At 71.5% G+C, this 46,467-nt stretch carries 51 protein-coding genes, 1 tRNA gene and 1 pseudogene (1 of these 53 only partly in view); 21 read left to right on the forward strand and 32 right to left on the reverse strand.

Features of this window, described 5'->3' with window-relative positions; genetic code table 11:
• The 10 genes and pseudogenes from IF22_RS0114760 to IF22_RS0114805 form a co-directional block, all read right to left on the reverse strand.
• Positions 1 to 458: the 5' portion of a TadE/TadG family type IV pilus assembly protein gene (locus IF22_RS0114760; RefSeq protein ID WP_030332270.1), read on the reverse strand. Its footprint begins 10 nt before the window's first position; 458 of the gene's 468 nt are visible here — the first part of the coding sequence; its start codon is at positions 456 to 458; the stop codon falls past the left edge of the window.
• Positions 455 to 886, reverse strand: coding sequence for a TadE/TadG family type IV pilus assembly protein (locus IF22_RS0114765; protein WP_030332271.1), 432 nt, complete (start codon positions 884 to 886; stop codon positions 455 to 457). Before IF22_RS0114765 ends, IF22_RS0114760 begins: the two co-directional genes overlap by 4 nt.
• A 17-nt stretch (positions 887 to 903) precedes the next feature.
• Entirely contained in the window at positions 904 to 1,107 is a 204-nt protein-coding gene (locus IF22_RS0114770) for a hypothetical protein (RefSeq protein ID WP_030332273.1), read from the reverse strand.
• Positions 1,108 to 1,132: 25 nt separating this feature from the next.
• Positions 1,133 to 2,002, reverse strand: coding sequence for a type II secretion system F family protein (locus IF22_RS0114775; RefSeq protein ID WP_030332275.1), 870 nt, complete (start codon positions 2,000 to 2,002; stop codon positions 1,133 to 1,135).
• A pseudogene (locus IF22_RS0114780) lies at positions 2,002 to 2,948 on the reverse strand (type II secretion system F family protein). The gene IF22_RS0114775 and the pseudogene IF22_RS0114780 overlap by 1 nt, the downstream one beginning before the upstream one ends.
• Positions 2,909 to 4,444, reverse strand: a complete 1,536-nt coding sequence (locus tag IF22_RS0114785) for a TadA family conjugal transfer-associated ATPase (RefSeq protein ID WP_030332277.1) — start codon at positions 4,442 to 4,444, stop codon at positions 2,909 to 2,911. Before IF22_RS0114785 ends, IF22_RS0114780 begins: the two are co-directional and overlap by 40 nt.
• The gene (locus IF22_RS0114790) at positions 4,434 to 5,234 is read right to left on the reverse strand and encodes a CpaE/TadZ family protein (protein ID WP_030332279.1); all 801 of its coding nucleotides are present in this window, start codon (positions 5,232 to 5,234) and stop codon (positions 4,434 to 4,436) included. The genes IF22_RS0114785 and IF22_RS0114790 overlap by 11 nt, the downstream gene beginning before the upstream one ends.
• A 2-nt stretch (positions 5,235 to 5,236) precedes the next feature.
• On the reverse strand, positions 5,237 to 5,899 hold the full coding sequence (locus IF22_RS0114795) for an SAF domain-containing protein (protein ID WP_030332281.1): 663 nt from the start codon (positions 5,897 to 5,899) through the stop codon (positions 5,237 to 5,239).
• Complete coding sequence (locus IF22_RS0114800; protein ID WP_030332288.1) at positions 5,896 to 6,819, reverse strand: hypothetical protein; 924 nt, start codon at positions 6,817 to 6,819, stop codon at positions 5,896 to 5,898. The genes IF22_RS0114795 and IF22_RS0114800 overlap by 4 nt, the downstream gene beginning before the upstream one ends.
• On the reverse strand, positions 6,813 to 7,379 hold the full coding sequence (locus IF22_RS0114805) for a hypothetical protein (RefSeq protein WP_030332289.1): 567 nt from the start codon (positions 7,377 to 7,379) through the stop codon (positions 6,813 to 6,815). Before IF22_RS0114805 ends, IF22_RS0114800 begins: the two co-directional genes overlap by 7 nt.
• A gap of 594 nt (positions 7,380 to 7,973) precedes the next feature.
• Between IF22_RS0114805 and IF22_RS0114810 the strand changes: the two genes are divergently transcribed.
• Entirely contained in the window at positions 7,974 to 8,651 is a 678-nt protein-coding gene (locus IF22_RS0114810) for a prepilin peptidase (RefSeq protein ID WP_081883835.1), read from the forward strand.
• A 31-nt stretch (positions 8,652 to 8,682) separates the two neighbouring features.
• On the opposite strand, the gene IF22_RS0114815 is transcribed toward IF22_RS0114810, so the two are convergent.
• Positions 8,683 to 9,312 carry a phosphatase PAP2 family protein gene (locus tag IF22_RS0114815; RefSeq protein ID WP_030332294.1) on the reverse strand — a complete coding sequence of 210 codons (630 nt, stop codon included), beginning with the start codon at positions 9,310 to 9,312 and terminating at the stop codon, positions 8,683 to 8,685.
• A gap of 168 nt (positions 9,313 to 9,480) precedes the next feature.
• On the opposite strand from IF22_RS0114815, the gene IF22_RS0114820 reads away from it, so the two are divergent.
• Positions 9,481 to 11,880 (forward strand): glycoside hydrolase family 65 protein, encoded by a 2,400-nt coding sequence (locus tag IF22_RS0114820; protein ID WP_081883828.1) that lies wholly within the window; start codon positions 9,481 to 9,483, stop codon positions 11,878 to 11,880.
• 49 nt (positions 11,881 to 11,929) lie between these two features.
• On the opposite strand, the gene IF22_RS0114825 is transcribed toward IF22_RS0114820, so the two are convergent.
• A complete protein-coding gene (locus tag IF22_RS0114825) occupies positions 11,930 to 12,394 on the reverse strand; it encodes a hypothetical protein (RefSeq protein ID WP_030332298.1) in 465 nt (154 codons plus the stop codon).
• 182 nt (positions 12,395 to 12,576) lie between these two features.
• On the opposite strand from IF22_RS0114825, the gene IF22_RS33090 reads away from it, so the two are divergent.
• From IF22_RS33090 to IF22_RS0114840, 3 genes are all read left to right on the forward strand, one after another.
• Positions 12,577 to 13,737 (forward strand): low temperature requirement protein A, encoded by a 1,161-nt coding sequence (locus IF22_RS33090; RefSeq protein WP_051708475.1) that lies wholly within the window; start codon positions 12,577 to 12,579, stop codon positions 13,735 to 13,737.
• 27 nt (positions 13,738 to 13,764) lie between these two features.
• Positions 13,765 to 14,658 (forward strand): helix-turn-helix domain-containing GNAT family N-acetyltransferase, encoded by an 894-nt coding sequence (locus tag IF22_RS0114835; protein ID WP_030332300.1) that lies wholly within the window; start codon positions 13,765 to 13,767, stop codon positions 14,656 to 14,658.
• Between the two features lie 138 nt (positions 14,659 to 14,796).
• Positions 14,797 to 15,408, forward strand: coding sequence for a dihydrofolate reductase family protein (locus IF22_RS0114840; protein WP_030332302.1), 612 nt, complete (start codon positions 14,797 to 14,799; stop codon positions 15,406 to 15,408).
• Positions 15,409 to 15,520: 112 nt separating this feature from the next.
• Here the strand turns inward: IF22_RS0114840 and IF22_RS0114845 are convergent, their stop codons facing one another.
• The gene (locus IF22_RS0114845; RefSeq protein ID WP_245233626.1) at positions 15,521 to 17,428 is read right to left on the reverse strand and encodes an ABC transporter permease; all 1,908 of its coding nucleotides are present in this window, start codon (positions 17,426 to 17,428) and stop codon (positions 15,521 to 15,523) included.
• A 128-nt stretch (positions 17,429 to 17,556) separates the two neighbouring features.
• Entirely contained in the window at positions 17,557 to 18,987 is a 1,431-nt protein-coding gene (locus tag IF22_RS0114850; RefSeq protein WP_030332306.1) for an extracellular solute-binding protein, read from the reverse strand.
• A 68-nt stretch (positions 18,988 to 19,055) separates the two neighbouring features.
• On the opposite strand from IF22_RS0114850, the gene IF22_RS36160 reads away from it, so the two are divergent.
• A complete protein-coding gene (locus IF22_RS36160) occupies positions 19,056 to 19,178 on the forward strand; it encodes a hypothetical protein (RefSeq protein ID WP_280940604.1) in 123 nt (40 codons plus the stop codon).
• Between the two features lie 263 nt (positions 19,179 to 19,441).
• Here the strand turns inward: IF22_RS36160 and IF22_RS0114855 are convergent, their stop codons facing one another.
• The 3 genes from IF22_RS0114855 to IF22_RS0114865 all read right to left on the reverse strand — a co-directional run bounded on the left by IF22_RS0114855 (position 19,442) and on the right by IF22_RS0114865 (position 21,415).
• Positions 19,442 to 20,212, reverse strand: coding sequence for an IclR family transcriptional regulator (locus tag IF22_RS0114855; RefSeq protein ID WP_030332309.1), 771 nt, complete (start codon positions 20,210 to 20,212; stop codon positions 19,442 to 19,444).
• Positions 20,213 to 20,350: 138 nt separating this feature from the next.
• Positions 20,351 to 20,653: a hypothetical protein gene (locus IF22_RS0114860; RefSeq protein WP_030332311.1), complete on the reverse strand. Its 303-nt coding sequence runs from the start codon at positions 20,651 to 20,653 to the stop codon at positions 20,351 to 20,353.
• Positions 20,654 to 20,677: 24 nt separating this feature from the next.
• Entirely contained in the window at positions 20,678 to 21,415 is a 738-nt protein-coding gene (locus tag IF22_RS0114865) for an SDR family oxidoreductase (RefSeq protein ID WP_030332313.1), read from the reverse strand.
• 237 nt (positions 21,416 to 21,652) lie between these two features.
• On the opposite strand from IF22_RS0114865, the gene IF22_RS0114870 reads away from it, so the two are divergent.
• Positions 21,653 to 22,540: a helix-turn-helix domain-containing protein gene (locus IF22_RS0114870; RefSeq protein WP_051708477.1), complete on the forward strand. Its 888-nt coding sequence runs from the start codon at positions 21,653 to 21,655 to the stop codon at positions 22,538 to 22,540.
• Between the two features lie 77 nt (positions 22,541 to 22,617).
• Positions 22,618 to 23,520 (forward strand): tetratricopeptide repeat protein, encoded by a 903-nt coding sequence (locus IF22_RS0114875; RefSeq protein ID WP_030332317.1) that lies wholly within the window; start codon positions 22,618 to 22,620, stop codon positions 23,518 to 23,520.
• A gap of 181 nt (positions 23,521 to 23,701) precedes the next feature.
• On the opposite strand, the gene IF22_RS0114880 is transcribed toward IF22_RS0114875, so the two are convergent.
• A tRNA-Lys gene (locus tag IF22_RS0114880) sits at positions 23,702 to 23,776 on the reverse strand.
• A 156-nt stretch (positions 23,777 to 23,932) separates the two neighbouring features.
• Here IF22_RS0114880 and IF22_RS0114885 point away from each other — a divergent pair.
• The 4 genes from IF22_RS0114885 (at position 23,933) to IF22_RS0114900 (ending at position 27,017) form a co-directional block, all read left to right on the forward strand.
• Positions 23,933 to 24,355, forward strand: coding sequence for a PadR family transcriptional regulator (locus tag IF22_RS0114885; RefSeq protein WP_030332318.1), 423 nt, complete (start codon positions 23,933 to 23,935; stop codon positions 24,353 to 24,355).
• Positions 24,352 to 25,401, forward strand: a complete 1,050-nt coding sequence (locus tag IF22_RS0114890) for a hypothetical protein (protein WP_030332320.1) — start codon at positions 24,352 to 24,354, stop codon at positions 25,399 to 25,401. The genes IF22_RS0114885 and IF22_RS0114890 overlap by 4 nt, the downstream gene beginning before the upstream one ends.
• 73 nt (positions 25,402 to 25,474) lie before the next feature.
• Positions 25,475 to 25,777 carry a hypothetical protein gene (locus IF22_RS0114895; protein ID WP_030332322.1) on the forward strand — a complete coding sequence of 101 codons (303 nt, stop codon included), beginning with the start codon at positions 25,475 to 25,477 and terminating at the stop codon, positions 25,775 to 25,777.
• Between the two features lie 157 nt (positions 25,778 to 25,934).
• Positions 25,935 to 27,017, forward strand: a complete 1,083-nt coding sequence (locus tag IF22_RS0114900) for an NAD-dependent epimerase/dehydratase family protein (protein WP_030332324.1) — start codon at positions 25,935 to 25,937, stop codon at positions 27,015 to 27,017.
• 153 nt (positions 27,018 to 27,170) lie between these two features.
• Here IF22_RS0114900 and IF22_RS0114905 read toward each other — a convergent pair whose 3' ends face one another.
• The 8 genes from IF22_RS0114905 to IF22_RS0114940 form a co-directional block, all read right to left on the reverse strand.
• On the reverse strand, positions 27,171 to 28,355 hold the full coding sequence (locus tag IF22_RS0114905; RefSeq protein WP_036411468.1) for a hypothetical protein: 1,185 nt from the start codon (positions 28,353 to 28,355) through the stop codon (positions 27,171 to 27,173).
• A 205-nt stretch (positions 28,356 to 28,560) separates the two neighbouring features.
• Positions 28,561 to 29,310: a ZIP family metal transporter gene (locus IF22_RS0114910; RefSeq protein ID WP_030332334.1), complete on the reverse strand. Its 750-nt coding sequence runs from the start codon at positions 29,308 to 29,310 to the stop codon at positions 28,561 to 28,563.
• 42 nt (positions 29,311 to 29,352) lie between these two features.
• Complete coding sequence (locus IF22_RS0114915; protein ID WP_030332336.1) at positions 29,353 to 30,543, reverse strand: GNAT family N-acetyltransferase; 1,191 nt, start codon at positions 30,541 to 30,543, stop codon at positions 29,353 to 29,355.
• A gap of 68 nt (positions 30,544 to 30,611) precedes the next feature.
• Complete coding sequence (locus tag IF22_RS0114920; RefSeq protein ID WP_030332337.1) at positions 30,612 to 31,304, reverse strand: hypothetical protein; 693 nt, start codon at positions 31,302 to 31,304, stop codon at positions 30,612 to 30,614.
• Positions 31,301 to 32,146, reverse strand: coding sequence for an ABC transporter ATP-binding protein (locus IF22_RS33095; protein WP_051708479.1), 846 nt, complete (start codon positions 32,144 to 32,146; stop codon positions 31,301 to 31,303). Before IF22_RS33095 ends, IF22_RS0114920 begins: the two co-directional genes overlap by 4 nt.
• Positions 32,143 to 32,481 carry a PadR family transcriptional regulator gene (locus tag IF22_RS0114930; RefSeq protein WP_030332341.1) on the reverse strand — a complete coding sequence of 113 codons (339 nt, stop codon included), beginning with the start codon at positions 32,479 to 32,481 and terminating at the stop codon, positions 32,143 to 32,145. Before IF22_RS0114930 ends, IF22_RS33095 begins: the two co-directional genes overlap by 4 nt.
• Positions 32,482 to 32,584: 103 nt before the next feature.
• Positions 32,585 to 33,304, reverse strand: a complete 720-nt coding sequence (locus IF22_RS0114935; protein WP_030332349.1) for a PP2C family protein-serine/threonine phosphatase — start codon at positions 33,302 to 33,304, stop codon at positions 32,585 to 32,587.
• A gap of 115 nt (positions 33,305 to 33,419) precedes the next feature.
• Complete coding sequence (locus IF22_RS0114940; RefSeq protein ID WP_245233627.1) at positions 33,420 to 33,980, reverse strand: XRE family transcriptional regulator; 561 nt, start codon at positions 33,978 to 33,980, stop codon at positions 33,420 to 33,422.
• A 56-nt stretch (positions 33,981 to 34,036) separates the two neighbouring features.
• On the opposite strand from IF22_RS0114940, the gene IF22_RS0114945 reads away from it, so the two are divergent.
• Positions 34,037 to 35,323: a benzoate/H(+) symporter BenE family transporter gene (locus IF22_RS0114945; RefSeq protein WP_081883829.1), complete on the forward strand. Its 1,287-nt coding sequence runs from the start codon at positions 34,037 to 34,039 to the stop codon at positions 35,321 to 35,323.
• Here IF22_RS0114945 and IF22_RS0114950 read toward each other — a convergent pair.
• From IF22_RS0114950 to IF22_RS0114965, 4 genes are all read right to left on the reverse strand, one after another.
• The gene (locus IF22_RS0114950) at positions 35,236 to 35,607 is read right to left on the reverse strand and encodes a hypothetical protein (RefSeq protein WP_030332355.1); all 372 of its coding nucleotides are present in this window, start codon (positions 35,605 to 35,607) and stop codon (positions 35,236 to 35,238) included. The genes IF22_RS0114945 and IF22_RS0114950 overlap by 88 nt on opposite strands.
• Before the next feature lie 205 nt (positions 35,608 to 35,812).
• The gene (locus IF22_RS0114955) at positions 35,813 to 36,064 is read right to left on the reverse strand and encodes a hypothetical protein (protein ID WP_030332357.1); all 252 of its coding nucleotides are present in this window, start codon (positions 36,062 to 36,064) and stop codon (positions 35,813 to 35,815) included.
• Positions 36,065 to 36,146: 82 nt separating this feature from the next.
• On the reverse strand, positions 36,147 to 36,605 hold the full coding sequence (gene mscL, locus IF22_RS0114960; protein WP_030332359.1) for a large conductance mechanosensitive channel protein MscL: 459 nt from the start codon (positions 36,603 to 36,605) through the stop codon (positions 36,147 to 36,149).
• 39 nt (positions 36,606 to 36,644) lie between these two features.
• Positions 36,645 to 37,349: a FadR/GntR family transcriptional regulator gene (locus IF22_RS0114965; RefSeq protein WP_245233628.1), complete on the reverse strand. Its 705-nt coding sequence runs from the start codon at positions 37,347 to 37,349 to the stop codon at positions 36,645 to 36,647.
• Positions 37,350 to 37,540: 191 nt separating this feature from the next.
• On the opposite strand from IF22_RS0114965, the gene IF22_RS0114970 reads away from it, so the two are divergent.
• A complete protein-coding gene (locus tag IF22_RS0114970) occupies positions 37,541 to 38,692 on the forward strand; it encodes an MFS transporter (protein WP_245233630.1) in 1,152 nt (383 codons plus the stop codon).
• 13 nt (positions 38,693 to 38,705) lie between these two features.
• Here IF22_RS0114970 and IF22_RS0114975 read toward each other — a convergent pair whose 3' ends face one another.
• Positions 38,706 to 39,062, reverse strand: a complete 357-nt coding sequence (locus IF22_RS0114975; protein ID WP_030332365.1) for an STAS domain-containing protein — start codon at positions 39,060 to 39,062, stop codon at positions 38,706 to 38,708.
• Positions 39,063 to 39,225: 163 nt separating this feature from the next.
• Between IF22_RS0114975 and IF22_RS0114980 the strand changes: the two genes are divergently transcribed.
• The 6 genes from IF22_RS0114980 to IF22_RS0115005 are packed head-to-tail and all read left to right on the forward strand — an operon-like array spanning position 39,226 to position 44,823.
• Positions 39,226 to 40,086: an STAS domain-containing protein gene (locus IF22_RS0114980; protein ID WP_030332366.1), complete on the forward strand. Its 861-nt coding sequence runs from the start codon at positions 39,226 to 39,228 to the stop codon at positions 40,084 to 40,086.
• Positions 40,086 to 40,496 carry an STAS domain-containing protein gene (locus IF22_RS0114985; protein ID WP_030332368.1) on the forward strand — a complete coding sequence of 137 codons (411 nt, stop codon included), beginning with the start codon at positions 40,086 to 40,088 and terminating at the stop codon, positions 40,494 to 40,496. Before IF22_RS0114980 ends, IF22_RS0114985 begins: the two co-directional genes overlap by 1 nt.
• Entirely contained in the window at positions 40,493 to 40,912 is a 420-nt protein-coding gene (locus IF22_RS0114990; RefSeq protein WP_030332370.1) for an anti-sigma regulatory factor, read from the forward strand. The genes IF22_RS0114985 and IF22_RS0114990 overlap by 4 nt, the downstream gene beginning before the upstream one ends.
• Positions 40,909 to 41,922, forward strand: coding sequence for a SpoIIE family protein phosphatase (locus IF22_RS0114995; protein ID WP_036411541.1), 1,014 nt, complete (start codon positions 40,909 to 40,911; stop codon positions 41,920 to 41,922). Before IF22_RS0114990 ends, IF22_RS0114995 begins: the two co-directional genes overlap by 4 nt.
• Positions 41,919 to 43,280 carry a sensor histidine kinase gene (locus IF22_RS0115000; protein WP_030332374.1) on the forward strand — a complete coding sequence of 454 codons (1,362 nt, stop codon included), beginning with the start codon at positions 41,919 to 41,921 and terminating at the stop codon, positions 43,278 to 43,280. The genes IF22_RS0114995 and IF22_RS0115000 overlap by 4 nt, the downstream gene beginning before the upstream one ends.
• 4 nt (positions 43,281 to 43,284) lie before the next feature.
• On the forward strand, positions 43,285 to 44,823 hold the full coding sequence (locus IF22_RS0115005; RefSeq protein WP_030332376.1) for a SpoIIE family protein phosphatase: 1,539 nt from the start codon (positions 43,285 to 43,287) through the stop codon (positions 44,821 to 44,823).
• 12 nt (positions 44,824 to 44,835) lie between these two features.
• Here IF22_RS0115005 and IF22_RS0115010 read toward each other — a convergent pair whose 3' ends face one another.
• Positions 44,836 to 45,678 carry a helix-turn-helix domain-containing protein gene (locus IF22_RS0115010; protein WP_030332378.1) on the reverse strand — a complete coding sequence of 281 codons (843 nt, stop codon included), beginning with the start codon at positions 45,676 to 45,678 and terminating at the stop codon, positions 44,836 to 44,838.
• Between the two features lie 31 nt (positions 45,679 to 45,709).
• Here IF22_RS0115010 and IF22_RS0115015 point away from each other — a divergent pair, with 31 nt between their 5' ends.
• Positions 45,710 to 46,294: a TIGR03086 family metal-binding protein gene (locus IF22_RS0115015; protein WP_030332380.1), complete on the forward strand. Its 585-nt coding sequence runs from the start codon at positions 45,710 to 45,712 to the stop codon at positions 46,292 to 46,294.
• The last annotated feature ends 173 nt before the right edge of the window (positions 46,295 to 46,467 follow it).

The raw sequence follows: 46,467 nt of genomic DNA on the forward strand, positions 1-46,467 counted from the left end.
CTCCGGTAACGGTCGAGCGGGGAGGTGAACTGCCCGGTGATCAGCCGTTCACTCGTCATCCCAGGCAGGATGTCGAGGGTGATGTCCCGGAAGGACACCCGGCAGCTGATTGTCACCGTCACCGTGGCGTCCGTACCGACCGAGCTGCTGAAGGCGTCGTCGAACCCGGAGTCCTTGCCGGCGATCGAGCCGGTGAACGTCGGCTCCAGGTCGTTGGCGCAGGCCAGGCCGTGCCAGTCCAGCTGTTTCCGGGCGGCCTCCAACGCCGCCGTCTTGGCGGTGGCGGAACTGCGGGAGATCGAGGCCGCCCGGGCGGCGTCGTGCGCGGCCGCGTCGAGCGCCTCCGCCGCCACCGCGCTGCGCCCGACCACGCCGGCCAGCACCATCAGCGCGATGAACGCGGGCGCCAGCACCGCCACCTCGATGGAGACCGAGCCCCGCTCGGCGGCCCGGGTCATGGCGGGGTCACCCTCTCCACCGTGCCGTGGGCGGTCTGCTGTATCGCGAAGTCCACGCCGGGCACCACGGACAGCGAGCGGCCGCTCACCGTGCAGGTCACCTCGGTCGGGCTGGTCACGCAGGTCGGGCCGGCCTTGTCCCAGCCCACCAGCCAGCCACCGGCGGCTCGCAGGAAGCGGGAGGCGCTCTCCACCCCGGCGCCGTCGGGCGCCTCATAGGTCCGCTGCGCGTTGACGCCACTCTGCGCCGCGTTCAACGCGGTGGAGCGGGCCAGGAAGACGGCCGCGACCTGGATCGAGGCGAAGAGCAGCACCAGGATCAGCGGCATCATCACGGCAAGCTCCACCGGGTTGGCCCCCCGCTCACGGTCGTCGGCCGCGAGAGGGTGCCGGGCGGCGGTGACCGCCCGGCTCCACCTCGACGACATTGCTCGACTCACGCCGGCTACTTCGGGGGCGAGTAGCCCGGGATCTTGGTCATCCAGTCGTTGGCCTTGGTCAGCGCCAACGCGGTGACAGCCATGGCGACGGCGACCAGGCCGGCGATGATCACCGCGGTGGGCACCGGGCTGTCGCCCCGCTCACCGTCGCGGCGCAACTCGGCCAGGCGCGTCGTCAGCACGACGTGCAGATAGCTGAGGATGGACATCGCGTTCTCCTTCAAGGGGGTGGGGTCAGACACGGGTGATGAACGGATAGAGGACGAACCCGAGCAGCACGAAGACGAGCAGCGCGCCCGGGATGTCGAGCTTGCTGGTCACCCCCTCGGCGCGGGTGAGGTTGTCGGTGCGGATCTGGTCGCGCAGCGAGTCGGCCCGACTGCGCAGCGTCTCGTGCACCTGCGCGCCCTCGCTGCCGGACGAGCGCATGATCGCGCCGACGTCCCCCAACTCCGGAATGCCGACCTTGTCGGCGAGGTCGCGGAGTTCGTCCCAGGGCGCGTGCATCTGCATCTGGGCGATCCGCAGCGACTCCTGCAGCCGGTCGAACACCCAGCCGTCACAGACCGCCGCCGCCCGCTCCAGCGACTGCACCGGCCCGTGCGCCGCCGAGAGCTGCAACGCCACCAGGTCGAGGTAGGTGCAGACGGCCTGGCGGAACTCGTCACGGGCGGCATCCGCCTTGGTCAGCACCGCCCGGTGCGCCAGCAGACCGCCCAGCAGCGCCAGGCCCAGGCTGCCGAGCACCGGCACCACCAGCGGGAACGAGACGCCGAGCGCCCACAGCGTCACCCCGAGCAGCGTCGGCGTGGCCAGCCCGATCAGCGTGGAGAGCAGCACCGACAGCGCGTACTGCTCGGGCGTCTGACCAATCAGGGCCAGCTGCCGCTGCGGCGGTCGCAACCAGCGGGACAACCCGGTCAGCGAGTCGAGCCGCCGGGACGCGGGCGTGGCGACCCGGCCGGTGCCCGGTGGCTGGTGTAGCCGGCGCAGCGCCGGCCCGAGCGCCGGTGTCGCCGGCACCAGCTCCCGGACCACCAGGAAAACACCCAGACCGATCCCGGCGCCACCGCAGACCGCGAGAGCCAACTGCCAGTTCACGATCACGCGATCACCTCGGCCGGGTCGGGCGCCGGCAGGAACCGGGCCGGACGTCGCGGCTGGCTCATCGACCGCACCCAGGCCAGCAGGCCGATGAAGGCGGCACCGAGGGCGGCCATCACCAGCTGACCCACCGGCGTGCCGTACGGCTTGATGTACTCGATGTTGATCAGCCCGTACGCCAGGGTCGCCAGGGTCATTCCGGTGAGGAAGCGGACCGCGAACCGGGGCTGCGTGCGCTTTGCCTCGATCTCCCGACGGGTCGCCACCTCGGCGGACGCCGCGCCGGCGATCGAACCGAGCACGTCACCCAGCCGCTCACCCCGGTCCGACAGGTGCAGGATCAGCGCCGCCACCACCTGGTCGCAGACCGGGTCGGCGATCTCGTCGGCGAACGCCAGCAGCGCGGAACGGGCCAGCCAGCCGGCCTGTAGGCGGGCGGCGAGCAGCCGTACCTCGTCCTCGATGCCGGGTGGCACGCTGCCGATCGTGCCGATGATCGACTGCTGGAGACCCTGCCCGGTGCCGGAGACGTCCTTGAGTCGGCGGGTCCACTCGCCGACCGCCTCGATCCGGGCGATCGCCCGCTGTTCGGCCTTGCCCACCCCGAACAGCCACGGGGTGCCGGGCACCGCCACCGCCACCAGCAGGCCCACCACCGGCAGACCGGTCAACAGGAACGCCAGCGCGCCGGCGGCCACCGCGGCGACCAGCAGCGCCTGGTAGGCCCGCTGCTCGGCCGGAGTGCTGCCCGGCCCCCGCCACAGTCGGCTCAGCCCCGGGCCGCCGCCCGGGGTCGGCCCGGGCGGCCGGCGGGTGCCGACCAGCGCGACCACGGCCAGCAGCAACCCGGCCACACAGGCGGCCCCGGAGATCACCGCGATCAGTTCCAGGCTGCCGAGCATCAGGTCACCGCCGGGCCAGTCGGGTCTGCCGGGGCCGCCGCCACGCGCCGGCACCGGCCTCGACCCACCGGGTCAGCAGCCGCGCGTCGTAACCCACCCGCAGCAACTGGTCACGGACCCGCTCCGGCAGGTGCCGGGGGACCGCACGACCGTCCGGGCCGGGCCCGAAGACCGTGGTGGTGGTGATCCGACCGGCTTCGCCGGCCCCGATCACCTCCTCCACATGAGAGACGAACCGGTGTTTGCGCCCACCGATCGCGGTCTCGTCCTCGACGGTGACGTAGACGATCAGGTCGAGCGCGTTGCCGGCCATCCGGCGGGCCTGGTCGACTGTCATCTCCCGGCCGTGCGCCAACGCCAGCTCGACGATCCGTTCACCCACACCCGCCGCGGTACGGGCGTGGATGGTGCACATCGACCCCCGGCTGGTGGTCATCGCCTGGAGCATCGGCACGATCTCCCGGGACCGCACCTCACCCACGATGATCCGCAGGACGCCCATCCGCAGCGACAGCGGGATCAGGTCGGCGATGGTCACCTCACCGGCCGGGCGGCCGTCGAAGCCGCGTTCGCCGTGGCCCTCCCGGGCCTCGAAGCTCATCACCGCCCGGTGCCGTTCCCGGCGGCGGGCCGGGAGCAGCTCCCGACTCTCCTCCAGCAGCACGTACGGCTCGTCGGGTGGGATCTCGTTCATCAGCGCCCGGATGACAGTGGTCTTTCCGGCACCGGCCAACCCGGCGACCATGATGTTCAGACCGGCGCGCATGGCCGCGCGGAGGAAGTCGCGCAGCAGCGGGTCGATCATCTCGTCCAGGTCGTTGCGGCCGCCCGCGATGTCGTCGAGGCTCACGTCCAGGGTGTTGTGCTTGCGGATCACCGCGTACGGGCGGTGGCTGACCAGGAACACCGCTGCCAACCGGCTGCCGTCGGGCAGTTGCAGGTCGAGGGTCGGCTTCACTGTGGACAGGGAGCGCTCGGTCGCGCCCGCCCGCCGGGCCGCCGCCTGGAGGATCTCCACCAGTTCGGCGTCGCTGTCGGCGATCGGCTCGGCCCAGTCCACCCCACCGCCGTGCCGGGTGATGCGTACCTGGTCGCAGCCGAGGATGTGCACCTCCTCGATGGTGTCGTCGACAAGCAGGGTCTGTAGCCGGCCGAGCCCGACCAACTCGGCGGTCACCTGGTCGAGCAGCAGACGTTCCTCGCTGGCGGCCATCGGCGTACCGGCCCGGCGCACCGAGTCCGCGTACGCGGCGACGACGGTGACAGCGAGGCGGGCCCGCTCGGTGTCCTCCTCGTCGACGGTGAACTCCCGGCCGCGCTGCCAGAGGGTGAGCCGTTCGGTGAGTTCCCGGCGCAGCTCCCGGACCACCTGGAAGTCCATTCGCGGCCGGGGCGGCGGCTCCGGCGGCGCGGTGACCGCGGGCATCGGCTGCGGCACGGACTGGTGGTGCCGGCCGTTCGGCACGGCCAGTGGCGGCGCGGTCGAGGTCACGCCGGGTGGCTGCTGGCGCGGATCGGTGGAGACCGGCTCAAACCGCATCCGGCACCCCCTGCTGCACGGGCCACGCCAGGCGGGCCCGTCGCCGCTCCAGGAGCGCCCCGATCGGGACCTCCAGCGCGGCCGCCGCGCGCATCAGCGGCCGACCGGCGCGCACGGTCCCGCCCAGGGCGAGCACCCGGGCGGTACGCGGATCGTGCGGCAGCCGTGCGATCACCGGCAGCTTCAGCGCCCGGCTGATCTCGGCCCGCCCGTGACCGTCGCCGACCAGCAGCAGCCGCAGGGTGCCGGGGGCCACCCGGTGCTCGGCGAAGTCCCGTTCGATGGTGGTGACCACCGCGCGGGTGCCGGAGAGGTCCGGCAGGTGCGCCCGGGTCACCAACAGCACCACCGACGCGGCCCGCAACACCGGCCACGGCGGCCCGGTCACGTGCAGCCGGCCACAGTCGACAAGCACGTCGTAGCCGGGTGTGCCGCGGTCGAGGGCGTCGAAGTAGTCGGCGAAGCGCTGCCAGAGCGGGGTGACGCTGCCGCTCTGGGCGGGGTCGACGAGGCCGGGCAGCAGCAGCCGTTCCCGGTGGGGCGCGTCCAGGTCGACCAGCTGGGACCAGAACCCGGTCTCCAGGTTGCCGTCGCGCAGCTCCCCGACGGCCAGCTCGCCGATGCCGCGTGGGCCGTCCAGTTGGCCGCCGAGGTAGCCGGCGAGGATCGAGCCGCCGGCCGGGTCACATTCGGCGACCACCAGCCGTCGGTGCCAGGCCAGCGCGCAGGCCAGCGCCGAGGTGGTGACGCCGGGTGAGCCCTTCGCGGACACCAGCGCGATGATCGCCATGCTCAGGCCGCCTCGGTCAGCACGACGGCGAGCCGTTCCTGTGCGGCGAGCGCCACCACGGCGGGCACGTCACGGGTGAGCAGCGCCAGGTACAGGACCTTGTCGTCGTTGCCGGGGCTGACCATGTCGATGACGGTGGCCGGGAACCGGGTGCCGGCGGCGGCGGGCGGGTCTCCGTTGGTGCTGGTGTCCGGGGTGCTGACCAGCAGGACCTTGTCGCCGGGGTGCAGTTCACGGGCCGGCACCTGGGCGGTCTTCAGACCCAGCGCGATCTGCTGCTGGCCGGGGCCGAGCAGCGGGTCGTCGGTGACCTGTCCCAGGGTGAGCAGCGTGCCCGGAAGCAGCGCGACAGCTGCCCGTTTGCCAACCACCTCGTCGAGCCGTCCGGCGGGCACCGGGCGCAGCCCCTGCCCGCCGGCGACCTGCACGGTGACCAGGTCCGCGGCGCTGATCTCGCGGCCCACCTCCACCGGGCGGGCCACCGCCAGATAGCTGCCGGTGGCCCGGACCGAGGTGACCGCGAACGCCGCACCCAGCCCGCCCAGGGCGATCAGGAGGACGGCGAGACCGAGGAGCCCGGGGCGGACCCGCCGCTGGCGGACCACAGTGGGCGGGTTGACGGGCGCGTCCACGGATCCGGTCCCGTTGCGGGTCGCGAGGCTCATCGGGTCACCACCTGGAGTTCGTTGATCTGGATCGGCACCGTGCCGCTGTTTCGGGTCACCGGGATCACTCCGCTCTCGCCGCCGCCGCTCCAGGTCACCGTCCAGTACGTGGTGGCGGTTACCTGGTAGGTGTCGGCCTTCTGGTAGCCCTTGTCGTAGCCGCAGTCCGGGGAGGTGCCGCCGGCCCGGTCACCCTTCGGGTCGTACGGGGTGCCGGGGCCGTCGCAGGAGACCTGCTCCTGGTTGCCCATGTCCCAGACGATCTCGCGGACCTTCGCCTCGATGGAGACGGTCACGTCCCGGTCGGACGCGGACGCGGTCAGCGGCCCGAAGTAGCTGGTGCTCGGTGCCGCCCACATCCACACGGGCAGGCCGACGAGTCCGGGGCCGATGCTCTTGCGGGGCGCGACCCTGAGCGGCGCCGGGAGCAGCTTGATCGACGCCAGGGCGCGGCGGGCCAGCTCCTCCGGGTTCGGCGGTGCGCCGAAGCCGGCCGGCGGGTCGGCCAGCGTCACCACGTCCTGGGCACCGAGGTCGCCGCCGTTGCAGGTCTGCAGGTACCACTGCTCGCCCTCGGGTGGCTCGGTCGGCCCCTCGGTCAGCTTGTAGTAGCACCCGTCGCCGTTGTTGAACCAGCCCAGGTCCTCGTCGTAGCAGGGAATGGTCCGCCCGTTCCACTGGCAGACACCGCCCCCGCCGCCACCGCCGTCTCCACCCCCACCGTCGTCTCCGCCGCCGGGACCGCCCGGGTTGCCGGGTTCGTCGTCCCAGACGCTGCAGTCGGGCTGATCGGGCGGGCAACCGGCCCCCGGGTCGGCCCGTCGAGCGGCGGTGGCCGGCAGTGTGGCACCGAGCACCAGCAGGAGTGCGAGGCCGATCCCGGCGAGTGCCCGCCGGGTTGTCCCGGACCGGGTCAGCACGGCTGGTCCCGGTGCGTCGCGCCATAGTTGATCAACCAGCGGCCGTCCGGGTACCGGGTTGCGGTGGCGGTGGAGAGGTGCCGGCCGCCGCCGCTGCCCGGCACGGGACGTTTGTCCTTGGCGTAGACCAGCCGGTAGCCGGTCGTGTCGAGACAGTCCTGAATCTCCACGGTGGCCGGTTTCGCGTCCAGGCTGACGGCGGTCACGGTCGGGTCGGACTTCACCGTTCCGGTACGCATGGCGCCGTGCTCCTTAGCCTCGCGAATGGACACCCGGACCCGAGTCAGAAGTGGATCAGCGAGAAACCGGGACAGTTCCGGCGAACGCGGATCACTGCGTTGGCCCGCCTTACGGGAGGCCGTGAGATAACCGGAGTACGCGTCAAGCGCCGCCTTTTCGGCAGCGTGCCGGTCGACGTCGGGATTGGTCCGGTGCCCGTCGTCGCGTGCCGCGGTCGGCCGTTCGACAGTTTCCCGTCCGTTGGCGCAGGCGGTGGCCGGTATTGCCGCCACGATCGCCAGCAGGCAGATTGCCGCTCTTCTGAGCTGCCGTCCGCGCACCGTCGAGCCTCCTCGTGGTCGCCCGGGGCGGTGACTGTTCACCGCCGCCGGGCATGCGGAAGCGCGCCCGGATCAGCACATCCGGAGCCGTTCATTGCGCTTCGGCATTCACCGTTACGGATCTTTTGCGAATTCAGGTTCCTGTGTCGTCCGATGGCCAAGGTGAGGCTTGCGTCACACCCAAGGGGCGAGCATAGGCTGACGCTCGCCAATGCAACAGAGGCAATTCAAGTGAACACTCTGCGTGATGACAGGTGGTGGTGGCGGGTGTCCGCACCGCGCCCGGAGCGAAGGCCGAGCGAAAGGTCGTTGTTGATGGGGCGTCGCTGGGTCGAACGGGCTCATCGGAGTCTCGCCACGGGTCGCGGGAGTGGGACATCGTGGCGTCATCCCGGCATTCGAACGGGGTCGCCGACCGATCAGCGGGCCGCCCCGCCCGACGCCGAAGCGGTCGAAAGCAGCCCCGCCGGCTCGGGTCGGCAGGTCGCTTTCCGCGCCATCCGTCACACCACAGCGAGCCCTCGATCACGATCCGTGTTCACCGTGGCGAGGTCGCGGCTGGCCGTGCTCGCGATCCTCGCGGTCAGTCCGCTGATGCGGTTGGCCGCGCTGCGCTTCGCCGTACCCCCGGGTCTGCCCAGCCGGACCGGCTGTGACGCCTGCGGCGCGCCGGTTGGCCTGACCCGCCCCTGGCCGGCGCTGGGCCCGGCGGCCCGGTGCGGGCACTGTCGCGCCCGGGTCGGCTCACCGCCGGGCACCGTCGAGGTGGCCGTGCTCGCGGCGGTGGTGCTGCTGGCGGTCGGCGGCCCGTCGGACGGGGCGCTGCCGGCGTTGATCTGGTGGCTCGGCTGGACGATCCCGGCAATCCTCGTCGACCTGGCCGTGCACCGGCTGCCGGATCGGCTCACCCTCCCCGCGGCGGCCGGGACCTGGCTGCTGCTCGGCGTGGCCGCACTCGATGCCGACCCGGGGCACTGGCTGCGGGCCGTCACCGGCGGCACCGGGCTGGCGCTCTTCTTCGCCAGCACCGCCGTGCTGCTCGGCCGCCGCGGCTTCGGGCTGGGCGACGCCAAACTGGCGCTCAGCGTCGGGGCGCTGCTCGGCTGGTACGGCTGGCCGGTGCTGTTGTTCGGGATGCTGCTCACCTTCGGGCTCTCCGCAGTGGTGAGTCTGGGCCTGCTGGCCACCCGCCGAGCCAACTGGAGCAGCCACCTGCCGTTCGGCCCGTTCCTGCTGCTCGGCACGGTGGGTGCCGTCCTGCTGGCGGCCTGACCCGGCGGGCGGCGACCGGCCGGGTCGCCGGTCACTGTCGCGAGCGGCCGGCCAGTTTGGGGACCGGGCTGTCCTGACGGTCGGCCCGCCGACGCAGCACCTCGCCGATCGGGCGGGCCAGCAACGGGGTGATCACCACGGCGACCAGGGCGCCGAACAGCACCCCCGCGATCACGTCGTGCGGGTAGTGCACGCCCACGAAGACCCGGGAGAAGGCGGCGAGCGCGGCCAGGGGCAACGCGACCAGGCCGAGGCGGCGGGAGAGCAGCAACGTGGTGACCGCCAGCGCGCCGGCGATGGTGGCGTGGTTGCTGGGGAACGACCAGTCGCCCGGGGGTGGGCAGGCGCTCGCGATGATCTCCCGGCCGATGGTCCGGCAGGGGCGCTCCTCGTCCACCACGGTCTTGAGGAACTCGCTGCCCACGTACGCCAGGATGGCCGGCAGCGGCGCGATCAGGGCGAGTGCCCGGTCGTGCGGGCCGCCGGACCGGCGGCTCAGCGCGGCCATCAGCAGCAGCGCGCCGAGTATCAGGATCACCCCCTCGGTGGCGTGTCCGACGAACCACTGCACCGGCTCTGGGCTGCCGGCGGCGGCGTCGACGACGTCGCGGTACCACTCGGCGCTGATCTCCGGAACGTCAACGCTGCCGTTGTCGACCATGCATCACCTCACTTCACGTTCATACCTCGTTCACCTGGGGGACACCCTAGGAACGCGGCAGCGGGCACTGCCGCTGTCGAAGGTCGAGTGGCTTTGGCGACCTTCGTCCAGGATTCGTCCAGCTGGCTCTGGTTGGCTGGTGCAGGACATCGGCCGACAGGAGACTTCGTGCAAACCGGTTCGACCACCGATCAACCGCAGTCCACCGCCGGCTTGGCCGACGACGAGACCTGGCGGATCCGGCGCACAGCGGCCGACCAGGACCGGCTCGGCGAGACCGAGTCGATCTTCGCGTTGAGCAACGGGTGGATCGGCTGGCGCGGGGTGCTCGACGAGGGTGCTCCGTGCGGGATGCCGGGCAGTTACGTCAACGGCTTCCACGAGCGGCGCGAACTGAGCTACCCCGAGGAGGGGTACGCGTTCCCGTCGGCCAGCGACACCGTCATCAGCGCACCGAACGCCACACTGATCCGGCTCTGGGTCGACGACGAGCCACTCGATCTCCGGACCGGGACGCTGCGCCGCCACGAACGGGTGCTCGACCTGCGCGCCGGCGTGCTGACTCGGGAGACCGAGTGGATCTCACCCGCAGGTCGGGCCGTGCGCCTGCGCAGCACCCGGTTGGTGTCCCTGCCGCGTCGCCCGGTGGCCGCCGTCCGGTACGAGGTCGAGCCGTTGGACACCGCCGTCGAGCTGCGCGTCTGCTCGGACCTGCTGGCAAACGAGAAGGTGCCGGAGCGCTCGGACGACCCTCGGGCCGCCTCGGTGCCCACCGACCCGCTGACCGCCGAGACGTACCAGGCGACCGGCCTCGACGGCGTGCTGGTGCACCGCACCGAGCGCAGCGGCCAACGCGTCGCGGTCGCCGTCAGCCACCTGCTGGACGGGCCGGACACGGTGACCACCACCGGCGACTGCACCCCGGACCGGGTACGGCTGACCGTCACGGGTCGTCTGCACCCGGGGGAGCGGTTGCGGCTGACGAAGTTCGCCGCCTACGAGTGGGCGGCGGTCGACGAGACGCCCGCCGACGAGTTGGCCGCCCTGGTCACCGCCGAGGCGGACGCCGCCCGCGCGGACGGCTTCGACGCCCTGCTCACCGACCAGCGCGCCGCCCTGGACGCGGCCTGGCAGGTCGCCGACGTGCGGCTCGACGGCGATCCGGAGCTTCAGCAGGCCGTTCGGTTCGCGATGTTCCACCTGATCCAGGCCGGTCGCCCGGACTGCGACCGGACCATCTCGGCCAAGGGGTTGACCGGCAACGGCTACGACGGTCACGTCCTCTGGGACACCGAAAGTTACGTCCTGCCGGTGCTCACCTACCTGGCCCCGGCGGTGGCCCGGTCGGCGCTGACCTGGCGGCGCGCCCACCTCCCCGAGGCGCGGGAGCGGGCCGCCGAGCTGCGGTTGGCCGGCGCGACCTTCCCGTGGCGCACCATCGGCGGCCGGGAGTGCTCCGGCTACTGGCCGGCGGGCACCGCCGGGCTGCACGTCAACGCCGACGTCGCCGACGCGGTGCTGCGCTACGTGGCGGCCACCGACGACCAGCGGTTCCTGGCCGAGGCGGGGCTGGAACTGCTGGTGGAGACCGCCCGGCTCTGGCACGGCTTCGGCCACTGGTCGGGCGACGGCGGCTTCCACCTGCACGGCGTGACCGGCCCGGACGAGTACGCCGCGCTTGTCGACGACAACGTCTTCACCAACCTGATGGCCAGGCGCAACCTGCGCGGCGCGGCGGACGCCGCCGAGCGGCATCCGGAGGTGGCCGACCGGCTCGGCGTGGACCGCGACGAGGTGGCCGGCTGGCGGGCCGCCGCCGATGCGATGGCCATCCCGTACGACAGCGAGCGCGAGGTGCACCAGCAGGCCGCCGGCTTCACCGAGCAACCCGAGTGGGACTTCGCGAACACCGGCGACGACGACTACCCGTTGCTGCTGCACTTCCCGTACCTGGAGCTGTACCGCAAGCAGGTGGTCAAGCAGGCCGACCTGGTGCTGGCCATGCAACTTCGCCCCGGTGAGTTCAGCGCCGACGAGAAGGCGCGCAACCTGGCGTACTACCAGGCCCGCACGGTCCGCGACTCGTCGCTGTCGGCCGCCCCGCAGGCGGTGCTGGCCGCCGAGGTCGGGCACCTGGACCTGGCGTACGACCTGTTCGCCGAGTCGGTGCTGCAGGACCTGGCCGACCTGGGGGACAAGACCGCCGACGGGCTGCACCTGGCCTCGCTGGCCGGCGCGTGGCTGGCACTGGTGCAGGGCTTCGGTGGGTTGCGCGACGACCGCGAGGTGCTCTCCTTCGACCCCCGCCTGCCGCGCCGGATCGACCGGCTGGCGTTCAGCCTGCGCTGGCGCGGCCACCGGCTGCGGGTCACGTTGACTCCGACGGAGGCCCGCTACGAGCTGCCCGACGCCACCGGCGACGCCGAGATCGAGCTGTGGCACCACGGCGAGTCGCTGCGGGTCACCGGCACCGAGCCGGTCACCCGGCCGATGCCGCCGGTGCCCGACCCCGGCCCGGAACCGCCCTCCCCGCCCGGCCGCCGCCCCACCCGCCGCTCGGCCGACTGAGCCGCCTCGCTGGTGTTGTCGCGCGGTGGTCTCGGGTCCGTTGCTCGGCTCAGATCGGCGCGGGACCACCTGCCATCCGTTCGCGGACGGCCGCCAGGTCCTCGAAGGCGTACGCCCAGTTGTGGCACTTGAAGCTGCGCAGACCGTCGATCGCGGTGTGACAGTCGGAGCAGCGCACCCCGGCGATGGCGTCCGGGATCTCGGTGTTGACGTACTTGCGTTCGCCGAGGATGACCGTGGCGATCATGGTCTTGTCGTGCAGGCCGGAGAGGGCCGACGAGACGATGTCATACCAGGTGATCCGCCGGCGGCACTTCGGGCAGTCGGGTTCGTCGCCGCTGACCCAGAGCGGGGCGCCGATGCTGCGTGCGGGCATGCCGAGCAGCTTCTCCAGCCGCCGGACGTCCGACTCGGGGGTGGTCCAGCGGTGTCGGCCGGGCAGTGACGCGGGTGAGTCGTACACGGCGCGGAACAGGTCGTTGTCGACCTGCACGGTTTCGCGCTGAGCGGTCATCGGCTTCCCTCCTCGTTGAGTCGGTGCCCCCACCGTGGTCAGCGGTGACCATGGGCGCAGCCGGATCAACGACACGAGGGGTCAGCGGGTCGTCGCTACGCGGCTGACCGCTTTCGGCTCCGGTGCGCGGCCTCGGGTGGTACGACGGACGCAGGGGCCGTGCGCCAGCGGGAGGAGCGCCGATGGCGAGCAGACCCGAGCGGCTGCTGCGGGGCGGCGACTCGCCGCTGAGCGCCTCGTTCCTGGAGCTGTTCTTCGATCTGGCGTTCGTGCTGGTCCTCAGCCAGTTGGCCGCCCACCTGCTGCACGACCTCACAGTGGTCGGCGCGCTGCACACCGCCCTGCTGTTGACCGGAGTCTGGTGGATCTGGGTGCCCACCACCTGGTTCGCCGACTGGTACGACCCGCAGAGCCCGGCGGTGCGGTGGCTGCTGGTGGGCGCCGCGCTGGGCACCCTGCTGGCCGGGGTGGCGATCCCGCAGGCGTTGGACGGGCGGGGGCTGCTCTTCGCCGCCGCGTACGTCTCGGTGCACATTGCCCGTGGGGTGGTGACCGCTGTCGGGTTGCGCGGTCATCCGCGGCAGATTCGGACGCTGCGGATCCTGTGCTGGTTCAGCGTCTCGGCCGTACCGTGGCTCGCCGGTGGGTTGCTGCCGCAGTGGCGGGTGCCGTTGTGGCTGCTCGCCCTCGCTCTCGACCTCACCGGTCCGAGGCTCGGTTACCCCACACCCGGGATGGGCCGGACCACGCGGGAGGAGTTGCACCTGGCCGGTGAGCACTTCGCCGAGCGGTACCAGCAGATCATGATCATCGCGCTCGGCGAACTCGTCCTGGTCGCCGGCCTGTCGTACGCCGGCACCGATCTGCACTTCTCACAGACCGTCGCGTTTCTGCTGGTCTTCACCCTCGCCGTGCTGATCGGTCTGCTCTACGTCACGCCTGCCGGCCAGCGCCTCGGCCCGGCCATCGAGCGCGCCGATCCGGCCCGCCTCGGCGTGATCACCGGTTACCTGCACCTGGTGATGATCGCCGGGCTGGTGGTCACCGCCGTCGGCGCCGAACTGAGCATCGTCCACCCCCTACGGACCGGTGACACGACCGCTGTCGTGGTCATTCTGAGCGGCCCGACGCTGTTCCTCGTCGGGCGGATCCTCTTCTCGGCGACGATCCACCGGCGGCTCTCCTGGCCCCGGGTCGCCGCCCTGTTCGTGTTGGCCGGCGCGGCGGCCGTGCTGCGGCTGCCGCTGGTGGCGGTCAGCGCGGTCGCCGTCACTGTGGTGCTGGTGGTGGTCGTCCTCGATCACGCCGGCATCCGGTCCTACCGCCACCGATCTGGTGCGTAGGCAATAAGCCTGACTAAGGTCAGGTGTATGGACTCGGCTCTCATCGCCGCCGTACGGCGGTTCAACCGGACGGTCACCCAACGGGTGGGTGCGCTCGACGACGAGTACATGGCCCAGGGCCGTCCCCTGGGGCAGGCTCGACTGCTCTGGGAGATCGGCCCCGCCGGTGCCGAGGTCGCCGCGCTACGCACCCGGCTCGGCCTGGACTCCGGACACCTCAGTCGGCTCCTGCGCACCCTGGAGAACGACGGTCTCATCACCGTCGGTCCGGTCGACCGGACCGGCGGCGACGGCCGGGTACGTGTCGCCACGCTCACCGACGCCGGCCGGACCCAGTGGGCCGACCTCGATCAGCGCTCGGACGATCTCGCCGCCTCGATCCTCGAACCGCTCACCGAACACCGCCGGGAACGACTCGTCACCGCCATGGCCGAGGTGGAACGGCTGCTCGTCGGGTCGATGGTCGTCATCGAGCCTTGCCCGCCGGGCGACCCGCGGGCCCGTGCCTGCCTCCGGGCCTACGTCCGGGACATCGCCCGACGACTCGACGACGGGTTCGACCCCGCACTGAGCAAGCCGCTGCACGACGATGCGCTCGCCCCGCCCAACGGTGTGCTCCTGCTCGCCACCCTCAACGGCGAACCGATCGGCTGCGGCGGGGTGAAACTGCACCGGGGCGAGGCCGCCGAGATCAAACGCGTGTGGGTGGCGGACACCGTACGCGGCCTCGGCGTCGGGCGGCGGCTGCTGGGGGAGCTGGAACGGTACGCCGCCGAGCATGGCGCGACCGCCGTCCGGCTGGACACCAACCGCAACCTCACCGAGGCGATCGCCCTGTACCGGGCGACCGGTTACCGGGAGATCGAGGCGTACAACACCGAGCACTACGCCCACCACTGGTTCGAGAAGCGGTTGGCCTAGACCCGATCGAGTGGTCAGGATCGATCGCCACCTGATGGCACGGCACCGAAAATGACCTCGAAGACCGCCGCCTCGCTGGGCAGGCTGGTGGGTGCCGGAGCGAACAACAGCCCCCGGCACCCACGCGAGGAGTCGTTAGTGCGCAAGCTTGTGTATTACATCGCCACCACCCTGGACGGCTTCATCGCCGGCCCCGACGGCGCCGACCCCACCGGCCCCGGCGGTTTCTGGCCCGTTCCGGAGGACTACCTGCGCCACCTCGTCGCCGAGTACCCGGAGACCCTGCCCGGCCCGGCCCGACAGGCGTTCGGCATCACCGACGAGGGCAGCCGGTTCGACACCGTGCTGGAAGGACGCCACTCCTACGAGGTGGGGCTGAAGGCCGGCGTCACCGACGCGTACCCCCACCTGCGCCACCTGGTGTTCTCCCGCACGCTGGGCAGCAGCCCGGATCCGGCCGTCGAGGTCGTCGACCAGGACCCGATCGCCACGGTACGAGAGCTCAAGCGACACGACGGCAAGGACGTCTGGGTGATCGGCGGTGGTGCCCTGGCCGGTGCCCTGTATCCCGAGATCGATCAGCTGATCGTCAAACTCGCCCCGCTGACCATCGGCGCCGGCATCCCGCTGTTCGGCCGGGACGCCGTCTTCGCCCCACGTACCTGGCGGCTGACCGACCACACCGTCCTGGGCAGTGGCGCTCTCTTCCTGACCTACACCCGCACCGAGGCCGCAGACGAGCCCGCATGAGCGGTGGATGCGGTCCTACCGTCCGGGGCCCCGGCCGTAGCCAGGTTCGCGGGTAGGCAGTCCGGTCTGGCCGCTGCTGCCGGTCGCCGACGGCACCAGCGGCCAGAACGGATCAGCCCTTCACCGCCCCCGCGGTGAGTCCCTCGGTCAGGAAGCGCTGCCCGAGGGCGTACATGATCACCACGGGGATGCTGACGAGCAGTGACGCCGCGGCGAGTTGTCCCTGTGGCACGACGTCTCCGGCGATCATCGACTGCATCCCCACCGGGAGCGTCTTGTACTCGTCCTTCGTGATGAACACGAAGGCGAAGAGGAACTCGTTCCAGGCGTTGGTCAGGGTGAAGAGCGCGACAGCCAGCAGCCCCGGCTTGGCCAGCGGCAGCACCACCCGTCCGAACGCCTGGACGCGGCTGCAACCGTCGACAAGTGCGGCCTCCTCCAGCTCGATGGGGATCGACGAGAAGTACCCCACCAGCAGCCAGGTGGCGAACGGCAGGGTGAAGGTCGGGTACGTCACCACCAGCGACCACAACGAGTCGGTGAGTCGAGCGCCGATGAGCATCTGGTACAGCGGGATGAACAGCAGCGCGCCCGGCATCACGTAGGTGAGCAGCACCGTGACGGTGAAGCTCTGCGCCCCGCGGAACCGCAGCCGGGCCAGCGCGTAACCGGCCAGGGCGGCGCAGACCAGTGCCACCGCGGTGGACGCCGCCGACACCAGCAGAGTGTTGAGGTACCAGCGGCCGAACGGCTGGTTGGCGAAGAGGGCGCTGAACTGTTCCAGCGTCCACGGCGTCGGCCACAGGTCGTCGGTACGCATGACGACCTGGCCCTCGGACTTGAAGGCCGTGACGGCGATCCAGTACAGCGGGCCGAGCACGAAGAAGAGCAGACCGGCCAGCGCGACCCAGGACCCGACGCCCGACACCGCCGCCGACGACCGGCGGCCACCTCGCGACTGGAGGGTCGAGACGACCCGGCCGACCACCGCCGCGACCAGCAGAATCACCCCGAGGACCACCGCCGCCTTCCAGAAGATCTCCGGCGATGCCCAGAGCAGCAGACCGGTGACCAGCGCCGTGATGACCCACGGCAGGGCCCTGCGGGCTGGACCGGTCCACCGATGGGTTCCGATCCATCGTGCGGCCCGGCGTCGGCGGGGCAGTTTGATGTTGCTGTCCTGACGCAACAACCGGACCAGGACGAACACCAGCCCGCCGATGATCGGCAGCATGACGAGCGTGACCGCCGCCCCAGCGCCGTACTGGAGCTGGAGGATCGCCTTGGAGTAGGCGATCAGCACGTACGGCGCTGTCACGTCGCCCGGGCCACCCTGGGTCAGCAACCAGATGAGGTCGAAGTTGTTGAACGTCCAGATCGACGACAGGGTCACCGTCACGGTGATCACGTGGCGCAGTCCGGGCAGCGTCACGTTGGCGAACCGCTGCCAGGCCGAGGCCCCGTCGATGGTCGCCGCCTCGTAGAGGTCCGCCGGGATGGCCTTCAACCCGGCGAGGAAGCACACGGTGAAGAACGGCACTCCCTTCCAGACGTTGACCAGGATCACCGACGGCATGGCCAGCGACGGGTCGGACAGCCAACCCGCGGGCCAGCTGTCGACCAGGTGCGCGCTGGCCAGCAGCGGCCCGATCCCGGTGGCGGTGAGCAGCGTGTTGACGCTGCCGAAGATCGGGTCGAGCAGCGCGCGCCAGCTGAACGCCGTCACCACCGTCGGCACCACCCACGGCACCAGGAGCAGGCCGGCCAGCAGGGCCCGGCCACGGCGGCGATGGTGCAGCAGCAGGGCCGCGGCCAATCCCAGCACGACCTTGAAAACCTCGGCGTACGCGGTGAAGACGAACGAGTTCACCACGCCGGTGTGGAACTGGTCGTCGCCGACGAGCGCGAGGTAGTTGTCCAGGCCGACGAAGACGCTGTCCTGCCCGTGCCGTTCGGTGGTGCTGGTGATGATCGACCGGGCGATCGGCACGAGAACGAGCCCGCCGACCAGCACGGCCATCGGCGCCAGGAACAGGGCGGCGAGTCGCCAGTCGCGACCCAGCCGCCGCTGGACGGCCGTGAGGGAGCCAGGCCCCGACGGCGGTGATTTCCTCGCCGCCGTCGGGACCCGTGCAGGACGGACCGAGCTCACTGCGGCAGCCCCTGCTGGTTGAAGATCTGCACCATCTTCGCGTGGGCGGCCGTCACGGCCTGCGCCGGCGACGTGCCCTGCACGACCTGCTGCATCATGTCGGTCAGGACGTAGGCCGATCCGACCGCCTGCTGGCCCGCGCTGGCCTTCTGCGGGAAGGCCAGGCCGTTCTTCGTGTTCAGCGGCAGCTTCAACTCAGTGATCTTGCGCAGCATGGGGAACGCCGGGTCGCCGCTGGTGAAGAACGGGTCGGCGTCCCAGACCTTCGCCCAGGCGGGCATCACCAGGCCGGGTGCTTCCTTCGCCACCCCGAGCAGCGCGGGCGCGCTGACCAGGTACTGCGCCAGGAGCTTGGCGAGCGCCGGGTTCTTGGCACCCTTGAAGACGACGAAGCCCTGCGACTGGCCGAGCAGCAGCGGATTGTCGGTCGCCGGGCCGATGCAGTCGGAGAACACGTGGGTGTTCGCGTGCACCGGGTTCTTCTTGGTCCTGGAGTCGGCGTAGACGCTGAACTGGTTGCGGGTGTAACCGAGGATCCCGGCGAGCCAGTTCTCGTTGTTGCTGGTGTCGGTCCAACTGGCGATCCCCGGCGGCAGCATCGGCTTGTACTTGGGGTTGGTGTAGATGTCGCCGAGGAAGGTCACCGCCTGCACCGTCTCAGGGGAGTTGAAGGTGACCTTCCGGCCGTCGTTGGCGGCGATCGACCCACCGTAGGCGTTGATCAGCGCCTCGATCATGCCGTTGCCGTCACCGGAGCGGTTGACCGTCATCCCCCAGCCGAACCGGCGTTTGGTCGGATCGGAGATCTCCAGGCACAGGTCCCGCAGCTCCTCCCAGCTGTAGATGTCCTTCGGGGTGATGCCCTTGTCCTGCATCCAGTCCTTGCGCAGGAACGACCCGATCCCGATGAAGTGGTACGGGATCGCGAACCACTTGCCGTCGAAGACGCAGAAGTTCTTGGCCTCGGCGCAGGGCTCGCCGTACTTGGCGGTCAACGCCGTGACGACGTCCGTCACGTCCTCCAGGTCGCCCAGCGCCTGGAACTGCGCGACGAACCGCGAGTCGGTCATGAACGCCAGGTCACGGGCCACCCCGCCCTTGACCTCGGCGTCGATCTTGGCGACCACGTCACCGGCGTCAGCCTGGACGAGACTGTTCTCGATCTTCGTCCCGGTGGTGTCGGCGAACTTCTTGATCGAGCTGTCGAGCGCTTCGTTCGCCGCCGTCGAGTAGAGCTTCTGCGACAGCATCCCCATCGAGGAACCCTTCATCGACGCCGCAGCGTCGATCAGTTCCTGCGGAACGTCCGGCTGCACCTTGCTGGGGGACTCGGAGGTGCCCCCGCACGCGGCCAGACCGGCCGCGCCGAGCACCCCCACCCCCATCCCCAGAAAGCCACGCCGGGACCACGCCAGGTTGTCGTTCATGGAATTCGCCTCCTCTGTCTCCCCGCACCACCGCACGCCGAAGGCGTGCCTGTGCTCCAGGTGTGCCTATGACGGCGACCACGGACGCGTCGCCCGCATCGATCAGTGCGCTCGCGTACCCGTTGTCGAAGTTGGTGGGGTTGCGGCGGCGGGTGTTGCCCCGCCGCCGCTCACCGTCGGGAGTCCGCTGACGCACGCGTCGTCGTGGCATCCGAGCGAGCCACGCGAGAGACTCCGCGCGCCGCTCGTCGGGTAGCGCGACGAGGGTGAGGCGATCGGCGACCGGGCCGAGAAAGCTGCGCTGACGTTGCAGTTCGGTCGGGCCACGAGACCACCACCGTTCGAGATTTCGAACTGAGTTCGAGATACCGGATCGAGTGGTCGCGACGCTAGAGCAGCGCCAAGACAGCTGTCAATGTTTCGATGTGATTTCGAACCGAAAACGGGAGGCCGACTACCGCGACTGCGCCCGGTAGCCCATGCGCGCCGACAGCGCGGCCGCGCCCTCGCGAACCAGCCCCGTCCACTCCACGTGCGCCTGCGGCGTCCAGCGGATGATCGGTGCGGACAGGCTCATCGCGGCGATGGTGGCACCGGAATGGTCCCGGATCGCCGCGGCGACGCAGCGCATGGCGCTGTCAGACTCACCGATGTCGACAGCGACACTCTCCGCCCGGACCCGATCGAGGTGCTCGCGGAGCCGGTCCGGGTCGGTGATGCTCTCCGGCGTCATGCCCGGCAGCTCGCCCTTCGTCAGGACAGCGTCCAGGCTCTCCTCATCGAGGCTCGACAGCAGCACCTTGCCGACCGCCGTGCAGTGCGCCGGCAACCGGCGCCCCACCCCGGAAACCATCCGGACAGGGTGCGTGCTGTCGAACTTCACGAGATAAACGACATCGGGGCCGTCGAGCACCGCCACGTGAACCGCCTCGTGGCAGGCGGCAGCCACGTCCCGCACCACGCACTGCGCCTCCCGAACCAGATCAAGCCGACCCGCGAACGCCGCGCCGAGCTGAAACAGCGGCATGCCGAGCCGATACTGCACCGGCTGACCCGGTACGGAGATCAGGTACGAACGAGCCTCAAGCGTCACGAGCAGCTCGTGGACGGTGGTGCGGGGCAGGTCGAGCCGCTCCATCACCTGACGCGCCGACAGTTGCGGGCAGTCCAGGAACAGCTCGAGGACGTTGAGTGCGCGGTTGACCGCCGGTACCACACGGGGCATGTCGATAGTCCCTTCGCAGTGCCGAGCCCGTGTCAACGATCTCCACACGGGCCGGCACCTGAAGAGGATATCGACGTCAGCCCTCGACGCCAGGTCTCGGACGCGTCGTCCAGGAGGGGTGGTCCCGGCAGATCGGGATCAACTGATGCGCCGCAGCACCGGGACGATCCGGAAGTCGACAGTGGCGTGGTCGATGGTGGCGTGCACCGGGGAATCGGCCATTTCGGTCATGATCCCCGAGGCGCTGCGGCGGCCGTCCGCGGCGGAGTCCCACGCGACGATGTCGGTGATGGTGCCCTCGTCGTCCTGCACGATCCGACGCCACCGGAAGCCGGGCTGGCGCCGCAGGTAGTCGTTGATGTCCTCGTTGGCGTTGACGAAGTCGGCGCCGGTGAGGCCGGGGACGAGCCGGAACGTCGTCATCTCAAGCGCTTCGCTCATTGGTGCACTCCTCGTGATGCGCGGTCAGCCCTGCGCGGTCGACCGCATGATGATCTCGTTGACGTCGACGCTGCCCGGCTGGGCGATCGCGTGGGCGATCGCGTCGGCTACCGCCGAGGCCGGCATTCCCAGCTCTTCGGCCGCCGCCTGGACGGCAGCCCGCACCGCAGGGTCGCCACCCCGCTCGGCGAGTTCCGAGTGGGTGTAGCCGGGGCTCACCAGGGTCACCCGGATGTCCCGGCTCTCCTGGCGCAGTCCTTCGGTGAGTGCCCGGACCGCGTACTTGGTGGCGCAGTAGACCGCAGCCGTCGGGTCGACGCGGTAGGCGGCGGTGGAACCGATGTTGACGATGTGTCCCGTGCCCTGGGCGCGCATCAGCGGCAACGCGGCGGCGATGCCGTACAGGGTGCCGCGCAGGTTCACCTCGATCATCTGGTCCCACTCGTCGACCCGCAGCGCGTCGAGGGTGGACAGCGCCATCACGCCGGCGTTGTTCACCAGTACGTCGATGCGGCCGTGCCGTTCGTGGGCGCCCCCGACGAAGGAGAGCACGCTGTCTCGGCTCGTGACGTCCAGCTCATGGTGCTCGGCGGTGCCACCGGCGGCGCGCAGTTCGTCGACGAGCGCGGCGAGCCGGTCGACGCGTCGGGCACCGAGCACGACGTGATGGCCGTCGGCGGCCAGCCGGCGGGCGGTCGCCGCACCGATACCACTGCTCGAACCGGTAATGAGAACGATCTTCGAGCCGGGACTGTCTTCCACTGATCCTCCTGCTGCACGTCGGGCCCGCTGCCCGAGCGCCGCAGCTCAACAATCCGGCCGGTACGCGGGCCCTGGAAGGGCGAGGCTTCCGGGGTGCGCCACACCCCGGCACGGCGTACCTTTCATCCGCTTTAAGGGCTTTCTGTCCCGTGCGCTCTCCACCTGCGGATGGCGCAACCCGGCGGCGAAGTCACCAGGCGGCCGGAGACTCCGGCCCGAAGTCCTAGGCTGATCGACATGCCCGATGCAAACCGGCTCGGGGAATTCCTCCGGGCCAGCCGCGCGCGAGTCGACCCGAAAGAGGTCGGACTGCCCAGGGGCGGCGACCGCCGGGTACCCGGGCTGCGCCGCGAGGAACTCGCAGTCCTGGCCGGAGTGAGCGCCGACTACTACGCCCGCCTCGAACAAGGCCGGGAGCGCAACCCCTCCGCACAGCTGCTCGACGCCATTGGACGGGCCCTGCACCTCGACCCCGACGCGCGCCGCCATCTCTTCCGGCTCGCCGGGCTCCACCCCCGGCTCGGCCCGGACAACTCCCGGGACTCCGTGCACCCGGCGCTGCTGCGGCTGCTGGACGCCTTCCCCACCGCCGCCGCCTACGTGCTCGATCCCGCATTCGAGGTGCTGGCCACCAACAACGTGGCGGCCGCCCTGCTGTCCCCGTTCACCGGCCCGACCAACATGGTCCGGGTGCTGTTCCAGCATCCGCAGGCCCGCACCGTCTTCCCCGACTGGCCGTCCCTGACCGAGAACGTCGTACACGCCCTGCACCTCAACGCCGGCCGCTTCCCGGAAGACCCCCACATTCGGGCGCTCGTGGCCGACCTGCGACGGGACTCGCCGACGTTCCGCACCCTCTGGGAAGACCAGACCGTGCGGGGTCTGACCCGGATGTTCAAGGTCATAAACCACCCCGAGGCGGGGCGGGTCGAGCTGACCTACCAGACCTTCGACGTCCGCGACGCTCCCGGTCAACAACTGCTGGTCGGCACACCTGAACCGGACAGCGCCGAGGCTCTGGCCGCCCTGGCGGCAGCAGATCGGGTGATCGCGGCCCAGCCGGCGGCTGGAGGTCAGCCATCCCAGGCAGCCCCCGACCGCCCGGCCGACAGGCACGAGCCATGATGACCATGTAGGGGTCGGGCCGATCAGAGGCGCGTACCGCCTGCCAGGCTGATCAGGCGGGGATAGGGAGCAGCGGCATGGAACCGCAGTCCGGAAACGGCGACGATGCGGTCGCGCGTGCGCGCGAGCTGGTTCGGGCCGAGCAGTTCGGGCCCGCCATCGAACTGCTGCGCGAGCACCTGAACGCCCGCCCGGATGACGCCATCGCCTGGCGCCGCCTCGCCGGCGCCCTGATTGGACTCGGCGACCATGCCGCTGCGGTCGATGCGGCTGGTCGAGCAATCGACATCGACCCCGAGGATGTGGCTGCCTACCGCTACCGGGCGCTCGCTCTTCTCATGCTCAAGCGGGACCGGGAGTCGTATGCCGACGCGAAGCGCGCGGTGGAGCTTGCACCCGACGACCACGAGGCGCTGACCCTGCTCGCCCGGAACGTCGTCGAGGTTGATCGCGATGTAGCGCGGTTCAAGGAGCTCATCGATCGGGCGCTCACCGTGAATCCGGACAGTGCCCCTGCAAGGCACCTGGCCAGGCAATATCGAGGGCTCCATCGCCGGAACCTAGCCGTCGCGATGCACCTGGTGATCCTCCCGGCCGCGATCGTGTCGCTGGTTGGTTGGTTCGCGGTAGACACGGGCAGGTCGACGGCCGCTCGTTGGATGGTGTGGCCTTGCCTTGTCGCGCTGACCGTCATCCTTGTCAGAGGCGTGTTCACGTGGTCGGCACGCGGCGTGCTCCCGATGCTCACACTGCACCAGGTGTCGGCAGCGGCGAGCGCCGCCGGAATTGTCGCGGCAGGCGCGGGTTACGGCGCTACCCGAGGAGCCCCAACCGCAGCCGTCCTTGGCCTGACCGCTGTTGCGATATCGGGCGTCTTCGGGCTTCTCCTGCTCCGTCACGGCGCACGGCACAGCCGCCTGTCAGAAGAATCTACGACTGGCCGTAGATCGTTTAGCCAGGACACGTCACGCATGCCCTGAGACCGATCCGTCACGCAGGTCCCACCGGAGGAGGGCCGCCCGCGCCGCCTGGTCGGCAACCTTCTGCGGCCGGCGGACGGCAACTCGTTCGCACATCTCGGAAGCCAAGATCATGCCTGAGTTGTGCCCTGGCCGTGCCCGATGATCTTCGGTTGGAGCTGTCGCGCTCAGAGGCGCCGAATGGTGGGCCGCCAGGGACTCGAACCCTGAACCTATGGATTAAAAGTCCACAGCTCTGCCATTGAGCTAGCGGCCCGCGCGCTCAGGTTACCCGAACGTCTACGCCCCGGCTGATGTCCGCCCCCGCTCTGGGCCAGTGATGTTGATCTAAGCCCGGGACGGCACCGACGCTGGAAGGAACTTCCACACCGCTTTGTCACCGACATAGCTTCATCACCGATATATTGAGGCCATGGCCACACCCACGCCACTGCGGGAACCCACCTTCCTGATCCTCACCGCCCTCGCGCGGGAATCCATGCACGGCTACGGCATCATCAGCGACGTCGCGGCCCTCTCCGGCGGGCGGCTGGCGCTGCGGCCCGGCACCCTCTACGGCGCACTCGACCGCCTCACCGACGAAGGGCTGGTCGAGCGGGACCGCGAGGAGGTCGTCGAGGGACGGCTGCGCCGCTACTACCGGCTCACCGACGCGGGCCGGTCAGTGCTCACCGCCGAGACCGAACGACTGCGCCGCAACGTCGAGGCCGCCACCCAGCGGTTGGCTGTTCGACCTGCGGGCACCCGCCCCGCTGGCGGCACCGCACGCGGCCCTCTCACCGTCCCCGGAACGGCGGCCCGCCCCATCCTTCGACCGACCGGAGGCCCGGCATGAATCAGCCCAACCCTGCCCCGGAGCAGGCCGGGTCGCCGCTGGAGTCCCGCTACCGGCGACTGCTGTGGGCCTACCCGGGTGACTACCAGGCCGAGCGGGGCGACGAGATCGTCGGGACGTACCTCGACACCGTCGAACCGGGGCGGCGCTGGCCGTCCCCACACGACGCCCTCGACCTGCTCGGCGCCGGAATTCGGGAGCGACTACGCGGGTACGGCGCACTTGGGCTGGCGGCCGCCTTCCCACTGGCCGCGACCGCCGCGCTGAGCACCCTCGTCGCGGTCGCCGCCTTCCTCCTCTTGCAGGTCGAGTTCGAAGACCCCCGCCTCGCCAGGCTGGACCCGGTCGGCCCGTTCCAGACCCTCGGCGCTGTCATCTGGCTGGGTTGGCTGCTCGTCGGCCTCACCGCCACGGTGCTGCCCGGCTCCTGGACCCGAATCGCCGCAGCCTGTGGTCTCCTGCTGACCATCGCCGTGCCGCCCGTGGCCGCCCTCGCCGGACAACCCCGACCGCCGATGTTCGTGCTGATCCCCGCCGTCGCGCTCGGCCTGGCCACGCTCGCACTGCCCGCCCATCCCGGCTGGGCCGCGCGTAGCCTGCCGCCGCTCACGGCCGGCGCTGTGGCGGCCGCGTCCGTGGCGTTCAGCGCCGCCGAGAACGGCGGCAACATGTTCACGTCGTACGGCTCGACGCCCGAACTGTTGGCCATGGCCGGGGGGTTGATGTTCGCGCTGGTCCTGCTCGTCGGGCTCGGCCGCGCCCTGCGAGCCGACGACGCCGGCCTCTGGGCGGCCCTGCTGCTCGCCACCCCGGCTGGCCTGTTCGGCGCCGACCAGCTCAGCCAAGGGATCTGGGGCAGTCGGGGAGGCGGACCGGGCGCGGCGGCCTACGCCACCACAACCGGGACGATCCTTCTTGTCGGTGCGGCACTGCTGGCGGCGGCCATCGCCGGCCAGTCCGCACGCCACCAGAGCGTACGTCGACAGGTGCTCGACAAGGCCTGCCCGACCTGCGGCCACCGATCGACTGCAACGACAGCGACCTGAATTCGCACGGTCGGCGATGAGGCGGTGTTCGAGGCCTCGCATGAGTGTGGGCCGGCGGGGAACCAGGACCGGCATGGGATCGAGCAGCGTGCCGGCCGTGGCGGCCTCCGGGGAGGAGGTCGGGCCCGATGGCGTACGCCAGCCGGGTGGGGAGGTGCACGCCTGGCTGCCCGGCCAGAACCAGACGGTCTGTGGCCTGGCGCTGAGCCGGACCCGGCTGCGGCGCTTCCCGCATGTGCGCTTCGACTACTCCGGCACTGACGTGCTGACCGAGGCGGACGCGGTGGGCTGGATCTGCCCACGCTGCCTGGCCGCCACCGCTGGCCGGCGGGGGAAGGAGAAGCACGGCTGGGTACGGCATTCCCCGCGGCCTTGATCGACTCGGGTTTCAGGAAATCGGGGTGTTCTGCGCGCGGTGATGCCCCGACTTTCAGGAAGTCGAGTCGATCAAGAGCGCGGGGCGAGGGCCGTGCGCTGCGCGGGGCGCTGCAGGTGGGTGGTTGAGCTGCGGCTGGGCGGGTACGGGGTCGGGCATGCGGATCGTGGTGGTGGGGGCCAGCGGCAACGTCGGGACGGCGCTGCTGCGGCGGCTGCGCCGGGAGCGGGGCGTGGAGCTGGCCGGGGTCGTACGACGGTTGCCCGGCCCGGACGCCGGTGAGCCGTACGACCAGGTGGAGTGGCACTCCTGCGACATCGGCGCGCCGGGCGCGACCGGTCAGCTCGCCGAGGTGTTCGCGGGTGCGGACGCGGTGGTGCACCTGGCCTGGCAGATCCAGCCCAGCCACGACCAGCGGGTGCTGCGCCGGACCAACGTCGAGGGCAGCCGGGCGGTGATCGACGCGGTGGTCGGGGCGCGCGTGCCGGCCCTGGTGTACGCCTCGTCGGTCGGCACCTACGCGCCCGGCCCGAAGGACCACCCGATCAGTGAGCGGTGGCCGGCGACCGGTGTGCCCGGCTCGTCGTACAGCGAGCACAAGGCCGAGGTGGAGGCGTTGCTGGACCAGGTCGAGCGCGATCACCCGACGCTGCGGGTGGTGCGCATGCGACCTGGGTTGATTTTCCAGCGGGCGGCCGGTGCGGAGATCACGCGGTACTTCCTCGGCCCGCTGGCGCCGGTGCGGTTGTTGCGCTTCGGCCGGATTCCGCTGGTGCCGACGAACCGTCGGTTGCGGATGCAGGCGGTGCACGCCGACGACGTGGCCGATGCGTACGCCCGGGCGGTGTTGGGTGATGCGCGCGGCGCCTTCAACGTCGCCGCGGACCCGGTGCTCACTCCGGAGCTGGTGGCCCGGCACTTCCACGGTTGGACGGTGCCGGTCGCCGCGCCGGTGCTGCGGGCGGCGGCCGCGCTGACCTGGCGGGCGCGGCTGCAACCGGTCGACGCGGGCTGGGTGGAGCTGGGTCTGAACGCCCCGCTGATGTCCAGCGAGCGCGCGGAGACCGAGCTGGGCTGGCAGCCCAAGATCAGTGCGCTGACGGCGCTCAGGGAACTCTTCGCCGGCATGGCCGACGGCGACCACACGGCGAGCCCACCGATGTCCGGCGCCCGGGACCTGCCCGGCCGCCCCGCTGCCCTCCTGCACGCCCGCCCCCCAGGCCAGGGAAACCCCTACTAACCCCCACCCCACTGTGTTGATCAAGAGGTTTCGGTCAAAAAACGCCGCCCAGTTGACCGAAACCTCTTGATCACCGGCGCAGGGCGGGGCGCGGGCGCAGGGCAGTGCGCGGGCGGGCGCGGGGCGCGGGCGCGCTGGCAGGGGTGGGTGGGGTTAGGAGAGGGTGGAGGCTGTCACTGTGGGGTTGCGGGCGCCCAGGAAGAAGATTCCGGGGAAGCCGCGGGTCTCGAACTTGGCGCTGGGGTTGCGGCGCAGCGTCGAGTTTTCGATCCTCATCGTGCCGGTGCGGTTGTTGCTCACGAAGAAGACCGCGCCGCCGCCCTCGTTGGCCTTGTTGTTCTCGATGATGGTGCCGGCGATCCGTACGGTGAACTCGTTGCCGTCGCAGTAGATCGCGCCGCCGCTGCCGCCGCCGGGCGTGCCGGACTTCGCCGGGTTGGCGCCGTTGCCGATCGCCTCGTTGTTCCTCAGCAGACTGTTCAGCACCACCCACGACACGCCGATGCTGCTCAGCGCCCCTCCGTTGGAGCAGGAACCGCCGTCGAAGGTGCTGCCCACCACGTACACCGGCTTGTTCTCGTACTGGCTCAGCACCCGCACGGCCGCGCCACCCAGGTCGGGGCCGGTACGGTCGCAGCGGTTGCGGACGAAGCGCGAGTTGACCACCTTCAGCCGCCCGCCGCGTACGAAGATCGCCCCACCGCCGCCGCCCTCGGCCTTCTCGCCCGTGGAGTTGCCGTCGGCGAAGGTCAGGTTCTGCACGGTGAGCTGCGGGTGATCCTGGTTCTGGCAGTGCGAGGTGGTGAAGCCCTGGGCCTGGTCGCAGGTGTTCATGTAGAGGATCCGGCGCTGCCCCTGGCCGCTCAACGTGACAGTGCCGCCGCCGTCCAGCACGACCTTCGGCCCGTTGGCGTTGCGGACCTTCGCGGTGGCGGTCATCTTGATGGTCACCGGGGCGGGTCCACAGTTGAACGTGATGACACCGCCGGCCGCCACCGCCTTCACCACCGCCGCCGAGGTGCAGCTCGCCGCGGTGCCGGTGCCGATGGTCCGGGTCGGCTTCAAGGTGTCCACCGCCCGGGCCTCGGCCGGCACGGTCGCCTTGCCGTTCGGGTTGCCGGCAGTGAGCACCTTGTTGGCGGGCTTCGGGCTCGCGCTGGCCCCGGGGCCTCCGAGGCCGTCCCGGGCCTGTGGCGCTGCGCTCTGACCCCCGGTCGGAGAAGCGGTCGGCGAAGCGGTCGAGCCGGCCTCGAAGGCGGGGGCCGGGTCGTCGGACGCGCAGCCGGGCAGGGTCGCGGTGGCGACACCGAGGACGAGGAGAGCGGCAAGCGACGTCATGCGCACCAGGTGATGCTAGGAGCCGCGACCGCGCCGTGACGAATCCGCCGAGCCGGCTTAATGCACTGCTAAACCGCCGCCCGCCGCCAAGCCACGCCCGCCGCTCGCCGCCAAGCCACGCCCGCCGCTCGCTGCCAAGCCGCGCCCGCCGCCCGCCGCCAAGCCGCGCCCGCCGCCGCGCCGGATGTGGCGCGGTGACCGGTGATCAGGTGTGGGAGAGGGCGAAGGCGGTCAGGAAGCCGGCGACCGTGATCAGACCGACCAGCAGGTGCGCGTTCTCGAACGCCTCGGGGACCATGGTGTCGGTGATCATGGCGAGGATCGCCCCGGCGGCCAACGCCGTGATGGCGGCCAGCACCTCCGGCGGCGCGCCGCCCAGCAAAGTGTTGCCGACCAGCGCGGCGACGCCACTGACCAGCGCGATCCCGGTCCAGAGCAGGAACACGTACCGTCGGGTGCGGCCGGCCTGCCGCATGCCGGCCGCGCTGGACAACCCCTCCGGAACGTTGCTGAGGAACACCGCCGCCACCGTGACCAGGCTGACCGCACCACCGCTGAGCAGACTGGCGCCGATCACCACCGATTCCGGTACGCCGTCGAGGAGCGCGCCGACCGCGATCGCCGACCCGGAGCCGGGCTGCTCACCCTCGGAGGGCTGTTGGTCGCCGGACCGCTTGCGGTGCCGCGCGCCGCGCCGGGCCAGCGCCACGTTGGCGAGGGTGTAGGCAGCCGCGCCACCGGCCGCGCCGATCACCGTGGGCAGCAGTCCGCCCTGGTCGTGGGCGACCTCGATCAGCTCGTAGGAGACCGCGGAGAGCAGCACCCCCGCACCGAATGCCATCACGGACGCGGTGAGCCGCTGTGGGACGCGGACGAACCAGCCGACCGCCGCCCCGATCAGCAGCGCCGACCCGGCCAGCAGTCCCCATCCGCCCGCCTGTAACCACTCTGGCATTCCGGGGACCGTACCCGGTGGGGTGCGGGCGGCAAACCGTGCTCAGAAGTCGGCGAAGAGGTACGGCACCCGGCGGGGGAACAGGCCGCGCAGCTCCACTGCGGCGTCCCCCGGCACCTCACCCAGACCGCGCAGCGGCAGCTCGGCCGGGTCCAGCACCCCGTACGCGAGGGCGGAGAGCCCGGCGGCGGTGAGCGTGGCGGTCGGCGCGCGGCCGGTGGTGTCGTCGACCAGCTCCAGCGCGCCGGTCGTGCCGTCGAGCAGGTGGGTGCCGGCCAGCCAGCGGTCCCCGGTCAGCTCGACCCGGACCCGGCCCGGGCCGGCGGGCAGCCCGCGCAACGCGTCAAGCGACAGCAGCCGGGCCATCGGCGCGGACGCGCCCGGCACGGCGGTGCGGGCCTCGACGTGCACGTCCAGGTCGGTCAGCCACAGCTCGGGCAGCTCGTCGGGCGGAACCTGAACGGTGACCCGTTCGATCTGGTCCACGTGCCGGGCGAAGAACTGCAGCAGCAGCGCCCGCGCGAGCGGATCGGAGACCAGCAGCTCGTTGCCGTGCAGCGTGCCGCCGTGTTCGTCGATCCGGTACGTCACCGCGCCGGTGACCTCCCCGGCCACCCGGGCGGTGAGCAGCCAGTACTCGTCACGGTCGCGCATCCCGACCGCCCGGTAGTCCGGGAAGATCGCGAAGCCGTGCCGTTCCCGGAGGTTGCGTTCGGTGAACGCCCGCCACGCCGGATAGCCGGCGGCGATGCGTTCCCAGCTCACCTCGCCGGGCAGGTCCACCCGGAGCAGCGAGCCCAGGTTGGCCGGGGCGAAGGTGACCCGGCGTGGCTTGGGTAACCCGACGTAGCCGAACCGGGCGTAGAAGCTGGGCCGGAACGGATAGAGCGCGCTGAGCGGATGACCCTCGTCGCGCATCTCGTCGAGGAGTTGGTGCAGCAACGTCCGGACGTGTCCCTGCCGGCGGGCCAACGGATGGGTCGCCACCCCGGCGACCCCGGCCATCGGCAGCACCACCCCGCGCAGGTTCTGCCGCATCGGAATGGCCGAGACGGCGGCCAACGTGGTGCCGTCCTCCTCGGCGATGAGCGTCCGGTTGCCCTGGTTGTAGGGCAGGTAGTCGCGGAACTCGGCCGTCCGGGCGGCACTCAGTGGCGAGGATTCGAAGGCGTACGCGGCCAGCGGGAAGCTGGTGGTGAGACGGTCGTCGTCGGTCACCCGGCGGATGGTCATTCGCCCATCTCAACCTGCCGCGCGGGTCGCAGCAACCGGATTGGCCCGATCCGCGCGACGTGCGGCGGTCACCCGACCGGCAGGTGCCGCAGGTGCCGGCGGCGGCGCAGGCGGACGCTGGCCACCGCGGCCACGCCAACCGCCAGCAGGGCGGTGACGACGAGCCCGTGCAGCAACCCCCGGGAGAGGTAGCCGTGGTCGGTGTTGTCGACGGTCCAGGTGGCGATCTCCCGGCTCGACCAGAACGGCGTCAACCTGGCCCCCGACCCGGCCGGGTCGATCAGCATCTGCACCGTCACCACGGTGAGCAGCAGCAGCGTGCCCTCCAACTCGCGGGGCAGCAGCGCACCGATCAACATCCCGAACGGCGCGGCCACCGCGACGGAACAGAGCATCGCGGCCGCCAGGCCGCCGTACCGCAGGTCCGCGCCGTCGATCATCGGCAGCAGGAAGAACGGTACGGAGATGACCAGCCCCACCGTCCACAGGCCGAGCATCCGTCCGAGGTAGAGGTGGTGTGGACGGTAGCCGGCCAGCCGCAGCCTCGGCTCCAGCTCGCGGGCCGCGGTGGTGGCGAACAGCGCGGCGGTGCTCACCGCCCAGCCCACGCCGAGCAGCAGCGAGCGAACCGACTGCCCGAGGTAGGCGTCCCGCCGGATCAGGTAGAAGGTCAACGGCATCAACAACAACAGCAGGAGTACGCCCCGACGCCGCAGCAGCTCCCGCAGTGTCATCTCGGCGACGGTGACGAGCCGGTTCACGGGCGACCTCCCTGAATGCCGGGCGCGTGCCACCCGGTCTCCCGCGCCGGGGTCAGGTCGAGCACGATGTCCACCCGGTCGAGTTGGTTGAGCAGGTGGGTCACCACGACGATGGCGGTGCCGGTGTCGCGCAACCTGCTGAGCTGGTCCCAGAAGTTGACGTACGTGCCCTGGTCGAAGCCCTGGTACGGCTCGTCGAGCAGCAGCACGTCGGGCGCGCTGAGCGTGGACATGGTCAGGTTGAGTTTCTGCCGGGTGCCGCCGGACAGGTGGCGGGCCTGCACGTCCCCGCCCGCTTCCCAACCGAGTTGACGGGCAGCCGCCCGACCGGCGCGGCGGGCCGGGCCACGGGCCACGCCCTGACCGGCGCCGATGAGCACGAAGTGTTCGTCGGCGAGCAGGAAGTCGGCGGTGCCGCCGGACTGCGGGCAGTAGCCGAGTCGCCCGGAGACTGTCACCTCACCGGCGTCCGGGGACATCAGCCCGGCGCAGATCCGGAGGAAGGTGCTCTTGCCGCAGCCGTTCGCGCCGATGACGGCGGCGATCTGTCCGGCCCGGACGGTCAGTGTGGCGTCGCGCAGCACGCTCCGCCGTCCGTACCTCTTGGTGATGCCGGCGGCGTGCAGCCGGACCGGCCCGGGGCGCGGTCCGGGCGCGGTGCCGATGCTCTCCACGACGGCGCCCGCGTACTGCTGGGGTGGGCCGAAGACGACCCAGGGGTCGCCGCCTCCCTCGCGCAGGTGTGTGGCGGCCTCGGCGACCACGTGCCGCGCGGCGTCCGCCGCGACCCGCCGCTGGTGCAGCTCGGCCGTGAGCGTACGCAGCCAATCGTCGGCGTTCACCGGCTGACCCCCTTCGTGACGATGTCGTTCACCGGCCGGACGAAGGTGAGCCAGGCGCTGCCGCCGGCGCGGAGCGCCGCGTACCCGTCGTCGGTGAGCCGGTAGTACTTGCGGGCCGGCCCGGCGTTGCCCTCCCGCCACTGCGCGGTCACCAGGCCGGTCTTCTGCAGGCGCAGCAGCACGGGATAGAGCGTGCCGCCCTGGATCGGCCCGACGCCCGCCGTGTCGAGCGCCTGGGCGAGCTGGTAGCCGTAGGACTCGCCTTCGGACAGCAGGGCCAGGACGCAGATGTCGAGCACCCCCCGCAACCACTGCCCGCGCCGGTCGGAATCCACTCGATGGACAGTAGCGACGCAAGCTAGATGGCACAACCATCTACTGTCGGCGACGGCACCCGGACGGCCGGCCCGGAGCCGGCCGCCGAGTGAGTCGTACGGGTCAGCGGGTGACGACGTCCGAGACCACGACCGTGACGTTGTCCGGTGCCCCGGCATGGTGGGCCAGCTTCACCAACTGCTCACCGCACTGCTGACGGTCGGCGTACATGCCCAGGGCCGCCGCGATGGCCTCGTCCTCGACGTAGTCGGAGAGCCCGTCGCTGCACAGCAGCAGCCGGTCACCGGGGACCACTGTGAGCACACCGACAGCGGGCGGGGTGTCGGCGCCCTGCACGGCCCGGGTCACCAGGGACCGCTGCGGGTGGTGGCGGGCCTGCTCGGGCGAGAGGGTGCCCTGATCGACCAGCGCCTGCACGAACGTGTCGTCCCGGGTGAGCTGGGTCAGCTCCCCGTCGCGCAGCAGGTAACAGCGGGAGTCGCCCACCTGGGCCAGCACCAGCGTCTCCCCGGCCAGCAGCGCCGCGGTGAGCGTCGTCCCCATGCCGTCCCGGCTCGGGTCGACGGTGATCGCGGCGTGGATGCGCTGGTTGGCGGTGCTGACCACGGCACGCAGGGCGTCGGCGGCGCCGTCGGGGTCGGTCGGCGGAGCCAGCTCGTCCAGGATCCGGATCACGATCTCGCTCGCCACCTCGCCCGCAGGCAGCCCGCCCATGCCGTCGGCGACGGCGATCAGGCGGTCACCGGCGAGGGCGGAGTCCTCGTTGTTGGTGCGCACCAAGCCGATGTCGTTGAGGATGACCGAGCGGAGGATCAGCGTCATGGGGTCAAGCTTGCCAAGAACAACCCGCATTCGTCTCTACGCCTCCTACCTAGGTCGAGAAATGATTGCGATTTTCGTCGGCGGCCCCGACGGTGCGTGACCGGTCGGCCCGTTCTCAGCGGCGCGGATAGCGCAGGAGCAGGCTGGCGGCGACCTCCTCGTCACCCACCGCCGCGTAGCTGTGCGGCACGTCCGACACCCAGCGGAGGTGACCACCGGCCGGGGCGGTCAGCGGTGCGTCGGCCGGCCCGGCGCGCAGCACCCCGGCGAAGACGGTGACGTGCTCGGTGACCCCCGCCGGGTGGGCGGGGGAGAGCTGCCCGGGGCCGGGCGCCACCCGCATCCGGTACAGCTCGTAGGTCGCGTCGGTGTCGGTGAACACCTCCAGCAGGGTGGCGGTGACGGCGGAGCCGTGCACTGTCGGCCCGGCGGCCGGCTCCGCCAGCACGGCCGTCAGCGGTACGCCGAGCTGCGCGGTGACCGCCCAGAGCGTCTCCAGGGTGGGGTTGCGGGTGCCGTTCTCCAGGCCGGAGAGGGTGGCCTTTCCGACACCGGCGAGCCGGGCGAGTGTGGACAGTGAGATCCCCCGCTCCTCGCGCAAAGCACGGACCCGGCGTCCGACGACGGCGGGATCCACGTCGAGGCCCGGACGCGGGGCTGGTGGTGGGTGTGACACCCGGCTATCGTGCTACACGCTGCCGTTCCGTAAACGGAACAGTCGGGAGGGTTGGAGTGGCGGGACCCGTACAACCGGTGCTGGCCGGGGTGGTGACCGCGCTGGTGGGCTTCGCCAGCTCGTTCACCGTCGTGCTGGCCGGGCTCCGAGCGGCTGGCGCGTCGGACGCGCAGGCCGCCTCCGGCCTGCTCGCGCTCTGCGTGGCGAGCGGCCTCGCCGCCGCCTGGCTGGGCTGGCGGTACCGGATACCGATGAGCGCCGCCTGGTCCACTCCGGGCGCGGCGTTGCTGGTAGCGACCGGGCCGCCACCGGGCGGATGGCGGGTGGCGGTGGGCGCGTTCCTCGTCTCCGGCGTGCTGATCGTCGCCGCCGGACTGTTCCCGCCACTCGGTCGGGCGGTGGCCGCCATTCCCAAGCCGGTGGCCGGCGCGATGCTCGCCGGGGTGCTGCTGCCGCTGTGCACAGCCCCGGTCCGCGCGCTTGTCGAGCTGCCGGTGGTGGCCGGGCCGGTAGTGGTCGCCTGGCTGCTGCTGCACCGGTTCGCCCGCCGCTGGGCGGTGCCCGGTGCGCTGGTGGTGGCGGTGGCGGCGATCGCGCTCACCGCACCGCCGGCCGGCCTGACCGGTGCCGCGCTGATCCCGTCGGTCACCCTGACCGCGCCGGCCTGGAACGCGTCCGCACTGGTCGGGGTGGCCCTGCCGCTGTTCCTGGTCACCATGGCCGCGCAGAACGTACCCGGCATGGCGGTGCTGGTCGGCTACGGCTACCGGCCGCCGTTCGGCGCCGCGCTACGTACCACCGGCCTGGCCAGCCTGCTCGCCGCCCCGGCCGGCGGGCACGCGGTGAACCTCGCGGCGATCACCGCCGCGCTCGCCGCCGGCCCCGACGCGCACCCCGACCCGGAGCGCCGGTGGATCGCCTCGGTCACGGCCGGCGCTGGACTGGCAGTGCTCGGCCTGGGCGCCGGGGTGGCCACCACGCTTGTCGCTGTCGCCCCACCGATCCTCATCGAGGCGGTCGCCGGGCTGGCGCTGCTGGGCGCCCTCGCCACCGCGCTCGCCTCGGCGGTGACCGACCCGGCGACCCGCGAGGCCGCCGTTGTCACCTTCGTGGTGACCGCGTCCGGGGTGACGCTGATCGGCGTGGGCGGCGCGTTCTGGGGCTTGGTCGCGGGCTGCCTGATGCTGCTGCTCTTCCACCGCCGCCCAGCCGCCCCGTCAGCCGAGGCCACCCCCGCCGAGCCGGGGCCGTCGGGTTACTCCTCGGATGGCAGGTCGGCCACGCCGACGGCCAGGAGGACCCGGCCGTCGGCCACCGAGCCGATCCGGTCGGCCGGTACGTAGACCGCGCCGGTGCGGGTCAGCTCGGTCGAGACCTTCAGGTAGCCGCTGTGCAGCAGCCGCGCCGCCAGATCGGCCGGCACGTCCGGCTCCTCGACCGCGGTCGCCTCGATCAGCTCGTCCAGGCTGCTGCCCGGGTCGGCGGTCGGTGTCTGGACGGTCACCGCGTTCGGGTCGCCCCGCTGGACGAGGTCCACGGTTCCGACCTCGGTGCCGGCTGAGTCGACCACCGGCATCCCGGTGGTGATCCGTGAGATGGTCGCCTGCTGCGCGTCCTGCTGGTCCATCCCGCTGCGGTTCCCAGGGCGTCGCGCCGCTAAACGCCGCCGTGCCGGAGGTGATAGCTGCGGAGGCGGCAGGTCCGCAGGTGATGGGCCTGAAGAGCGTGATGACTCTGAGGCATCACTATGCCTCAGAGTCATCACCGTCGAAAGCAATACCGCCTCCACGGCCCACGCAAGGTGGCCGGCGACGGGCCGCCACGCAGCCCGTTCAGGTGTTCGGGAGGGTCCAGCCGCCGGGCGGTCGGGGAGACAGCTCGCGCCAGGTGTCCGGCCCGTCGAGCAGTGCCCTGACGGTGTCCTCGGCCTCGTCCGCACTGCCGTACTCGTAGAAACGGGAGATGCCCTCGGCGCCACCGGCGCGCTGCTCGACATGCCATCGGTCGGCGTCCACCCGCAGGAAGACGTCCCGCCGGGCCAGTCGCCCCCACTTCCCGTTCCACCAGTGCTTTCGCTGCTCCATGGCGGGACTCTATCGAACACACGTACGAGAAGGTGCGGCCCCTGCGGGAATCCCACAGGGGCCGATGTGCATCCGTTCGGCGTCAGCGCTGCGTCGGCGGCTCGGGACGGCGGCCCAGCACATCGTCCAGCGCCCCGCGCTGCTGGCCGGGAGTGGTGTGACCGGCGGAGACCAGGGCGTCCCGGATCTCGGTGAGCAGCTTGACCTCCTCGCTCGGCGCCGAGGGCGGCGGCTCCTCGCCCCGCTGCCGCCGCTCGGCCAGCTTGTTCATCGGGAACACCACGAAGAAGTAGAGCACTGCGGCGGTGAGCAGGAACGTGATCAGGGCGTTGATGAACGCCGCCCAGTCGAAGACCTGACCGTTGAGTGTCCACTTCCCGGCCGAGAGGCTGGTGCCCCCGCCGATTGCCTTGATCAGTGGTTCAAGGAACGACTTGGTGAGCTGGGTGACCACGCCCGTGAACGCAGCACCGATGACGATGCCGACCGCCAGGTCGACGACGTTGCCGCGCATGATGAAGTCTTTGAAGCCCTTGAGCATCCGTACTCCCGAGGTGTCCGCTTTTCTGTCGGGCACAACCTATGCCCGTACGGCGGGTTCCAGAAAAGCGCCGGCTTCGAGCGCCGCCCGGCCGGGGTCGCCGGCCCGGATCGCCTCGACCAGTCGGGTGTGGTCGACGTAGCGCTCGGGGGTGAGCGCCCCACCCATGGCCTGGGCGACGGTGCTGCGCAGGGCGGTGCCCACCGAGGCGTACAGCTCGGCGAGCATGGCGTTGTGCGCGGCGGCGACCACCGCCGTGTGCAGCGCCGCGTCGGCCTCGACGAACGCGTCGACCTGGCCACCGTGCCAGGCGGCCTCGCGCTGGGCGAGCGCGCCGTCGAGCGCCGCCAGGTCCTCGGGGGTACGCCTCAGCGCGGCGAGCCGGGCGGCCTCCACCTCGAAGGCGCGGCGTACCTCGACGACCTCGGTCATCCGGTCGCCGCCGAGACGGCGGGCGACCACGGGTGCCAGTTCGTCGGTGGACACCACGTAGGTGCCGGAGCCCTGCCGGCATTCGAGCACCCCGGCGTGCACCAGGGCGCGGACCGCCTCGCGGACCGTGTTGCGCCCGACACCCAGCGCGGCGACCAGTTGTGGCTCGGTGGGAATGCGCGCGCCGACGGGCCACTCGCCGCCGAGGATCCGCGCGCGGAGTTGCTCGGTGGTCTGCCGGACCCGATGGCCGCGGGGCGGCACGGGCGGCTGGTCGCGGGGCGGCGCGGGCGGCGCGGAGGGGAATTCCACAGACGGTGGCACTGGTTACATCACCGGTCCCAAATTCATCCCATGATTGTAGGTTAGCGGTCATGACCCCGCCACCAACCGCCGCTCCGGCGCTGCCCGCCCCCGCCACCGCCGACCCCCGCCCGAGCCGGGACCCCGGCGCCGGCCGGCGCACGCACCCGGCGACCGGTGGCGCGCTGGTGCTGGTCGGGATGCTGCTGGTAGCGCTCAACCTGCGGGCCGTGGTGACGAGCCTCGGCGCGCTGCTCGACGAGGTCCGCGACGGGCTGGGCCTCTCCGGCGCCACCGCCGGCCTGGTCACCACCCTGCCCACCATCGCGTTCGCCGGCCTCGGCGCGCTCACCCCGTGGCTGGTCCGCCGGGTGGCACCGGCCCGGGTGCTGGTGGTGGCCATGCTCGCCCTCGCCGTCGGCCAGGTGCTCCGGGTCGCCACCGACTCGGCCTTGATCTTCGTGCTCACCAGCGCGCTGGCGCTGTCCGGCATCGCGGTCGCCAACATCCTGCTGCCGATGCTCGTCAAGCAGCACTTCCCGCACCGCACCGGCCTGGTCACCGGGGCGTACACGATGGCGTTGACGGTGGGCACCACGGTGGCCGCCGCCTCCGCGGTGCCGATCGCGCACGCCTTCGGGTCGTGGCGGGCCGGGCTCGGCGTCTGGGCCGCGATGGCCGCGGTGGCCGTACTCCCGTGGGTGCCGCTGGCGCTGCGGACCCGCGCCGCGGCGCGGCGGGCGACCCCGACGGCGGCCGTCGCCGCACCCACCCGGGTCCGGCCGGCGCGGACCCGGCTCGGCTGGGCGATGGCCGTCTACTTCGGGGCGCAGTCGCTCAGCGGGTACGCGATCATGGGCTGGCTGGCCCAACTGTTCCGCGACGCCGGTTACCAGCCGGAGTCGGCGGGGCTGCTGCTCGCCGGGGTGACCGCGCTCGGCGTGCCGATCGCGCTGCTGATGCCCACCCTGGCCGGCCGGTTGGGCAGCCTGCGTCCGCTGGTGCTCGGGCTGACCACCGCGTCGACGCTGGCCTACCTGGGGTTGGCGCTCGCACCGCACGGTGCCGCGCTGCTCTGGGTCGCCCTGCTGGCGATCGGTCAGGGCGCGTTCCCGATGATCCTCACCGCCATCGGCCTGCGCGCCCGCACCGCCGAGGGCACCGTCGCGCTCTCCGCGTTCGCGCAGAGCACCGGCTACGTGATCGCCGCCCTCGGCCCGCTGATGGTCGGCATCCTCTACGAGGCCACCGGTGGTTGGACCGCGCCGATCGGGTTCCTGCTGGGCGCCCTCGCCGTGCAGACGGCGGCGGGCATGGCGATCGCTCGTCCCCGTTACGTCGAGGACGAGTGACGAGCCGCAGCGGTCAGGAGGACGCCGGCGTCGGTTCGCCGGCGACTGCCTCATCCACCGTCGGGTAGGTGTGCAGCACCTCGACCAGACCGCTCACCTCAAGGATGCGCAGCACACCCCGCTGCGGGGCGGCCAGCCGGACCACGCCGCCAGCCTCGTCGCAGCTGTTCTTCGCCCGGACGAAGACCGACAGACCGGTCGAGTCGCAGAACGAGACGTCCGCCAGGTCGAACACCAGCCGGTTGCGGCCCTTGTCGAGCAGATCGGTGATCTGGTCCTGCAGCTGCGGTGCGGTGGCCATGTCCAGCTCGCCAGCGACCGCCACGACGACCACGTCGCCGCGTTGTTCCGTGTGCACCGTCAACGACATTCGCCAGACCTCCTGTTATCGGGGGAACGGTATCCCACGACCACCCTCGGAGGTAGAACGGGAGCCGTGATCCGGTGGTCATCGTCATTCCGTTGCTACGGGGCAAGTAGTTGGTCAGGCCCCGGTGATAGAGTCCGCCCGGTCCAGGTCAAGGGGGTTCGAAATGGCGTTGAGCACCGAAGAAAGTGGTCGGCTCGCCGCGCTGCTGAGCGAGCAGGACGAACGGGTCACGACTCGGTGGACCGAGATTGTCACCAGTTCGTTGCGGGGCCGGCTGAGCCAGGCCGAGCTGCGCCGGCAGGTCCAGGACCTGCACCGTGCCATCGTCGCCACCGGCGACCAGGGCATCATCGACCTGTCCGCCGACAGCGCCGCCGAACTGCGCGCCGCGCTCTCCGAGCTGTCCCGGGGTCGGGCCCGGCAGGGCTTCTCCGCCAGCGAGACCACGATCAGCATCTTCGCGCTCAAGGACGTGCTGGCCGAGCTGGTGCAGGAGGCCGGCGGCCCGACCGCGCTACCGGACTACGTCGCCTTCTCGAAGCTTGTCGACGAGATGGGCCTGTTCACCTTCGAGAGCTTCGTCCGTACCCGGGAGAGCCTGATCGCCGACCAGGCCGAGCAGCTGCTCGAACTCTCCACGCCGGTGGTCAAGCTCTGGGAGGGCGTCGTCGCCGTGCCGCTGGTCGGCACCCTGGACTCGGCCCGCGCCCAGGTCGTCATGGAGCGGCTGCTGCAGACCCTGGTCGACACCAGCTCGCCGTACGCGATCATCGACATCACCGGCGTGCCGGCGGTGGACACCCAGGTCGCCCAGCACATCCTGAAGACCGTGGTGGCCGCACGGCTGATGGGCGCCGACTGCATCATCTCCGGCATCCGCCCGCAGATCGCGCAGACCATCGTGGCGCTCGGCATCGAGTTCGGGGACATCGCCACCAAGGCGAGCCTCGCCGACGCGCTGCGCCACGTGCTGCGGCTCAACGGGGTGGAAACCGCCCGCCGGCAGCCACGCAGGGACGCCTGATGGAACGGGTGCCGATCCTCAAGATCGGGGACATCCTGCTGGTCTCCATCCAGCTCGACATGTCCGACCAGACGGCGGTGCAGCTCCAGGAGGACCTCGCCGAGCGGATCGTCGCCACCGGCTGCCACGGCGTCATCATCGACATCACCGCGCTGGACATCGTCGACTCCTTCGTCGGGCGGATGCTCTCCACCATCGCGTCGATCTCCAAGGTGCTCGACGCGGAGACGGTGGTGGTCGGGATGCGCCCCGCCGTCGCCATCACCCTTGTCGAACTGGGGCTGTCGCTGAACGGCATCCGTACCGCGCTGAACGTCGAACGCGGCATGGAGCTGATCGCGGCGGCCCACGCCGAAGAGCTCGACTACCAGCTCGACGACGAACCGGACGCCGAGACGGCCACGCCGTGACCGCGGGCATCGACCTGGGCCAGCCACAGGCGCAGTCGGTTCGCAGCGATGAGGACGTGGTGCGCGTTCGGCAACTGGTCCGCGCCGTGGCGGTGGCCAGCAAGTTGTCCCTCGTCGACCAGACCAAGCTGGTCACCGCGGCGAGCGAACTGGCCCGCAACACCCTGGTGTACGGCGGCGGCGGTTCGGTCGAGGTGACGGTCGTGGACAACGGCCGACGCAAAGGTGTGCAGATCGTGTTCGCCGACTCCGGGCCGGGCATCGCCGACCTCGACCTGGCCATGACCGACGGCTACACCAGCGGCGGCGGCCTCGGCCTCGGGCTTAGCGGGTCGCGCCGCCTGGTCGACGAGTTCCAGATCGAGACGTCAGCGGAAACCGGCACCCGGATCACGGTCACCAAGTGGTCCAGGTGAACGCCGACGCGGTCACCGACAGTGGCATCTGGTTCCGGGTGGAGGCCAGCAGCGCGGCGAGCGCCGTCCGACGCGCCGCCGAGCGCCTCGGCGCGCAGGTGGAGATAGGTGCGGCGCGCATCGCCGACCTGGCCATCGTCGCGGCCGAGCTGACCAGCAACCTGGTCAAGCACGCCGACGAGGGTGTCCTGCTGCTGCGGCCGGTACGCCGCGCCGGGCAGGCCGGGGTGGAGTTGGTGGCCATCGACTCCGGGCCCGGCATGGCCGACCTGACCGTCTCGTCGCGGGACGGGCACTCCACCACCGGCACCCTCGGCATCGGTCTGGGTGCCATCGTCCGGCAGGCCAGCTGGTTCGACGGATACTCGCTGTCCGGCCGGGGGACCGTCCTCGCCGTGCAGGTCTGGCCGGCCGAGGCGGCCCGGCCGTCCTGGGCCGGTGCTCTGACCCGACCGCTGACCGGCGAGACGGTCAGCGGCGACGGCTACGCCGTCCGGGTCGCCGACGGGCGGCACCAGGTGCTGGTCAGCGACGGGCTGGGGCACGGCCCGCTGGCCGGTGCCGCCACCGAGGCGGCGCTGGCCGCGTTCCGCGACGCCCCCGCCGGCCCGCCGGCGGTGGTGGTCGGTCACCTGCACCGCAGCATGTCGCACACCCGCGGCGCGGCCCTCGCGGTCGCGGAGCTGGTGCCGACGGCCGGTGTGCTGCACTACGCCGGCCTGGGCAACATCTCCGGCGTGATCGTCGAGGGAGGCGGCCAGCGCCGGGGGCTGGTGTCGCTGCCCGGCATCGCCGGCCACCAACGACCGGCCATCCGGGAGTACGACTACCCGTTCGGCCCCGGTGCCCGGCTGGTGATGCACAGCGACGGGGTGGTCGACCGGTGGCGGATGTCCGACTACCCGGGCCTGGCGGAGAGATCCCCACTGGTCATGGCGGCGACCCTGCTACGGGACGCCGGGGTGCGCCGCGACGACGCCTGCGTACTGGTAGCGAGGTCGTGGGCATGACCGAGGGATCGGCCGCGCTGCCGCTGCTGCAGATGGCGCTGCGGGTCGAGCAGGACATCTTCGTGATCCGCCAGCGGGGCCGCGAGGTGGCCATGGTGGTCGGCCTGGAACACCAGGACCAGGTCCGGATCGCCACCGCACTGAGCGAGGTCGCCCGGGACCTGCTGCGGACGACAGCGGGAGCGGACGTCTCCTTCCACGTCGACGCGGGTGCCGACGGCCGGTTCCACCTGCGCGCCGACCTGGCCCCGATGTCCCCGTTGCCGGACGGCCGCTACCAGCCGCAGTCCGGCGCGGTGTCCCGACTGGTTGACACACTGAGCGTGTCGACCGTCGAGGGGGTTACGGTCGTGAGGATGTCCCGACGAGTCCCGGCCAGCGCGCCGACGCCGACCCCGGAGCGGCTCGCCGAGTTCCGCACCGAACTCGGCCGCACCGCGCCGGCCAGCGCGCTGGACGAGCTCACCACCCAGAACGGTCAGCTCATCGCCGCACTCGACGAGGTGCGCAGTCAGCGCGACGAGTTGGCGGTGCTGAACGAGGAACTGGCCGAGACCAACCGTGGTGTGTTGGCGCTCTACAACCAGCTCACCGAGGAGCTGGAGGAGACCAACCGCGGCGTCGTCGCCCTCTACGCCGAGCTGGACGAGAAGTCGGCCCAGCTCCGCGCGGCGAGTGAGTCGAAGAGCCGGTTCCTGGCCAACGTGAGCCACGAGCTGCGCGCCCCGGTCACCGCGATCATCGGCCTGGGGCGGCTGCTCACCGACTCCGCCTCCGACCCGCTCACCGACGAGCAGGGCCGCCAGGTCGAGCTGATCCGCTCGTCGGCGGCCGATCTGCTCAACCTGGTCAACGAACTCCTCGACCTGGCCAAGGCGGAATCCGGCCGGATCGAGCCGGACGTGGTCGAGGTCGACCTGCGCCCGGTCTTCGGTCAACTGCGCGGCACCCTGCGCGCCCTGGCCACCCGTCCGAACGTGGAGCTGGTGGTGGAGGAGCCGCGCGGGCCGGCAGTGCTGCGCACCGACGAGGTGCTGCTCGGCCAGGTGCTGCGCAACCTGCTGCACAACGGGTTGAAGTTCACCGAACGCGGCGAGGTGCGGCTGCGGGCCAGCCAACACGGCGACCGCTGGCAGTTCGAGGTCACCGACACCGGGCCGGGCATCGCTCCCGAGCTGCACGACCGGATCTTCGAGGAGTTCTACCAGGTGCCCGGAGCCACCCGGGTCGGCGGCACCGGCCTCGGCCTGCCGTACGCCCGGCGGCTGGTGACGCTGCTGGGCGGGACGCTGGAGCTGACCAGCGCGCCGGGCGAGGGCAGCACGTTCACCGTCTCCCTGCCCACCGGCGGGGCGTGACGACATGGACGGCGGGCCGACAACCATCCTGGTGGTCGACGACAGTCGTACCAAGCGTTACCTGCTGGTCAGCTGGCTGACCCGGGCCGGGTTCACGGTGCTGGAGGCCGAGAACGGCGCCGAGGCGTTGGCCCGGGTCGAGGTGGACCGGATCGACCTGGTGGTTCTCGACGTCCGGTTGCCCGACCTGAGCGGCTACGAGGTCTGCGAACAGATCAAGGCGCGGCACCCGGCGATGCCCGTGATCCACGTGTCGGCGCACGCCGTGGACGTGGCCGACCGCGCCCAGGGGCTGACCCGGGGCGCTGACGCGTACCTGACCGAGCCGATCGAGCCCGAGGAGCTGATCGCCACCACCCGGGCGGTGCTGCGTTACTACCAGGCCCGGCAGCGGGCCGAACTGCTCGCCGAGCGGTTGCTCGGGTTGGCCGACACGACCGTCGCCGTGCACGCCGCGCCGACCTTCGCGCGCCTGCTGGATGCCGCCGCCGAGGGCGCCGCCCAGATCTTCAAGAGCCCGGCGGCGGTGATCGCCGAGACCTTCGACGGTGACTGCCTCGCGGGCGTCTGCGCCGGCCCCGGCGCGGTGGCCGCCGTGGTGCCGTGGGTCGTCGACGACACCGGGGTGCCGACCGGCGCCACGGTCCGGGTGGAGGCCCCCGCGAACTGGGGGCTTGTCGACTGGCCGGCGGACGACACGGTGACCGTCGCCGCCGCCCGACTGCGCGAGGACCGTGCCCCGCTGTACGTGGTGGTCCCGACCGCCACCCAGACCGCGCGGACCCCGGTGCTCAAGCAGTTGGCTCAGGCGGTGGCGGCGGCCGTGGAGGCGCAGCGTTCGTTCGACGAGGAGCACCGGATCGCCGTCACCCTCCAACGCAGCCTGCTCCCGCGTGGGCTGCCCACCGTGGCCGGGCTGGACCTCGCGGTGCGCTACGAGCCGGCCAGCGCGCAGACCGAGGTGGGTGGCGACTTCTACGAGCTGGTGATGCTCGACGGGCACCTGCTGCTGGCGATCGGGGACGTCGCCGGCCACTCGCTGCACGCGGCGACGGTCATGGCCGAGCTGCGGCACGCGGTGCGGGCGTACGCGGTCGAGGGCCACCAACCCGGCGAGATCCTGCACCGGGTCAACGAGCTGATGCGGACACTGCTGCCGAACGAGCTGGCGACGCTCTGCGTACTGCTGCTGCACCCGCCGACCGGGCGGGTCCGGCTGGCCAGCGCCGGGCACCTTCCGCCGCTGATGGTGATGGACGGCAAGGTCGAGTTCGTGCAGCACTCGGCGCCGCTGCTCGGCGTTCGCGCCCCCCGCCCGGCCGACCTGGAGTTCGTGCTGCCGGCCGGGGCCACGCTGGTCTTCTACACCGACGGGCTGATCGAACGACGGGACGCCACCATCGACGAGGGGCTGGCCGCGCTGGCCGGGGTCGCCGCGACCGTCGACGGTGACCTGGACCAGTTCTGCGCTCGACTGCTGGTGGAACTGGCCCCGCCGGAGATCCAGGACGACGTCGCCGTGGTCGTTCTGCGTCGCCGCTGATGTCCGGTTTCCTCAGCGCACCGAGCGGGCGTACGCGGCGGGGGACACCCCGGCCACTGCGGTGAAGTCGCGGACCAGGTGGGCCTGGTCGCTGTAGCCGAGGTCGGCGGCGAGGTCAGCCCAGCTCAGCGGAGCGCCGGCGGCCTGTTCGACCGCCTCCTGGAGCCGGTAGCGGCGGATCACCCACTTCGGCCCGACCCCCACGTACTCCATGAAGAGCCGTTGCAACCGGCGGACCGGAACGTCGTGCCGGGCGGCGAGGTCGTCGACGCGCAGCACGGTCCGGTCGGTGCGGATCGCCTCGGCCAGCCGGACGGCCTCCTCGGCCATCGGGTCCGGCTCGGGCTGCCAGCCGGTGAGGAGGGTGTCCAGTGCCCGGCAGCGCTCATCGTCGTTGGCTGTCGAGAGGGCTGGCCCCGAGGGCGCGAACATCGAGAAATCCGGGTGGGTCAGCCGGCCGGCGGGCAGCGGCACCCGACGGCCGGTCAGCTCACTGATCGGGCGACGCCAGAACGGGTGGAACCCGCCGGGGCGGAACTGCACCCCGGACACCCGGCCGGTGCCGCTGAGCGTGATCCGGAACAGGTCGCGGCCCACCCCGGCCACCTCGCCGGCCTCGGGACCGTGTGCGTGGTTGTCGCCGTCGCCGTCGTCACTGCGGAACACCACGTTCACCGCCGGGTGTGGCACGACCCGCTGCTCGAACGGTGTGCTCAACGACCAGTCGATCAACCAGTAGTGCTCGACCCACTGGCGCAGCGACTCCGTCGGCAGGTGCCGACGGAAGCGCACCTCGCGCAGCAGCCGCCCGGGGTCCAGGATTCCCCGGCTGTCGCCACGCGGTCGCTGTCGCATTTGTTCAAGACCACCCTCATACGCTGGCCCTATGTCCACTCAGACTAGCGATCTGCTGGCCGCTGCCGCTCCGGGAACCATCGGCGTGGTACGCGGCATCTCCGACGACCAGCTCGGCCTGCCCACGCCCTGCCAGGACTATCTGGTCCGTGATCTGCTCAACCACCTCTTCCAGGTGGTGATCAACTTTCAGGACCTGGCCGAGAAGCGGCAGGTGGAGTGGGCCGAGAAGCCCGACCACCTGGCCGACGGCTGGCGCGACCGCTTCGAGGTCGAGACCGGCCGACTGATCGCCGCCTGGTCGGAGCCATCCACACTGGAGGGTGTGTCACCGGGCATGGGCATGCCGCAGTCCGTCGTCGGCGGCATGGCTCTGCTGGACCTGATCGTGCACGGCTGGGACCTCGCTGTCGCCACCGGCCAGCCGTACCACCCGGCCCCGGAGGCGGTGGCCGAGCTGCACGCGCTGGTGGAGCAGTTGGGCCCCACCGCCCGCAAGATGGGCGTCTTCGCCGACCCGGTCCCGCCCACCACCCCCACCGAGACACCCACCTCGGACCTGGCCCACCTCCTGACCCAGACCGGCCGAACCCCCACCTGGCCCCAAACCCCCTAACCCCACCTCTTGTCCTGGTTGATCAAGAAGTTTGCGTCAGATTTCGTCGATGGGATGACGCAAACCTCTTGATCAACTCAGATGGGGGTGGGGGTGGGGGGCAGGAGGGGTGGGGTTGTTGACTTGGGTATTCGCTGGGTGAATAGTGGGCGGGGTGTCGACGCCGCATGTTC

The organism is Micromonospora parva (assembly GCF_000718515.1).
Classification (GTDB): Bacteria; Actinomycetota; Actinomycetes; order Mycobacteriales; family Micromonosporaceae; genus Micromonospora; species Micromonospora parva.

Excerpts from the sequence above, each read along its gene's own strand:
- IF22_RS0114855 (WP_030332309.1), bottom strand. The coding sequence starts at position 20,212 with ATGCCCCGTGTGGTACCGGCGGTCAACCGCGCACTCAACGTCCTCGAG.
- IF22_RS0114810 (WP_081883835.1), top strand. The coding sequence starts at position 7,974 with ATGCGGTTGGCCGCGCTGCGCTTCGCCGTACCCCCGGGTCTGCCCAGC.
- IF22_RS0114985 (WP_030332368.1), top strand. The coding sequence starts at position 40,086 with ATGGAACGGGTGCCGATCCTCAAGATCGGGGACATCCTGCTGGTCTCC.
- IF22_RS0115005 (WP_030332376.1), top strand. The coding sequence starts at position 43,285 with ATGGACGGCGGGCCGACAACCATCCTGGTGGTCGACGACAGTCGTACC.
- IF22_RS0114915 (WP_030332336.1), bottom strand. The coding sequence starts at position 30,543 with ATGACCATCCGCCGGGTGACCGACGACGACCGTCTCACCACCAGCTTC.
- IF22_RS0114850 (WP_030332306.1), bottom strand. The coding sequence starts at position 18,987 with ATGAACGACAACCTGGCGTGGTCCCGGCGTGGCTTTCTGGGGATGGGG.
- IF22_RS0115000 (WP_030332374.1), top strand. The coding sequence starts at position 41,919 with ATGACCGAGGGATCGGCCGCGCTGCCGCTGCTGCAGATGGCGCTGCGG.
- IF22_RS33090 (WP_051708475.1), top strand. The coding sequence starts at position 12,577 with ATGGCGAGCAGACCCGAGCGGCTGCTGCGGGGCGGCGACTCGCCGCTG.
- IF22_RS0114790 (WP_030332279.1), bottom strand. The coding sequence starts at position 5,234 with ATGGCGATCATCGCGCTGGTGTCCGCGAAGGGCTCACCCGGCGTCACC.
- IF22_RS0114885 (WP_030332318.1), top strand. The coding sequence starts at position 23,933 with ATGGCCACACCCACGCCACTGCGGGAACCCACCTTCCTGATCCTCACC.
- IF22_RS0114935 (WP_030332349.1), bottom strand. The coding sequence starts at position 33,304 with ATGACGCTGATCCTCCGCTCGGTCATCCTCAACGACATCGGCTTGGTG.
- IF22_RS0114900 (WP_030332324.1), top strand. The coding sequence starts at position 25,935 with ATGCGGATCGTGGTGGTGGGGGCCAGCGGCAACGTCGGGACGGCGCTG.
- IF22_RS0114905 (WP_036411468.1), bottom strand. The coding sequence starts at position 28,355 with ATGACGTCGCTTGCCGCTCTCCTCGTCCTCGGTGTCGCCACCGCGACC.
- IF22_RS0114860 (WP_030332311.1), bottom strand. The coding sequence starts at position 20,653 with ATGAGCGAAGCGCTTGAGATGACGACGTTCCGGCTCGTCCCCGGCCTC.
- IF22_RS0114785 (WP_030332277.1), bottom strand. The coding sequence starts at position 4,444 with ATGCGGTTTGAGCCGGTCTCCACCGATCCGCGCCAGCAGCCACCCGGC.
- IF22_RS0114795 (WP_030332281.1), bottom strand. The coding sequence starts at position 5,899 with ATGAGCCTCGCGACCCGCAACGGGACCGGATCCGTGGACGCGCCCGTC.
- mscL (WP_030332359.1), bottom strand. The coding sequence starts at position 36,605 with ATGCTCAAGGGCTTCAAAGACTTCATCATGCGCGGCAACGTCGTCGAC.
- IF22_RS0114970 (WP_245233630.1), top strand. The coding sequence starts at position 37,541 with ATGCTGCTGGTAGCGCTCAACCTGCGGGCCGTGGTGACGAGCCTCGGC.
- IF22_RS0114910 (WP_030332334.1), bottom strand. The coding sequence starts at position 29,310 with ATGCCAGAGTGGTTACAGGCGGGCGGATGGGGACTGCTGGCCGGGTCG.
- IF22_RS0114950 (WP_030332355.1), bottom strand. The coding sequence starts at position 35,607 with ATGGACCAGCAGGACGCGCAGCAGGCGACCATCTCACGGATCACCACC.
- IF22_RS0114895 (WP_030332322.1), top strand. The coding sequence starts at position 25,475 with ATGGGATCGAGCAGCGTGCCGGCCGTGGCGGCCTCCGGGGAGGAGGTC.
- IF22_RS0114890 (WP_030332320.1), top strand. The coding sequence starts at position 24,352 with ATGAATCAGCCCAACCCTGCCCCGGAGCAGGCCGGGTCGCCGCTGGAG.
- IF22_RS0115015 (WP_030332380.1), top strand. The coding sequence starts at position 45,710 with ATGTCCACTCAGACTAGCGATCTGCTGGCCGCTGCCGCTCCGGGAACC.
- IF22_RS0114870 (WP_051708477.1), top strand. The coding sequence starts at position 21,653 with ATGCCCGATGCAAACCGGCTCGGGGAATTCCTCCGGGCCAGCCGCGCG.
- IF22_RS0114975 (WP_030332365.1), bottom strand. The coding sequence starts at position 39,062 with ATGTCGTTGACGGTGCACACGGAACAACGCGGCGACGTGGTCGTCGTG.
- IF22_RS36160 (WP_280940604.1), top strand. The coding sequence starts at position 19,056 with ATGACGGCGACCACGGACGCGTCGCCCGCATCGATCAGTGCGCTCGCG.
- IF22_RS0114825 (WP_030332298.1), bottom strand. The coding sequence starts at position 12,394 with ATGACCGCTCAGCGCGAAACCGTGCAGGTCGACAACGACCTGTTCCGC.
- IF22_RS0114875 (WP_030332317.1), top strand. The coding sequence starts at position 22,618 with ATGGAACCGCAGTCCGGAAACGGCGACGATGCGGTCGCGCGTGCGCGC.
- IF22_RS0114765 (WP_030332271.1), bottom strand. The coding sequence starts at position 886 with ATGTCGTCGAGGTGGAGCCGGGCGGTCACCGCCGCCCGGCACCCTCTC.
- IF22_RS0114815 (WP_030332294.1), bottom strand. The coding sequence starts at position 9,312 with ATGGTCGACAACGGCAGCGTTGACGTTCCGGAGATCAGCGCCGAGTGG.
- IF22_RS0114845 (WP_245233626.1), bottom strand. The coding sequence starts at position 17,428 with ATGGCCGTGCTGGTCGGCGGGCTCGTTCTCGTGCCGATCGCCCGGTCG.
- IF22_RS0114835 (WP_030332300.1), top strand. The coding sequence starts at position 13,765 with ATGGACTCGGCTCTCATCGCCGCCGTACGGCGGTTCAACCGGACGGTC.
- IF22_RS0115010 (WP_030332378.1), bottom strand. The coding sequence starts at position 45,678 with ATGCGACAGCGACCGCGTGGCGACAGCCGGGGAATCCTGGACCCCGGG.
- IF22_RS0114955 (WP_030332357.1), bottom strand. The coding sequence starts at position 36,064 with ATGGAGCAGCGAAAGCACTGGTGGAACGGGAAGTGGGGGCGACTGGCC.
- IF22_RS0114770 (WP_030332273.1), bottom strand. The coding sequence starts at position 1,107 with ATGTCCATCCTCAGCTATCTGCACGTCGTGCTGACGACGCGCCTGGCC.
- IF22_RS0114980 (WP_030332366.1), top strand. The coding sequence starts at position 39,226 with ATGGCGTTGAGCACCGAAGAAAGTGGTCGGCTCGCCGCGCTGCTGAGC.